Below are 57,671 nucleotides of genomic sequence, written 5' to 3' on the forward strand. Positions count from 1 at the left end.
CGTGAAATGAAGCGTGAAGAGCCAGTTGTACATGAACGTCATTCAGATTCAGATGATATCGATATTCCAGCATTTTTACGTAACCGTCGTAGACGATAAAAAAAGGAGCTTTCATGCTCCTTTTTTGTTTTTTAAATGGAAAAGACCTGCTAAGCAGGTCTTTTTTTATTTCGTATATTTCAATATATTTTGTTGGTGAAAATAAGAGTATATCATTCTATGAATTTGTACTTTTATTCTTTACCGACAGATTATGTCTAGAAATCACAAAATAACAAAAAAACACCTCCGCAAATTGACACACTTTCCTATTGGATATGCATTATACTAGTCTCAACTTGAAAAAAGAGGTGAATTGTTTGGTTGTTTACGCCGACGTTGTTTGGTTGTTAAACGCCTGCATTGATTTTCTTCTGCTTTTATTAACAGCTACCGTGTTAAAAAAGAAAATCAAAAGATGGAGGCTTGTGTTAGGGGCATTTATAGGTTCAACTATTGTTATTTTTGCCTTTACTCCTTTTGCTTCTATGATGACACATCCAATTATGAAACTACTGTACTCGTTACTTATTGTGTATACAGCATTTGGGTTTACAACATTTAGAAATTATGCACAGACTGTTTTTACTTTTTACTTTGTAACCTTTATGGTTGGCGGAGGATTAATTGGAACTCATTTCTTTTTGCAAACGAATGAAATGGTAAATGGATTGGTTCAATCTCAGTCAATTTCTTACGGCGATCCAATTAGTTGGTTATTTGTTATTTTTGGCTTTCCGGTAATTTATTATTTTTCTAAAAAGCGTATTGAAAGCGTAGAGGTCACGAAAATACACTATGACCAAATTGTGAAAGTAAAAATTCAATTGGCCGAAGAAGAACTAGAACTGGCAGGTCTTATTGACAGTGGGAACCAACTTTACGATCCATTAACAAAAACACCCGTTATGATTATGCATGTTTCATCATTAGAACATTGCTTACCATCTTGGTTAACAGAACAAATTTATTCCAAAACAGAAATTCCTCAAATACCAGAAAATGATTCTGGTTGGGCGACAAAATTACGTTTAATTCCTTTCCGTGCAGTAGGAGTAGAAAGTCAATTTTTGTGGGCAATTAAGCCTGACAGTGTGCAAGTTGATCATGAAGGTAGTTCTATTGTTGTAAACAAAGTATTAATTGGATTAAATACACAACAACTGTCTACAAATGGGGAGTATCAATGTATTGTGCATCCAAAAATGTTGATTTCACAAAAAATGGTGATCGCTTAATAATGAGAGGCGGGATAATATGATGAAATTAAAATTTTATTTAGTATACCTTTGGTATAAAGTATTGCTGAAATTAGGAATTAAGACCGATGAAATTTATTATATTGGTGGAAGTGAAGCGTTGCCACCACCGTTAACGAAAGAAGAAGAGGAAGTTCTTTTGAATAAATTGCCAAAGGGAGATCAGGCAGCAAGGTCATTACTTATTGAACGTAACTTAAGGCTCGTTGTATATATAGCAAGAAAGTTTGAAAATACAGGGATAAATATTGAAGATTTGATTAGTATAGGAACAATCGGCCTTATTAAAGCGGTAAATACATTTAATCCAGAAAAGAAAATAAAATTAGCAACATATGCATCGCGTTGTATAGAAAATGAAATTTTAATGCATTTACGTCGAAATAACAAAAATCGTTCAGAAGTTTCTTTTGATGAACCGCTAAATATTGATTGGGATGGGAATGAACTGTTGTTGTCTGACGTGTTAGGTACAGATGATGATATTATTACAAAAGATTTAGAAGCTACTGTAGATCGTCACCTTTTAATGAAAGCATTACACCAATTAAATGATCGTGAAAAACAAATTATGGAACTTCGGTTTGGTCTTGCCGGAGGAGAGGAAAAGACGCAAAAAGATGTGGCGGATATGCTTGGGATTTCACAGTCATACATTTCGCGTTTAGAAAAAAGAATTATAAAAAGATTACGAAAAGAATTTAATAAAATGGTGTGAAGAATAAGACCAGCCGTTATGTAGGCTGGTCTTATTCTATTTAGTTGTATTAGGAAAGATAATTTAAATAAAAAATCGTGAAAAAACCATATGCATAAAATCCCCTTCAAAGGAAATACTTTACACTGTACAGCAACTCCCGATAGGAGGGAACACTTTGACGAGAAACAAAGTAGAAATTTGCGGTGTTGATACAGCTAAACTTCCAGTATTAAAAAATGAAGAGATGCGTAAATTATTTCGTGAAATGCAAAGTGGAGAGATAAGCGCAAGAGAAAAATTAGTGAATGGAAACTTACGTCTTGTACTGAGCGTCATCCAAAGATTTAATAACAGAGGAGAATATGTTGACGATTTATTTCAAGTTGGTTGCATTGGACTTATGAAATCAATTGATAATTTTGATTTAGGCCAAAATGTAAAATTTTCAACGTATGCTGTGCCGATGATTATTGGGGAAATACGCAGATATTTGCGTGATAATAATCCAATTCGCGTATCGCGCTCATTGCGAGATATTGCGTATAAAGCTTTGCAAGTAAGAGAAAAGTTGATTGCAGAAAATTCAAAAGAACCAACAGCAATGGATATTGCAAAAGTGCTAGAAGTAACTCATGAAGAGATAGTATTTGCTTTAGATGCGATTCAAGACCCAGTTTCATTATTTGAACCGATTTATAATGATGGAGGAGATCCTATCTTTGTTATGGATCAGTTAAGTGATGAAAAACAAAAGGACGAGCAGTGGGTTGAAGAATTAGCATTAAAAGAAGGAATGAAGCGTTTAAATGATCGAGAGAAAATGATTATTAGAAAACGTTTCTTCCAAGGAAAGACACAGATGGAAGTTGCAGAAGAAATTGGGATTTCCCAAGCGCAAGTATCACGTTTAGAGAAGTCAGCCATTAAACAAATGAATAAAACGATTCAAGGATAAGGTCTCACCAATTATGGTGAGACCTTTTTATATGTAATATGGTTTGTGCTCATAGTAGGGGATTAGTGTTCATATAATGAAACTAGCATGGTGTTTCGTATAGGTGGCTTCCTGTAAATATGAGAAACAGTTTCCAATTCGTCATATAAGGGAGAGGATAAAAATGGTGATACGAATTTCAGAGTTACAGATGAAGGATGTTATAAATATTTCAGATGGAAAAAGGATTGGGAATATTGGAGATATTGAAATTGATATGAACACAGGGAAAATTTGTTCTGTTATTATTTCCAAACAGACACGTATGCTAGGTATTTTTGGAAAAGATGTTGAGATTGTAATTCCTTGGAAGGAAATTGTGAAAATTGGGGAAGATGTCATACTTGTAAGAGTAAATCCTGTTAATTCTGTAACAGAATCAATACAAACACCGACAATTTCATAAAGAATATTACAAATTCCTCTTTTTTTTCTGTTAGGATTATGAAAAAATAAAAGTATGGTAAAATAGACAGGAAGTACCATGCTTTTTTCTGTTATTTTAATTAAAAGGAGCCGCTTTATTATGAGAGAACCATTTAAATATGTGGACGGTATACTGTATTTACAAGCGTGGAAAGAACTTGGAAACATTACTGCTGGATTTACGACAAAAGATGGTGGGATAAGTACGGGCTCCTTTCATGCGATGAATTTAGGATTACATGTGAATGATATCGTGGAGAACGTTCATGAAAACAGACGCATTTTAGCAAATAAGTTACAAAAACCATTAGAAAACTGGATTTGCTCTGAACAAGTTCATGCTCATCATGTTGAAAAAGTAGGGCAACAGGAAAAAGGAAGTGGCGTCTATTCATATGAGGACGGCATTTCAAAAACAGATGGCATTTATACGAGTAATGAAGATGTTCTGTTAACGTCTTGTTACGCGGATTGTGTTCCGCTCTATTTTTATGCACCATCACATGGTATGATAGGACTTGCGCATGCTGGATGGAAAGGCACTGTACAAGAGATTGCAAAGGAAATGATTCAAAAGTGGAATGCAGAAGGTATTTCAAGTGATGAAATTCATGTTGCAATTGGGCCGTCGATCGGATCTTGTTGTTATGTTGTGGATGATCGTGTATTAACAGCAGCACAGGAAGTAGTTAGCGGTGCTGTTCCTCATCAAAAAATTTCTGACGGGCAGTACGCAATTAATTTAAAAGAAATTAATCGTATATTATGTGTACAAGCAGGCATAAAAGAAGAGCATATTGTAATGTCATCTCTTTGTACAAGCTGTGAAGAGCAACTATTTTTCTCTCATCGTCGTGATCAAGGTAAGACAGGAAGAATGTTGAGTTTCATAGGTTTTAAGGAGGAAGGAAGCAAGTGACAGTACAAGAAAATTTAGTGATTGTAAACGAAGCTATTAAAGAATCTTGCGCTCGAGCTGGACGTTCGTTGCAAGATATTAAACTTGTTGCAGTGACAAAAACTGTAGGGATTGAAAAAACAAACGAAGTAATTGAAGCTGGAATTATCGATTTAGGTGAAAATAGAAATGAAGGTTTCTTACAGAAATACGAGCATTTCGGTTCAAAAGTTAATTGGCACTTTATTGGCTCATTACAAACGAGAAAAGTAAAAGAAATCATTAATGAAATTGATTATTTACATTCGTTAGATCGTCTTTCCCTGGCGAAAGAAATTCAGAAACGTGCTGATAAGAAAGTGAAATGCTTTATTCAAGTGAAAACCTCATCCGAAGAATCGAAGCAAGGATTGGCAATAGAAGAGGTTGTTTCTTTTATTCAAAGTTTGCAAGAATTCGATAAAATTGAAGTGGTCGGACTAATGACGATGGCTCCATTTACAGAAGAAGAGGAAGAAATCAGACGCTGTTTTAAGGAATTACGTATGCTACAAACAGAGGTGCAGGAGCTAGAGTTATTACATGCGCCATGTAAAGAATTATCAATGGGAATGTCCAACGATTACACGATTGCAATTGAAGAAGGGGCTACATATATTCGTTTGGGAACGATTTTAGTAGGAAAAGCGTAAAAGGAAGGAGAATCTTATTATGAGTTGGTCAAAAGTAAAATACTTCTTTTTTGATACACCGGAAGAAAAAGAAGCAGCTCAATATGGTTATGAAAAGGAGCAAACAGACATGAAAAAGCAGCAAGATCCACCAGAACAACAAGATGTTACGTTTCCGAAAGCGCAACCGAAGCAAAATGTTGTGAGTATTGAAACAGCAAAACAATCTTCAAAAGTTGTTTTATTAGAACCACGCACATATTCGGAAGCGCAAGGGATTGCGGACCACCTAAAAGGTAGACGAGCTGTTGTAATTAATTTGCAGAGAATGTCTACTGATCAAGCGGTACGTATCGTTGACTTTTTAAGTGGTACTGTATACGCTATAGGCGGGGACATTCAAAAAATAGGACCGAAAACATTTATGTGTACACCTGAAAATGTTGATATTGTTGGTGCAATTTCAGAGTTATTCGGTGAAGAAGAAGAAACAAATATAAAGAGGTGGTAATACGCCATGACAACAGTTTTAATGGTGTTAAGTTCTGCTATCGAGATTTACTCGTGGGCACTGATTATTTACATTCTCCTATCATGGTTTCCTGGTGCAAAGGAATCATCTTTTGGAGAGTTCTTGGCGCGAATTTGTGAACCGTATTTAGAACCATTCCGCAGATTTATTCCGCCGCTGGGTATGATTGATATTTCTCCACTCGTTGCGATTTTTGCGTTAAAACTTGCTAAAAGTGGTTTGTTCAGCTTGTTCGGCTATTTCTTATAGTAAGAGGTTAAATACATGAGCATTTACGAACATTTTAGGCCTGATGAAGAGGTCTTTGTAGATAAAGTGCTAGAGTGGAAGCGAACGGCGGAGTACCATCAAGTGAAATTAACAGATTTCCTTGATCCAAGACAGCAACAAATTGTTTCTATGGTAATTGGACAAGGAGATGTTGCTGTGCAATTTGGTGGTGCAACGCCTAATGCAGAGCGTAAAAGAGCACTCATTTATCCAGACTATCTAGAATTAAATGAAGAAGAATTTCAAGTAGAAGTATTAGAAATTGACTATCCTTCCAAGTTTTATACGCTAGAACATAGGCAAATATTAGGTACATTTATGTCTCTTGGTTTAACGAGAGAAAAATGTGGTGATATTTTGCTGCAAGAAAATCGTGCCCAAATTGTAGTTGCGAAAGAAATCGTATCGTACATTGAGATGAACTTACAAGCAATAGGAAAAGTAAAAGTCTCCTTATCAGCAGTACAAGGAGAACAAATTCTACAGATACATGAAACGTGGGGGGAGAAATCTGGAACGGTTTCTTCACTTCGTTTAGATGTTATGTTAGCTGAAATGTTACATTTATCTAGACAGAAAGTACAACCTTTCATTAAAAATGGTTTAGTAAAAGTTAATTGGAAAATAGTGGAACAAACTTCTTATGAATGTTATCCAGGAGACGTTTTCTCTGTTAGAGGATATGGCCGAAGTAAATTATTTTCTGTAGAAGGTAGAACAAAACGCGACAAATGGAGAATTTTGTATGGTATACTAAAATGATTGGTTTTTTAGAAGGAAATCCTCCTATTTTGTCGAAGAAAAGATATAATTGAAAGAGGAAATTTAGATAACTACTTGGAGGTGGCGTTGTGCCGTTAACACCATTAGATATTCATAACAAAGAATTTGGTCGCGGATTCCGTGGCTATGATGAAGATCAAGTAAATGAGTTTCTTGATCAAATTATCAAAGATTATGAATTGGTCATTCGTGAGAAAAAAGCTTTAGAAGAAAAAGTTGCGCAGTTAGAAGGGAAGTTAGATCATTTCTCTAATATTGAAGATACGTTAAACAAATCTATCGTTGTTGCGCAAGAAGCAGCGGAAGAAGTAAAACGTAATGCGCAAAAAGAAGCGAAATTAATTGTGCGTGAAGCTGAAAAGAATGCTGATCGTATTATTAACGAAGCATTAGTAAAATCAAGAAAAGTTGCTTTTGATATTGAAGAGTTAAAGAAACAAGCGAAAGTATTCCGAACTCGTTTCCGTATGTTATTAGAAACACAGCTTGAAATGTTAAACAACGATGATTGGGATAAACTAATTGAGTTAGAAGACGAAGTAGATGAACTGTTGAAAAAAGAAGAAACAGTGTAAGCTTGACGTTTTTCTCATTATTACATATAATTTTAAACAACATATTTATTAAGAAAAACGAAGATAGGGATAAGTACCTTTTCAAACCTTATATAGCGAACTGAGGACGGTGTAAGCTCAGGATAAGGAGATAGTGGGAATATCACCCTGGAGTTCCGCGCTGAACAAATAGAGTAAGCGTAGGCGTGTATTCGCGTTAAGAATATAAGAGGATTCTATACATATGTATATGATCTACTAGGGTGGTACCGCGGGAGACTTTCTCGTCCCTTTTTGGGATGAGAAAGTCTCTTTTTTATTCCGTTTTTTAAGTATTTCTTATATACATGTAAGGAGGAATTGAGCATGGAGTACAAAAATACATTACTGATGCCGAAAACAGAGTTCCCAATGCGTGGGAACTTACCAAAACGTGAGCCTGCAATGCAAGAAAAATGGGCTGAAATGAATATTTACGAAAAAGTACAAGAACATACAAAAGGTCGTCCTTTATTTGTATTGCATGATGGACCTCCATATGCGAATGGTGACATTCATATGGGACATGCATTAAATAAAGTATTAAAAGACTTTATTGTTCGTTATAAATCAATGACTGGTTTTAGTGCGCCATATGTTCCAGGATGGGATACGCACGGTTTACCAATTGAACAAGCTTTAACAAATAAAGGTGTAAAGCGTAAAGAAATGACAGTTGCTGAGTTCCGTAAGTTATGTGCAGAGTATGCATATGAACAAGTAGAACGTCAACGTGAACAATTTAAGCGTCTAGGTGTACGTGCAGATTGGGATAATCCATATATTACTTTAGAGCCCGCTTATGAAGCACAACAAATTAAAGTGTTTGGTGACATGGCGAAAAAAGGTTATATCTATAAAGGTCAAAAACCAGTTTACTGGTCTCCAACGAGTGAATCTGCTTTAGCAGAAGCTGAAATTGAATATCAAGATAAAAAATCAGCATCTATTTACGTAGCATTCCCTGTAAAAGATGGAAAGAACGTATTAGAAGGTGATGAAAAGTACATCATTTGGACAACAACACCTTGGACATTACCTGCAAACTTAGGTATTTCTGTTCACCCAGAGCTTGAATATAGCATTGTAAAAGTAAATGATGAGAAATATATCATTGCTTCTGAGCTGTTTGAGACAGTTGCAAAAACGTTAGAGTGGGAAAATGCTGAAGTTGTGAAAACAGTAAAAGGTAGCGAACTGGAGTACACAGTTGCAAAACATCCATTCTACGATCGTGATTCATTAGTAATGCTAGGAGATCACGTAACAACAGATGCAGGTACAGGTTGTGTTCATACAGCACCAGGACACGGGGAAGATGACTTCGTTGTTGGTAAAAAGTATGGATTAGAAGTACTTTGCCCAGTTGATGATAAAGGTGTATTAACAAATGAAGCACCTGGATTTGAAGGCTTATTCTATGATAAAGCTAACAAGCCAATTACAGAAAAATTAGAAGAAGTAGGCGCGTTACTGAAACTAACATTCATTACGCATTCATACCCACATGATTGGAGAACGAAAAAACCAATTATTTTCCGTGCGACAGCACAGTGGTTTGCATCTATTGAAGCATTCCGTAAAGAATTAATAGAAGCTGTAGCGGAAACAAAATGGGTACCAGCATGGGGAGAAACTCGTCTTCATAATATGGTTCGTGACCGTGGTGACTGGTGTATTTCTCGTCAGCGTGCATGGGGTGTGCCAATTCCGGTATTCTATGCTGAGAATGGCGATCCAATTATTACAGATGAAACAATTAACCATGTAGCAGATTTATTCCGTGAACACGGTTCTAACGTATGGTTTGAGCGTGAAGCGAAAGATCTATTACCAGAAGGATTTACACATCCAGGTAGCCCAAATGGCGAATTCCGTAAAGAAACAGACATCATGGATGTATGGTTCGATTCAGGTTCTTCTCACCAAGCTGTATTAGAAGAGCGCGAAGATTTACAGCGTCCAGCTGATTTATATTTAGAAGGATCTGACCAGTATCGTGGTTGGTTTAACTCTTCATTATCAACAGCAGTTGCTGTAACAGGTAAAGCTCCATATAAAGGCGTACTAAGCCACGGTTTCGTACTAGATGGTGAAGGACGTAAAATGAGTAAGTCGATTGGAAACATCGTCGTACCGAAGAAAATCATGGATCAATTAGGCGGAGACATCTTACGCTTATGGGTATCTTCTGTTGACTATCAATCTGACGTACGTATTTCAGATGATATTTTAAAACAAGTAGCAGAAGTGTATCGTAAAATCCGTAACACATTCCGTTTCTTATTAGGAAACTTAGACGACTTTAAGCCAAGTGAAAATGCAGTAGCTGTAGCTGAGCTTCGTGAAGTAGATCGTTACATGTTAGTGAAATTAAATGACTTAATTACAAAAGTTAAAGAAGCATATGAGACATACGATTTCGCTGCTGTGTATCATGCAATTCATAACTTCTGTACAATTGATTTAAGTTCATTCTACTTAGATTTTGCAAAAGATATTTTATACATTGAAGGTGCAAACCACGAAGATCGTCGTGCAATTCAAACTGTATTATATGATGTTCTTGTTGCGTTAACGAAACTTGTAACACCAATCTTACCGCATACAGCTGATGAAGTATGGCCATACATTCCAGGCGTAACAGAAGAAAGTGTACAATTAACTGATATGCCAGAAGCTGTACAATTAGATGACGCGGAAGCATTAAAAACAAAATGGGATGCATTTATGACATTACGTGATGACGTGTTAAAAGCACTAGAAGTAGCTCGTAATGAAAAAGTAATCGGTAAGTCATTAAATGCAAGCATTACGCTATATCCAACTGCAGAAATGAAAGCTATGTTAGAGTCTATTAGCGAAGACTTAAAGCAATTATTCATCGTTTCTGAGTATAAACTTGGTGGTATGATGGAAGAAGCGCCAGCAGATGCACCGAAGTATGAACATACAGCGGTTGTTGTTGCTCAAGCAACTGGTGAAACATGTGAACGTTGTTGGGTAGTTTCAGAAACAATTGGTAAAGATGCTGAACATGAAACATTATGTGAGCGTTGTGCAACAGTTGTGAAAGAAAACTATGTAAAATAATAAAAAACTGACTGCTATTTATGCAGTCAGTTTTTTATTTTGATGATATATCAAAATAACTTTCAGGCTCTTTCCTGTGAAGGAAAAATGTGTGTGAGGTAAGCAAATAAATTTCGGACACACTAACTGTACATTACAGCTAGGAGGAATGTACACGTGAATGAAATCTACATGGAAATAAAAGAAGAATTGCAATTGATGAGAAAAGAGTTGCAAGAGAGACTAGCTAAAGAAGTAATGCACAAATATGATGTCGAGTTCAGCCAAGAGCTTGGATATGAAATTAAGGAAGAGATAAAGAAAAAATTGCTATTACATGATATAAAAGAGGATTTAAAGGATGTAGAACGTGCATTATTTAAAATGGAAATAGACATGTACGGTATTTGTGAAGAGACCGGGAGATTAATTTCGACAAAGCAAATGAAAACAATGCCGACTGCCCGAACAATTCATGAATTTTTCTATGAAAAGGTAAATGTATGAATACGCACAACGATATTATATTACCTTTTTTTAATTTATTTTATTCTTCTATAAAGGTTCATTGTGAAAAGGTAGCAGCTATGCTAAAATTTTGAGGTACACTGTCTTTGTGGGGGAAATGAAAATGATATATTATGTAATAGCGTTATTTGTCATTGCTATCGATCAAATATCGAAGTGGTTAATTGTAAAGAACATGGAATTGGGTACGAGTATTCCAATTATCGACAATGTATTATACATAACATCACATCGAAATAGAGGCGCTGCCTGGGGTATTTTAGAAAATAAAATGTGGTTCTTCTACATTATTACAGTTGTTTTTGTAGTGTTTATCGTATTTTATATGAAAAAGTATGCGAAAACAGATAAGCTTCTAGGTATTTCGTTAGGCCTAATTTTAGGCGGGGCAATTGGTAACTTTATTGATCGTGTATTTAGACAAGAAGTAGTGGATTTCATTCACGTGTATATTTTCTCGTACAACTATCCAGTATTCAATATAGCTGATTCAGCGTTATGTATTGGTGTTGTATTAATTATTATTCAAACATTATTAGAAGGCAAGAAAGCGAAGGAGTAATTGAATGAGTGAAGTAGTACAAGTAACAGTTGTAGAAGAGCAAAAAAATGAGCGAATTGATAAATTCGTTGCAGGAATAAATAACGAATGGTCACGTTCACAAGTACAGCAATGGATTAAAGATGATGTTGTGACAGTAAACGGGAAAGCAGTAAAAGTGAATTATAAAGTAAAAGAAGAAGATGAAATTACAGTAACGATTCCTGATCCAGAAGCGTTAGATATTCAACCAGAAGATATGAATTTAGAAATTTATTATGAAGATGCAGATGTGCTTGTTGTAAATAAACCACGTGGTATGGTTGTACATCCAGCGCCAGGACATACAAGTGGTACGCTTGTAAACGGCCTTATGCACCATTGTACAGATTTATCAGGTATCAACGGTGTAATGCGTCCAGGTATTGTGCATCGTATTGATAAAGATACATCTGGATTATTAATGGTTGCTAAGAATGATATGGCGCATGAATCACTTGTAAATCAACTTGTAGCAAAAACAGTAACAAGACGTTACAAAGCAATTGTGCACGGTGTTATCCCGCATGATAAGGGGACTATCGATGCACCAATTGGTCGTGATAAGAAAGAGCGTCAAAGTATGACAGTTGATGAAAATGGTAAAAACGCTGTTACTCACTTCCAAGTGTTAGAACGCTTTAAAGACTTTACACTTGTAGAATGTCGCTTAGAAACGGGACGTACGCACCAAATTCGTGTTCATATGAAATATATTGGCTATCCACTTGCAGGAGATCCGAAGTATGGTCCCAAGAAAACGTTAGATATGAATGGACAAGCACTTCATGCAGGTATTTTAGGCTTTGATCATCCTCGTACTGGTGAATATATTCAGTTTGAGGCACCGATTCCAGAAGTATTTGAAGAAGCATTAAATATTTTACGGAAATAGTATTGACAAATCACAAGAAAACTGAGATACTGACAACAGTTAAATAATGATCCTTTAACACAGCCCCGTGAGGTTGAGAAGGTAACGGTTTGAAATACTTAGGGTATGTTGTACCCTTTTTTCAAAAGTCCTCTCGCACACGCTGAGAGGACTTTTTTTATACCATTACTCTCACGCAAGAAAAAAAGCTTGGAGGTGTAGAGCATGCAAGAGAAAGCTGTCGTTTTAGATGACCAAATGATTCGCCGTGCTTTAACACGAATTAGTCATGAAATCGTGGAACGAAATAAAGGTGTCGATAATTGTGTTCTTGTCGGAATTAAAACTCGTGGAATTTTTATTGCACAACGTTTGGCAGAACGAATTGGTCAAATTGAAGGAAAAGAAATGGAAGTTGGAGAGTTAGACATTACGTTATATCGTGATGATTTAACACTGCAATCCAAAAATAAAGAACCACTTGTAAAAGGTTCTGATATCCCTGTAGATATTACGAAGAAAAAAGTTATCCTTGTGGATGACGTGTTATATACAGGAAGAACAGTTCGAGCAGCAATGGATGCTCTTATGGATTTAGGTAGACCATCTCAAATCCAACTGGCGGTTCTTGTTGATAGAGGTCATCGTGAACTACCAATTCGCGCTGATTATGTAGGAAAGAACATCCCAACATCAAGTGAAGAGCGTATCGAAGTTGATTTGCAAGAGACAGATCAACAAGATCGAGTAAGCATATACGATAAGTAAAGCCCTTTTAAATGTAGTCCTGTGAGGCTGCCAAAGGGTCTTGGCTTTCATATGTCAAATTTGGCATACGAAAGTGTAGGACTCTTTGTGCACAGGCACAAAGAGTTTTTTTATTGCAAAGATTTAAACTGAAGGAGGATGTAACAATGGAACAAAAGCCAGTGTTAGACGTTAATGAAGTACCGAAACCGGGAAAATGGTTATTTTTGAGTATACAACATTTGTTCGCGATGTTTGGATCAACAGTGCTTGTTCCGTTTTTAACAGGATTGAATCCATCAGTAGCATTAATATCAAGTGGATTAGGAACGTTAGCGTTTCTTCTTATAACGAAAGGTCAAGTACCTGCCTATCTAGGATCATCATTCGCCTTTATCGCACCGATTATAACAGCGAAAACGGCAGGTGGACCGGGAGCAGCAATGCTTGGTGGTTTGCTAGCAGGGCTTGTGTACATCTTAATCTCACTCGGAATTAAGAAATCAGGATCAGAGTGGATTATGAAATTACTTCCGCCAATCGTAGTTGGACCGGTAGTAATGGTAATCGGTTTAGCGTTAGCACATACAGCAGTTAATATGGCGATGAACGGTGCGGATGGCAAATATAGCTTTATACACTTTTCAGTAGCATTAGTAACATTAGCAATTACAATTATATGCTCGATATTCGGAAGAGGATTTTTCAGTATCATACCAGTGTTACTTGGCATTATCGGCGGATATATCTTCGCTTACTTCCAAGGGCTAGTAGACTTAAAGCCGGTAGCTGAGGCAAAATGGTTTGTTGTACCAGATTTCACAGTACCATTTGTCACATACACACCAGAGTTTTCATGGAAGATTGTACTCTTGATGGTACCAGTTGCACTAGTAACAATATCAGAACATATCGGACATCAAATTGTACTTGGAAATGTTATTAAAAGAGATTTAATTGAAAAACCAGGTTTACACCGTTCGATCTTCGGTGACGGAGTAGCAACATTAATCGCATCACTAATCGGCGGGCCACCGAATACAACGTATGGTGAAAACATCGGTGTGCTAGCAATTACGAGAGCATACAGTGTATACTTATTCATCGGTTCAGCAGTATTCGCAATCATGTTCGGATTTATCGGTAAGATTTCTGCGCTGATTCATTCGATCCCAACACCAGTTATGGGTGGGGTATCAATCTTACTATTCGGTGTAATTGCATCAAGCGGATTACGCATGATGGTAGATGATAAAACAGATTTAAGTGACAAACGAAACTTAATGATTGCATCAGTAATACTAGTAATCGGTATTGGTGGAGCGGTACTTCACGTAGGAGAATCGTTCCAAGTAGAAGGAATGGCACTAGCAGCAATTGTAGGTGTACTGTTAAATCTACTACTACCGGAAACGAAACAAATAAAACAACCTAAGCAGATTGCTTCATAATAATAACCTTTTAATTCAGTCCTGTGAGACAGAAAAGGGTGGCTTCTTCCTTGCACCCTAGTCTTACATGACTAGGGTATTTTTATACAAATGTTGTTATAAAAATACAAAAGTGGTAACATAAAAATCAGAAAGATGAGGGATGACGATGAGCCATTTGTTAACGATGAGTGAATTATCGGAAGTAGAAATTTCAGAAATCCTAAAAGACGCAGAAGATTTCGCGAATGGAAAAGAGAGCAAAACGACAGAGCAAACTTTTGTTGCGAACTTGTTCTTTGAGAATAGTACGAGAACGAGATTTAGCTTTGAAGTTGCTGAGAAGAGATTAGGACTAGATGTTTTAAACTTTTCAGCGGATGCATCTAGCGTACAAAAAGGAGAAACTCTATACGATACGATAAGAACACTAGAATCAATCGGAACAAAAGCGGTGATCGTCCGCCATGAGCAAGATCGCTACTTCGATGAACTAAAAGATCAGGTAAATATCCCAATCTTAAACGCTGGAGATGGATGTGGAAACCACCCAACGCAGTGCCTACTCGATCTTCTTACAATTAAACAAGAGTTTGGAAGATTTGAAGGATTAAAGATTGCGATAGTAGGAGATGTTCGTCATAGCCGAGTAGCACGTTCTAATGCAGAAGCATTAACGAAACTGGGTGCAACAATTTACTTTGCAAGTCCAGAAGAGTGGAAAGATGAAGACAGCACATTTGGAACATACAAACCATTGGATGAACTTGTTCCAGAAGTGGATGTAATGATGTTACTTCGTGTACAACATGAGCGTCATGATCATTATGAAACAGACATTATGAAAGAGTATCATGAGAGACACGGATTAACAGTGGAAAGAGAAAAGCGTATGAAAGAAGGAAGCATTATTATGCATCCAGCTCCTGTAAACCGTGATGTTGAAGTTGCAAGTGAACTTGTTGAGTGTGAGCGTTCACGCATATTTAAACAAATGGAAAATGGAGTTTACGTAAGAATGGCTGTACTAAAACGCGCCTTACCAAATGTATTAGGAGGAATGAAACATGAATTACTTGTTTAAAAATGGTCGTTATATGAATGAAGAAGGAAAAATCGTAGCAACAGATCTTCTCGTACAAGACGGTAAAATCGCTAAGGTAGCAGAAAATATTACGGCAGATAATGCTGAAGTAATCGAAGTGAACGGAAATTTAATCGCACCTGGATTAGTAGATGTACACGTACATCTTCGTGAACCAGGTGGTGAACATAAAGAAACAATTGAAACAGGTACACTAGCAGCGGCAAAAGGTGGATTCACTACAATTTGCTCAATGCCAAATACACGCCCAGTACCAGATTGCAGAGAACATATGGAAGACCTGCAAAAACGTATTAAAGAAAAAGCGCATGTCAACGTACTACCATACGGAGCAATTACAGTACGTCAAGCTGGTTCTGAAATGACAGATTTCGAAACATTAAAAGAACTTGGAGCATTTGCTTTCACAGATGACGGCGTAGGCGTACAAGATGCTAGCATGATGTTAGCGGCTATGAAACGTGCAGCGAAATTAAATATGGCAGTAGTTGCGCACTGTGAAGAGAATACGCTTATTAATAAAGGTTGTGTACATGAAGGGAAGTTTTCTGAGAAACACGGATTAAACGGTATCCCATCAGTATGTGAATCTGTACATATTGCAAGGGATATACTGCTTGCTGAAGCAGCAGATTGTCACTATCACGTATGTCACGTAAGTACAAAAGGTTCTGTACGTGTAATCCGTGATGCGAAACGAGCTGGAATTAAAGTAACAGCAGAAGTAACACCACATCACCTAGTGTTATGTGAAGATGATATCCCATCAGTTGATCCTAACTTTAAAATGAACCCACCGCTTCGTGGAAAAGAAGACCATGCAGCATTAATTGAAGGATTACTAGATGGAACGATCGATATGATCGCAACTGACCATGCACCGCATACAGCGGAAGAGAAAGCACAAGGAATTGAAAGAGCGCCATTCGGAATTACTGGTTTTGAAACAGCATTCCCACTTCTATACACAAACCTTGTGAAAAAAGGAATTATTACATTAGAGCAGTTAATTCAATTCTTAACAGAAAAGCCAGCTGATACATTCGGCTTAGAAGCAGGTCGCCTGAAAGAAGGTAGAACAGCTGATATTACAATCATTGATTTAGAACAAGAAGAAGAGATTGACCCAACAACATTCTTATCAAAAGGAAAAAATACACCATTCGCAGGTTGGAAATGCCAAGGATGGCCGGTAATGACAATCGTTGGTGGTAAGATCGCATGGCAAAAGGAGAGTGCATTAGTATGAAAAGACAACTTATCTTAGAAGATGGAACAGTATTAATTGGAAAAGGTTTCGGAGGCGAAATTGAAAAGTCAGGTGAGGTTGTATTTACAACAGGAATGACTGGATATCAAGAAACATTATCTGATCCATCATATTGCGGTCAAATCGTAACATTCACGTACCCATTAATCGGAAACTACGGCATTAACCGTGACGATTTTGAATCGATTCACCCATCTGTAAATGGCTTAATCGTAAACGAAATTTGTGATCACCCATCAAACTTCCGTAATGAAATTTCGTTAAATGATTACTTAAAAGAAAGAAATATCCCAGGGTTAGCAGGAATTGATACAAGAAAATTAACGAGAAAAATTCGTCAATACGGTACATTACGTGGACGTCTATGTAACATGGATGCAGATGTAGAATACATCGTGAGCCAATTAAAAGCGACAGTATTTACAGATCACGTGAAACGCGTATCAACGAAAGATCCATACCCAAGCCCAGGCCGTGGACACCGAGTTGTACTTGTAGACTTCGGAATGAAACATGGTATTTTACGAGAATTAAACAAACGTGACTGTGATGTAATTGTAGTACCTTACAATACAACAGCAGAAGAAATTTTACGCCTTAGCCCAGATGGAATTATGTTAAGTAACGGACCTGGAGATCCGAAAGATGTACCAGAAGCAATTGAAATGTTAAAAGACATTATCGGTAAAGTTCCTTTATTCGGAATTTGCTTAGGACATCAACTATTCGCTCTAGCATCTGGTGCGAATACAAGTAAGTTAAAATTCGGTCACCGTGGTTTAAACCATCCAGTAAAACATCTTGCAACTGGAAAAGTAGCAATTACATCTCAAAATCATGGTTACGCAGTAGAAGAAGAATCAGTTAAAAATACAGAACTTGAAATTACACATGTCGCTTTAAATGATGGAACAGTAGAAGGTCTTCGTCATACGAAGTTCCCAGCATTTACAGTGCAATACCATCCAGAAGCTTCAGCAGGACCAGAAGATGCAAATGATTTATTCGAAGATTTCTTAGAAATGATTGAAAACTTCAAGAAAGAAGGGGAAGAGTTATGCCAAAACGCCTAGACATTAACACAATTTTAGTAATCGGATCAGGACCAATTGTAATTGGGCAAGCAGCAGAGTTTGACTACTCTGGTACACAAGCTTGTCAATCTCTTAGAGAAGAAGGTTACAAAGTAATCCTTGTTAACTCTAACCCAGCAACAATTATGACAGATACTGCAACAGCAGATAAAGTATATATAGAACCATTAACACTAGAATTCGTAAGCCGTATCATTCGTAAAGAACGTCCAGATGCAATCTTACCAACATTAGGTGGTCAAACAGGTTTAAACATGGCTGTTGAACTTGCGAAATCAGGCATACTTGAAGAGTGTGGAGTTGAAATTTTAGGAACGAAATTATCAGCAATTGAGCAAGCGGAGGATCGTGATTTATTCCGTACATTAATGCAGGAATTAAATGAACCAATTCCATCTAGTACCATCATTCATACGCTAGAAGAAGCACATGAATTTGTAAAAGAAATTGGATATCCAGTTATTGTTCGCCCAGCATTTACAATGGGGGGAACAGGTGGCGGAATCTGTAGTAATGAAGAAGAACTAATTGAAATCGTATCAGGTGGATTAAAACATAGTCCAGTAACACAATGTTTATTAGAAAAGAGCATTGCTGGTTGTAAGGAAATTGAATATGAAGTAATGCGTGATTCAAATGATAACGCGATTGTAGTATGTAATATGGAAAATATCGATCCAGTTGGAGTTCACACAGGTGATTCTATCGTAGTAGCACCGAGCCAAACATTAAGTGACCGTGAATATCAAATGTTACGAAACACTTCATTACGAATTATTCGTGCATTAGGAATTGAAGGTGGATGTAACGTTCAGCTTGCACTTGATCCACATAGCTTCCAATACTATGTAATCGAAGTAAACCCGCGTGTAAGTCGTTCATCTGCACTAGCATCTAAAGCAACTGGATATCCAATTGCGAAGCTAGCGGCAAAAATTGCAGTCGGTCTAACATTAGATGAAATTATAAACCCAGTAACGCAAAAAACATACGCTTGCTTCGAGCCAGCATTAGACTATGTCGTTTCAAAAATTCCGCGCTGGCCATTTGATAAGTTTGAATCAGCAAACAGAACACTGGGTACACAAATGAAGGCAACTGGTGAAGTTATGTCAATCGGACGTAACTTAGAGCAATCATTATTAAAAGCGGTTCGTTCTTTAGAACTTGGCGTTTATCACTTAGAGTTAGAGCATTTAAAAGAACTTGATAAAGAAACAATGAAAAAACGCATTATAAAAGCTGATGATGAGCGACTGTTTATTGTAGCAGAAGCAATTCGTCAAGGTGTAACGAAAGAAGAAATCAACGAATGGTGTGAAATGGACTTCTTCTTCTTACAAAAAGTTGAAAACATCGTAAATATGGAACGTGAAGTAAAAGCGAATGTAGGAAATATGGAAGTACTACAAACTGCGAAAGAAATGGGCTTCAGCGATCACTACGTTGCAGCAGCTTGGAATAAAACAGAGCGTGAAATTTACGATATGCGTAAAGAAAGCAATATAACTCCTGTTTATAAAATGGTAGATACTTGTGCGGCAGAGTTTGAATCTGCAACACCATACTACTACAGCACATATGGTGACGAGAATGAATCGGTTAGAACAGATCGTAAGAGTGTAGTAGTTCTAGGATCTGGTCCAATCCGTATCGGTCAAGGTGTTGAGTTTGACTACGCAACTGTTCACTCTGTATGGGCAATTAAAGAAGCTGGATATGAGGCAATCATTGTTAATAACAATCCAGAAACAGTTTCAACAGACTTCAGTATTTCTGACAAATTATATTTTGAACCATTAACAATCGAAGATGTAATGCACATTATCGATTTAGAAAAGCCAGAAGGTGTTATCGTTCAGTTCGGTGGACAAACGGCAATTAATTTAGCGGCGAAATTAGAAGAACACGGTGTGAAAATTTTAGGAACATCACTTGAAGATTTAGACCGCGCAGAAGATCGTGATAAGTTTGAAGCAGCTCTAACACAGCTTGGTATCCCGCAACCAGTTGGTAAAACAGCAACAACTGTAGAACAAGCAGTAGCAATCGCTGAAGAAATTGGATATCCAGTATTAGTAAGACCGTCTTACGTACTAGGTGGACGTGCGATGGAAATCGTATATCGTCAAGAAGAATTACTGCACTACATGAAAAATGCAGTTAAAGTTCATGCAGAGCATCCGGTATTAATTGACCGTTACATGGTTGGTAAAGAAATTGAAGTAGATGCAATTTCAGACGGTGAGAATGTATTCATTCCAGGTATTATGGAACATATTGAACGCGCTGGAGTTCACTCTGGTGACTCAATTGGAGTATACCCACCACAAAGCTTATCTGAAAAACTAAAAGAACAAATCATTGAACATACAATTGCACTTGGAAAAGGTTTAAACATTGTTGGATTACTAAATATCCAGTTCGTAGTATTCAAAGATCAAGTGTACGTAATTGAAGTAAACCCACGTGCGAGTCGTACAGTACCGTTCTTAAGTAAAATTACGGGCGTACCGATGGCGAATGTTGCAACGAAAGTTATTTTAGGTCAAGACTTAGTAGAGCAAGGATACGGAACTGGTTATCACCCAGAAGAGAAAGAAGTATATGTAAAAGCGCCGGTATTCTCGTTTGCGAAACTACGCTCAGTTGATACAACATTAGGACCTGAAATGAAGTCAACAGGGGAAGTAATGGGTAAAGACTTAACGCTTGAAAAAGCATTATATAAAGGATTAGTTGCTTCTGGAATTAACATCCCAACGCACGGATCAGTAATCATCACAGTAGCGGATAAAGATAAAGAAGAGGCAATGGAAATTGCAAAACGTTTCCACGAAATCGGTTATAACTTATTAGCAACAGCTGGAACAGCACAATCGTTAGCAGAGCAAAATATTCCAGTGCAAGTGGTAAACAAAATTGATTCTGAAGACTATAACTTACTTGATATTATCCGTCAAGGAAAAGCACAGTTTGTAATCAATACATTAACAAAAGGCAAACAACCAGCGCGTGATGGTTTCCGCATTCGCCGTGAATCAGTAGAAAATGGTGTGGCTTGCTTAACATCACTTGATACAACGAGAGCAATCTTACGAGTATTGGAATCTATGACATTCTCAGCTCATTCAATGAAAGAAATTACGCAAACAAAGCGTCACGAGGTGGTACATGCATGATGCAAAAGCAAAATATGATTGTCGTTAACCAAAAAGAAATCGCAAAAAACATTTACGAATTAGTGCTTCAAGGAACGTTAGTACAGCAAATGAACGAACCAGGGCAGTTTGTACACATTAAGGTAGCAGAGGGCATTGCGCCCCTTCTGCGCCGCCCAATTAGTATTTGTAATGTAGATCAAGAGAAGAACGAATTTACAATGCTATATCGTGCCGAAGGACAAGGGACAAAAACATTAGCAACTAGAAAACAAGGTGAAATGATAGATGTACTAGGACCATTAGGACACGGTTTTCCTGTAGAAGAAGCAGAAGCTGGTCAAACAGCTTTACTAGTAGGCGGGGGAATTGGTGTACCACCACTTTATGAATTATCACAGCGCCTCGTTGCAAAGGGTGTACGCGTGATTCACATCTTAGGTTTTCAAACGAAAGATGTTGTTTTCTATGAAGAAAAATTTGCAGAACTTGGTGATACGTACGTTGCGACAGTAGACGGTACACACGGTACAAAAGGATTTGTCACAGATGTAATTGATAATTACGGAATCGACTTTGACATTCTTTATTCATGTGGCCCGTTAGCGATGCTTCGTGCATTAGAAGGACGTTACAAAGAGAAAAAAGCATATATTTCATTAGAAGAGCGTATGGGCTGTGGTATTGGAGCTTGTTTCGCATGTGTATGCCACTTACAAGAAGATCCAAGTGGACATTCTTACAAGAAGGTGTGTAGCGACGGACCAGTATTTCCAATCGGGGAGGTTGTACTATGAACAGATTGCAAGTTGAATTACCAGGATTATCATTAAAAAATCCAATTATACCGGCATCTGGATGCTTTGGATTTGGTCGTGAATATGCACAGTTTTACGATTTAAGTGTACTAGGATCAATCATGATTAAAGCGACGACAGAACAACCACGTTATGGAAATCCAACGCCTCGTGTTGCTGAAACACCAGGCGGCATGTTAAATGCAATCGGACTTCAAAACCCGGGATTAGACAAAGTAATGAATTCGGAATTACCATGGTTAGAACAATTTGACCTTCCAATTATTGCGAACGTTGCAGGCTCACAGGCTGAGGATTACGTAGCGGTTGCGAAGGAAATTTCTAAAGCGCCTAATGTCCATGCACTAGAATTAAATATTTCTTGTCCAAACGTAAAAACAGGTGGTATCGCCTTTGGTACAAATCCTGAAATTGCTGCTGATTTAACGAAGCGAGTAAAAGAGGTTTCTGAAGTACCTGTATACGTGAAATTGTCACCGAACGTGGCAAACATAGTGGAAATTGCAAAAGCGATTGAAAATGCAGGTGCAGATGGTTTAACGATGATTAATACATTGCTTGGTATGCGTCTAGATTTAAAAACAGCTAAACCAATTTTAGCAAACCGTACAGGCGGATTATCAGGTCCTGCGATTAAGCCAGTAGCAATTCGCATGGTACATGAAGTAAGCCAAGCGGTTAACATTCCAATTATCGGAATGGGCGGTATTGAAACAGCGGAAGATGTAATTGAATTCTTCTACGCTGGCGCAAGCGCAGTTGCAGTAGGTACAGCGAACTTTATCGATCCGTTCGTATGTCCGACAATTATTGAAGAGTTACCAGCATTACTAGATGAATTAGGATTTGATCATATTTCGGAATGTCAAGGAAGGAGCTGGAAGCAAACATGTCACAGTCGTTAATCGTTGCACTAGATTTTCCAGGGAAACAAGAAGTAGAACAATTCTTACACCACTTTGAAGGGGAAGAGTTATTTGTCAAAGTAGGTATGGAGTTATTTTACAAAGAAGGCCCTGCAATTATTACGTACTTAAAAGAAAAAGGACATAAGATTTTCCTAGATTTAAAACTTCATGATATTCCGAATACAGTAAAAAGCGCTATGCGTAGCCTAGCTAGTCTAGATGTTGATATGGTAAATGTTCATGCTGCTGGGGGAAGTAGCATGATGAAAGCTGCGATTGAGGGATTAGAGGAAGGTAAGCAAGAAGGAAAAGAGAGACCGATTTGTATTGCAGTTACACAACTAACAAGCACTTCGGAAGCTATGATGAAAAAAGAGATTGGCATTGAGAAAACGTTAGAAGAAGCGGTTGCTCATTATGCAAAATTAATGAAAGACAGTGGACTTGATGGCGTTGTTTGTTCAACACTTGAAGTTCCAAAATTACGTGAAGTATGCGGAAATGAATTTGTAACAGTAACACCGGGGATTCGTCTTGCAAGTGATGATGTTAATGACCAAGTGCGCGTAGCAACACCGAAACGTGCGAGGGAACTTGGCTCAAGCTACATTGTAGTTGGACGCAGTATTACGAAAGCAGAAAATCCGCTTGAAGCGTATAAAACAGTAAAACAACAGTGGGAAGGTGTAACAGTATGAAAAAAGAAATCGCATCGCATTTATTAGAAATTGGAGCAGTATTTTTACAACCGAATGATCCATTCACTTGGTCTTCAGGTATGAAATCACCAATTTATTGTGATAACCGTTTAACTTTATCTTATCCAAAAGTACGTCAAGCGATTGCAGCTGGATTAGAAGAGTTAATTAAAGAGCACTTCCCAACTGTAGAAGTTATTGCAGGAACAGCAACTGCTGGTATTGCGCACGCTGCATGGGTAAGCGATCGTATGGATTTACCAATGTGCTACGTACGTAGTAAAGCAAAAGGTCACGGTAAAGGGAACCAAATTGAAGGAAAAGCTGAAAAAGGTCAAAAAGTAGTAGTAGTAGAAGACTTAATTTCAACTGGTGGTAGTGCAATTACGTGTGTAGAAGCACTTCGCGAAGCTGGCTGTGAAGTATTAGGAATCGTATCAATCTTCACATATGAGCTAGAGTCAGGAAAAGAAAAATTAGAAGCAGCTAACGTAGCATCATATTCTTTAAGTGATTACAGTGCATTAACTGAAGTTGCAGCAGAAAAAGGTATGATCGGACAAGCTGAAACGAAAAAATTACAAGAGTGGCGTAAAAATCCAGCTGACGAAGCTTGGATCACAGCGTAACATAAAAAAGACGACTGCGGGGGAACGCAGTCGTCTTTTTTATCATTGTTAAAAATTCAAGTAAAGTCCTATCGATATTAAAGAAAATTCATATTATAATCTTTCTACTAAAAACTACTTAGCGCTTTCTGCAAGCTCATATCCTCTTACAAACAATAGAGTCATATAAGAAACAATAAATGAGAAGATGCTGTACATGCCAACCCAAAAGAAGAATTTTGGAGTGAAGGCGATAACACCTATTATTAAAAAACTAGCAAACGTTACAATCGGCATTACGTAATACGTTTTCGTCTTGCGTGTTCCAATAACAGAAACGATAAAGATAAGTAATGGACAAATTAATAAGACGAAAATCAATTCATTCATAGTTATGTCCCCTTTTCTAATGGAAGTAATCTGTACCTCGTAAACGTTTTTTAAATAAATATTCTCTTAATATAACTTCGCTAACATGTAGTTAATCCCTTTAGAAAGTCACTGGATTTCATAATAAAAAGCGTAAGCAAGAGAAAACTTGCTTACACTATAGAATAAACATCGCAACGATCGTGGTGACAATTAAGCCAATCACAACTGGTAAAAAGTTTCGGCGTGCGAGTTCAAATGGATCCACTTTACAAATGGCAGCGGCAGGAATAAGCGCCCAAGGAATTAAAGTCCCGCCTCCGGTCCATATGGCAGCAATTTGCCCGAGTGCTGTTAATGTAGCTGTTCCATGCCCAAGTGCTGTTCCGAAAAGATTGGCAATTGAACCAGCAAGTGATATACCAGAAAAGCCAGATCCATCTAATCCTGTTATGACACCAACGATAGTTAATGTTCCCGCCGATACGTATTGATTTAAAGGAACAGTTTGAGATAAGGCAATCCCTAAGTCGTTAATGATTCCATGTGAACCTTTCGGTAAATAGTCTCCGATAATTTTCACAAAACCGCTATCTCCTAAATAAAAGAGTGCAGCAATTGGAATAACTGGACCAAAGATTTTAAATCCAAATTGGAGCCCTTCTATAAAATAATCGGTTGTTTTATTTAGTCCATTACCTTTGTAGGCGATGAGGGAAATGATGATAATCATAATAACAGTCGTTCCGCCGATAAGTGCTGTTGCATCGCTTCCCTGTAGTTTAAATTGAATCATGCAAAGGATATCGATGATATATACGATAGGGATACATATAGCGAGCCATTTCTTTATGCGAGGAGATAATAAAATAGTAGTTTTAGATGGTTCCGTTGATGCAGGGGAGTTTTGCAAGGATAATCCTGTATCAAATTCTTTTCGTAAGAAGAAAAAAGCGACAGAAGTTGTAACAACGCCCATCACGATAACGAGGGGAACACTGGCAGAAACGACGCTGGAAACAGGAAGACCAGCCGCGTCTGCAGTTAATTTCGGTGCTCCTTGAATAACGAAGTCGCCAGATAAGGCGATGCCGTGTCCGAATAAGTTCATAGCAATGGCAACCCCAATTGGAGGAAGACCGACGCGTACAGCGACGGGGAATAAAATAGCTCCCATTAAGGCGACAGCTGGAGAAGGCCAAAAAAAGAAAGAAATTGTCATCATTAAAAGGCCGATAATCCAGTAGGCGAGGGTAGGGGTACGAATCATCTTTGTAAATGGTGAAATCATCGTATCATTTATGCCAGTATGAACGAGTAGATTGCTCATTGATACGATAATAGAGATGATTAATATAGTTGGTAAAAGTTCAGTAATAGCGTAAATGAAACTTTGAAAAATACCGCTAACGGCAAGAGGGATAGAACTTGTAGCGGTTAATGCTAATAAAAAGATAAAAACGATACAAATAATCGTCGTATCTTTCCGGAGAATAAAAAAAGTAATAATAGTGAGTAAACAAAGAATATAGAGAGCATGCAACAGCGTTAATTCAACTCCCATAACATTCACATCCTTTAGGCATTCGTGTAGTTTATTGTATGAAAGCAGTAAAAGTATGTGAGTATAGGAAAAAAAGTGAAATTTCATGTACTGTAATGGTAAGAAGTGGAAATGGATGTTACAATACAATTAATCCTAAAAATGGAATTTAAGGAGGGCTTATGCGCAAAAAAAATCGGGTTTTGGGGATTCATTATATCTTGTAGTCTATTAATCATTTTAAATCTATTTACAAACAATGAATGGATAAGTATCACCCCTCTTTTTGGGTTTGTTTTTATACTGTTATACCGATGGGATGACATGAAACAACATAGTAAGAAAAGCATTGGAATTATGATAGGTATCATTGTTGTTTGCTCATTTTTCATAGGGTTTATTTTAATAGAAGGACAGAAACAGATGGAGAAAATGTCTATTTTTCAAGAATGGATGTCTTCTGCAAAAGGTCTTTATATTGTAATTGTAGTTGTTATTTTTCTTAGGTTCACGATAAGAATATGGAGTTACATATTAAAGAGAGGATAGAATGGAGGTAGTAAGAATGAGAGAAAAAATAGGATATTATGGTGTGCTCGTTTGTTTACTATTATCAGTTATTTCAGGGCAATTTTTAAAAAGTGAATGGGTACCAGTTATATTATGTATAGGAGTATTGATTTTTGCACCTATGTATCGCTGGAATGAATGGAAAGCATATAGTCGAAAAAAGAAAATGGTTTTCAGCATCGAATTTGTCATTATAATCAGCACAATTCCGTTTTTGTTATGGAAAGGAAATGAGATAATAGATGGAATTGTAATGTTTCAAGGGTGGTTGTTTATTGCGAAAATGCTATATTTAATATGCATTTTAATGTTGGTAGTGGTAGTCACTAAAATAATAAACGAAAAGCTATTCGTTAATGAATAAAAGAAAATACCACCTTATTCGGTGGCATTTCCTCATTTTACTGCATGAGCTTTTTGCATCTTTTTAATTAAACGAATTTGTCCACGATGATTGATTTCATCTTCAAAAACGTGAAACCACTTAAAATAGTTATTTGCTGGTTTGTCATACCAAAAGTCTGTCGTTTTAAATAACCATTCATCAGGTAACGATTGAAAAGTCTCGATTGTTTTGGAACGTACTTCTTGTAATGTATTTATGTAAAATTCTATAGCGTTTCCTTTTATTTTCTCACGTCCAAGATCGCCTAATTCAATGCCAGGTAACCAGCGTTCTAATTCAGCCTCCGTTGGTTCACGGTCTTCAAAAGTATGAATCTGGTAGTAAAATTCAATAGCAGCCATATGATACAATAACATGCCAATTGAATTTGCTTCCTTATCATATAAATAATCAAGTTCTTCAATTGTTAAACTTTCCACTGCTTGCATTGTTGTATAGCGAGCGTAATTCATCATGGAAACAAGCTTTGAAAATTCTACATGTAAACCCTCCAATTTATCAATTACAAAATTCAATTAAAATTCCCCCTCTTTAAACGATGACTCCAGAGAAAGAATTCTATGTGCAGAGAAAAACTCCTTTTAAAAAGTTCATGATTTTAACAAGGAATCACAATTAGTTCCCGATTTGATTTTGTAATAACTTCATATCCGTCTTTTGTGATGACAATATCATCTTCAATTCTACAACCGCCCCAGTTTGGTATGTAAATACCAGGTTCAACTGTAACAACCATACCTTCTTCTAAAGTAGCCTGACTTTCTTGGGATAGGCGAAGAGGTTCATGTATTTCTAACCCAAGACCATGACCAGTAGAGTGTCCAAAGTATTGACCGTATCCATGTTCTGTAATGTAATCCCTCGTTATATCATCGATACTTTTCGCAGTTTCTCCAGGCTTAATTGCTTTAGTTCCACGTTTTAACGCTTCTCGTACAACATTGTATATCTTTTTGAATTCTTCTGATGATTCTCCGATTGCTACAGTACGAGTTATATCGGAACAATATCCATCGTAAAGTGCACCGAAATCTAATGTAACGATGTCGCCTCGCTCGATTATTTTATTTGATGCAACTCCATGAGGAAGTGAAGAACGAACGCCAGAAGCTACAATGATTTGGAATGAAGAGGATGTAGCCCCTTTTTTTCGCATGAAAAATTCCAACTCATCTCGTACATCATTTTCACTTATTCCTGGTTTTAGAAACGTAATGATGTGGTGAAATGCTTCGTCAGCAATATTAGCTGCGATTTTCATTGTTTCTATTTCCGGCATGTCTTTAATAATACGAATATTTTCGATGATTTCGCACACTTGAACCATTTCCACATGTACGCATTTTTGTAAGTTTTTATATTGTTGCAATGTCATGTTGTTCTCTTCAATTCCGAGTTTTTGAATGTTTAATTTTGATACTTGATTTGCAATTTCTTTTTCTAAATTTCCTGTATGCATAATAATTTCAGCATCTTTTATTTGTGATTTCGCTTGATCTACATAGCGAAAATCAGTTATAAAAACAGCTTTATCCGCAGAGATTAAGACGACGCCAGCACTACCTGTAAAGCCTGTTGCATATTGGCGATTTTCTTTTTTGGTAATGAGTAACCCGTCAATTTCATAGTTTTGTAGTTGATTTTGGATTTTATTAATTTTTAAAGTCATGTTAATTCCCCCTATTCACAGTATTTAATAAAGCAAATAGTGTGCCAAAATGTATATTTGAAGAAAGGATAGTAGGGAAAACATATATTTTAAGGGAGATAAGAAAATAGCCCGCCATTTGTGGGAGACGGTTTGTTTATAAAATTCAGATTGCTTCAATAAATAGCAGGGGGATGAAAAAATATTGATTGGAGTTACACTTGTACTTTATTTACATGCTTTAAAAAATTTATACAAATGTAAAATGACACTGTCAATTTTTTTGACAATATTGAATGGATATAGCAACTAAATTGAAAATAAATAAAAAATGCGTTGCTTATAAGCAACGCATTTTTTATTTACGCTTTTAATTTCATTACAATATCAGCATCTGGTGTTACATATACGGTTTGCTGATTGTCGTACGTAACAAAACCAAGTTTTGCACCACTCGGTTTTTTGACATGGCGTATTTTGGTGAAATCAACAGGTACAGAGCTAGACTCTTTCGCTTTACTGTAATACGCAGCAATTTTGGCAGCTTCTAGTAAAGTTTCTTCAGCAGGCTCTAAAGAACGAATGACAACGTGAGAGCCAGGTATGTCTTTCGTATGTAACCAAATTTCATCACGGCGGGCAAACTTCGTTGTTAAATAATCATTTTGTTTATTGTTTTTACCAACGAAAATCTCTGTACCATCACTTGCTAAATATTTATCTAATACTGGTTTAGTAGGTTTTTTCTTTGTGTTTTTCTTTTTGCGATTGCGCACATAACCTTCTTCAGCTAATTCTTCACGAATTTCTTCAATATCTTTTGAAGAAGCAGCTTCCATTTGTTGAAGTAAGCTATCAAAATAAAGAATTTCTTCATTTGTTTTTTCGATTTGTTCTTCTACAATAACAACTGAATTTTTCGCTTTTTGGTACTTTTGGAAATAGCGTTGCGCATTGTCAGATGGTGTTTTTAAAGGATCTAATGTAATTTTTACAGTTCCGCTATTTTCGTCGTAATAGTTAACGACTTCAATATCTTTATCCCCTTTTTTCAAAGCGTACATATTGGCTGTAAGTAGTTCTCCAAATAGTTGATATTTATCTGCCTTTCCGGCATCTTGCAGTGTTTTTTCGAGTTTAATGAGTTTTTTCTCGTTTTTATTTTTTTCGTTTTGCATAAAGCGTTCTAAATCATGAGCTTGTTGTTTTACACGATCACGTTCTGCTTTGCCAAAGAAGAAACGATCTAACAATTCGCTCACTGATGAGAATGTTTTTTCTTCTCCTTGCAAGTGTGTAAGAGGGAAAAGATAAAAGAATTCTTTTCCATTTGCAGTAATCATTGCTGGTGTATATGCATGAGATAGTAATGGTGTTTGTATAGAGAAAAATGCTTCTGATAATGCTTTCTCATTTACCATACCGGCTTTCTTTACTACTTCTTTTGCAAATAATGGGGATATTCCCATGAAAGCCCCGACGAGTTGTTTATCCATATTTCCAGATAGAAAGTCTAGCGGTCTAATAAAATCATCTGCGGTTTCAATTTGCAGAGGATTGATTTTATGTTGGGCTGGTGGCGCGACGTACTCAGCACCAGCATATACAGTTCGGTGACGGTTTACGGCTAATGAAACGTGTTTTAAGCTATCTAAAATCACGTTTGTTTTCGTATCTAATAAGATAATGTTGCTATGTCTTCCCATTATTTCAATTACTAATGTTTTTAATGATTCGTCTCCGATTTCATTACGACTGCGAACTGTAATTTGGATAATCCGTTCTAAGTCGATTTGTTCAATTTTTTCAATAAATCCACCTTCTAAATGTTTACGAAGAAGCATACAAAACATTGGCGGTATTGCTGGCGAATCGTAGTTTTGATTCGTTAAGTGCATACGCGCATATGTAGGATGAGATGAAAGAATTAGTTTTTGGTTCTTTCCATTCGCTCGAATATGTAATAAAATCTCGTATTTTGAAGGTTGGTATATTTTGGAAATTCTTCCCGTGTAAAGAGAATTTTCAATTTCATGTGTAATCGCTCTTGTAAATAATCCATCGAATGCCATTAATGAACACTCCTTTCTAACTAAAAGTTAATTATAGCATTTTTTTGGACGAGGCTGAATAAGCTTTCAATAGAGTATGTCTGGAATCAGGAGGTCGATGGCAGGATGAACTGGTATGGAATGCGAGCACATGAAGTGGAAGAAAGAACGAATACGAATGTAAAGGTTGGACTTACGGAGAAAGAAGCAGAAGGGCGAATTAAGAAATTTGGTACAAATGAATTAGAAGAAGCAAAAAGGCCTTCTGCACTAATGGTATTTTTAGCGCAATTTAAAGATTTCATGGTACTCGTTTTGTTTGGAGCAACAATTGTTTCTGCGTTTTTAGGTGAATACATTGATTCTATTGCTATTGTTGCCATTGTTATTATCAATGGTATTCTCGGCTTTTTTCAAGAAAGAAAAGCTGAAAAATCATTGGAAGCTTTAAAGGAACTAGCTGCTCCACAAGTTACTGTAATGCGGAATGGAAAGTGGGTAAAAGCACCATCTAAAGCACTTGTTTTAGGTGATATTATTAAGTTTTCCAGTGGTGATCGTATTGGGGCTGATGTGCGTCTTGTTGAGGCATCAAGTTTATATATTGAAGAGTCTGCTTTGACAGGGGAGTCCGTACCTGTGCAAAAGAAGGTAGAAGCATTGCAAGGGCAAGAGGTTGCAATTGGTGATCAAAAAAATATGGCTTTTATGGGGACAATGATTACGCGAGGATCTGGAACAGGTGTCGTTGTAGCAACTGGTATGAATACAGCGATGGGTCAAATTGCAAATATGTTACAAAATGCAGAGCAAATGGAAACACCACTGCAAAGAAGGTTAGAACAGCTCGGAAAAATATTAATTATTGTAGCTCTTATTTTGACAGCGCTCGTTGTATTGGCTGGTGTGTATCAAGGGAATGAAGTATATCATATGTTTTTAGCTGGCGTATCGCTAGCTGTTGCGGCTATTCCAGAAGGGTTGCCAGCAATTGTTACAGTAGCTTTATCACTTGGTGTACAGCGTATGATAAAAAAGAGAGCAATTGTACGAAAGTTACCAGCCGTAGAAACGTTAGGTTGTGCTTCCGTTATATGTTCTGATAAAACGGGGACAATGACGCAAAACAAAATGATGGTAACACATATGTGGTCAGGCGGAGAATTGTGGAAAGTGACAGGGCAAGGATATGAACCTAATGGCTCTTTTATGAAAGGTGAAATAGAAGTGAATCCAGCTAAGACAAAAGCACTTTATCAGCTACTTACATTTGGTTCACTATGTAACAATGCAAATATTATTCAAAAGAAAAAGGCGTACGTATTAGATGGAGATCCAACAGAGGGAGCGCTTGTAGCTGCAGCAATGAAAGCTGGGATTACACGTGAGGCATTGAAAGGGAAATTTGAAATTATTCGTGAATTTCCATTTGATTCAACTCGAAAAATGATGAGTGTTATTGTACGAGATCGAGAGGGGAAGAAGTTTATTGTTACGAAGGGAGCACCGGACGTTCTTTTGCAAATGAGTCAAACGATTTTATGGGGGGATAAGCAGCAGCCGTTAAGTGAGTTATATAGAAGAGAAGTACAGGCGGCTATTCATAGCTTAGGTAGTCAAGCGCTTCGAACAATTGCAGTTGCGTTTAAACCTTTAAAAGTCACGGATTCTATTGAACATGAAAGAGACGTTGAAAAAGATTTTATGTTGGTTGGGATACAAGGTATGATTGACCCGCCAAGGCCAGAAGTGGCGCAGGCGGTAAAAGAGTGTAAAGAAGCTGGTATTCGAACGGTAATGATTACAGGTGATCATAAAGTGACAGCAATGGCGATTGCTGAACAATTAGGAGTTTTGCCACCAGATGGACGCGTTGTTGAAGGCGTAGAACTCGCGAATATGGATGTGGAGGAATTAGAAAATGTTGTAGAAGATACGTATGTATTCGCTCGTGTATCACCTGAGCATAAATTAAAAATTGTTAAGGCACTGCAAAATCAAGGACATATAGTAGCCATGACAGGCGATGGAGTGAACGATGCTCCAGCTATAAAAACAGCGGATATTGGGATAGCGATGGGAATTACAGGGACAGATGTTGCGAAAGAGGCCTCTTCACTTGTTTTACTAGACGATAATTTTGCTACAATTAAATCAGCAATTAAAGAAGGAAGAAATATATACGAGAACATACGTAAGTTTATTCGCTACTTATTGGCGTCAAACGTTGGAGAAATTTTAGTCATGTTATTTGCGATGTTACTTGCATTACCACTGCCGATGGTTCCTATTCAAATTTTATGGGTGAACTTAGTTACTGATGGTTTACCAGCGATGGCATTAGGTTTGGATAAGGCTGAAGGAGATGTGATGAAGAGAACGCCGCGCCACCCGAAAGAAGGGGTATTCGCTAGAGGGCTTGCGTGGAAAATAATAAGTCGAGGGTTTTTAATTGGGGCAGTGACGTTAGTAGCGTTTATTATTGCGTATAACCAACATCCAAATGAACTGAAATATGCACAAACTGTAGCGTTCGCGACGTTGGTACTTGCTCAGCTTATTCATGTATTTGATTGTCGTAGTGAGCATTCTGTCTTTCACCGCAATCCATTTGGGAACGTGTATTTAGTAGGGGCGGTTATCATTTCGTTACTACTCATGCTAGTGGTTATATATTATCCACCGTTACAACCGATCTTTAGCACAATGCCGATACAAGCAAGAGATTGGTTATTAATTGGAGGTTTGTCATCAATTCCGACTTTCTTACTAGTAGGTTCTTTATTAACAGGGAAAAAGGCGAAAAAGAAAAAGCCAATGTTATATAAGAAGGGATTAAACTTGAAATAGTCAATGTTATGAAAATGTGATATAATTTACAGAAGGTAGTAGAGCCTTGTCTCTATTACCTTTTTCATTGAGTTATTTTATGGCTTGGATGTGATAAAAATGATTTCTAGTATGACAGGGTTTGGAAGATCGAAAGTAGAAAGTGATACTTTTCAAATTACAGTAGAAATGAAATCGGTGAACCACCGTTTTTTAGAGATGAGTATTCGACTTCCTAAGCAAATGATGGTATTTGAGGACAAAATTCGTAAAATAATTGCACAGCAAGTTCGACGTGGACGCATTGAGGTGTCTATTAGTATAGCAGGTGAAGGACTTGTTGAAAGAAAATTAAGTGTGAATTGGTCACTTCTTGAGCAGTACCAATCGATGATGGAAGATATAAAAGGAAAGTTTCAATTACAAGATTCTATTACACTCGAGCAATTAATGGCAATGCCAGAAGTAACAGCAATTGAAGAAATAGAAAATGTAAATGAACATTTTGAGAACAGTTTATATGAGGCTGTTCGTCAAGCTGCTCATATGTTGAAAACGATGAGAGATGGCGAAGGAGAACGATTACATAAAGATATAGCGTATCGTTTACAAGAGATTAGCAATTGTGTAAATGCAATTATTCCACATGCACCAATTGTTACACAAAAATATCGTGAACGATTAGAAAATCGCTTAAAAGAATTACATAATCAAGAGTTAGATGAACAAAGATTGCTAACAGAAGTCGCAATCTTTGCAGAGCGTTGTGATATTCATGAAGAGTTAGTTCGTTTGCAAAGTCATTTAGAGCAATTTCATGAAACATTGCAGATTGAAGAGCCTGTTGGAAGAAAAATGGATTTCATCGTGCAAGAGATGCATAGAGAAATTAATACGATTGGTTCTAAGGCAAATGACTTAACAATTTCAAAATATGTTGTAGAAATGAAAAATAACCTTGAAAAAATTCGTGAACAAGTACAAAATATTGAGTAGCTTTCAAAAAATATATAAAGTTATACGTGGTGGAGAAATCGGATAGACTTACTAGGAGGCGCAAACTATGGCCATGCGGTTTTTAAATATTGGATACGGAAATATTGTATCTGCTCATCGAATTATTGCTATTGTAAGTCCGGAGTCAGCTCCTATTAAACGAACAGTACAGGAAGCACGCGAACATAATGCTTTGCTTGATGCTACGTATGGGAGAAAAACAAGGGCGGTTATTGTTATGGATGATGGGCATGTTGTATTAAGTCCAATTCAACCAGAGACGATTGCACATCGTTTGAATAATAAAGAAGATTTAAGTGAGGAAGGGTAGGTTTTACATATTTATGAGAAGTAGAAGAGGATTGCTCATCGTTCTTTCAGGGCCTTCTGGGGTTGGAAAAGGAACGGTTCGTAAAGAGCTGTTTAGCCATGAGGATACACGTTTTCAGTACTCTATTTCAGTAACGACACGTAAGCCGCGTGAAGGTGAAGTAGATGGTGTGGATTATTTCTTTAAAGAAAGAGAAGAATTCGAGGAAATGATTCGTAATGAAAGATTACTTGAGTGGGCTGAGTTCGTAGGTAATTATTACGGAACACCGATTGACTATGTTGAAAAAACATTACAAGAAGGAAAAGATGTATTCTTAGAAATTGAAGTGCAAGGAGCAATTCAAGTTAAGAAAGCTTTCCCAGAAGGTGTATTTATTTTCTTAGCACCTCCAAGTTTATCTGAACTAAAGAGCCGTATTGTCGGCCGTGGTACAGAGACTGAAGATGTTATTGAAAATCGTTTAACTGTAGCGAAAGAAGAAATCGAGATGATGGACGCTTACGACTATGTAGTAGAAAACGATCAAGTTGAATTAGCTTGTGATAGAATTAAAGCAATTGTGGTTGGCGAACATTGCCGCCGCGAAAGGGTAGCAAAATATTATAAAGAAATGACGGAGGGTCTATAATTATGTTAAATCCATCAATTGACTCATTACTACAAAAAATCGATTCTAAATACACACTAGTAACAGTGGCTGCAAAGCGTGCACGTGAAATGCAACTTGCTAATAACTGTGTTGTAGAGCAACCGGTTTCTCATAAGTGTGTAGGTAAAGCATTAGAAGAAATCGATGCGGAAGTATTAAGCTACGTACCAAGTGAAGATAAAGTTGCTGAATAAGCCTTTGCCTTCGACAAAATAAAACATAGACTTTATAATTTTCTATGTAACGGTAACAACCTATTTACAAGTAGGTTGTTATTTTTTTACGAAAGGAATGAAATATTGGTACTGACGAGCTGGGAATTCTATTTCAGTATTATAAGTTTGAAAAAGAAAGAGGACGAGTCATATGCTAAAAGGGAAAAAGATACTTCTATGTGTAACAGGAGGCATTGCGGTTTTTAAAGCAGCTGCGTTAACGAGTAAATTGACACAATCTGGCGCGATTGTAAAAGTAATGATGAGTGAGTCGGCAATGAAGTTTGTTACGCCTCTTACATTCCAAGCACTTTCTCGCCATGATGTATATACGGATACATTTGATGAGAAAGACTCGGCTGTTATTGCTCATATTGATTTAGCAGATTGGGCGGATGTTGTACTTGTCGCACCTGCTACTGCCAATTGTATTGGAAAGTTAGCTGGTGGTATTGCAGATGATATGATTACAACTACTTTGTTAGCTACTGCAGCTCCGGTATGGATTGCGCCTGCTATGAATGTGCATATGTATGAAAATAAAATTGTTCAAAAAAATATGATGACATTGAAAACGCTAGGATATACGTTTATTGAGCCTGGGGAAGGCTTTTTAGCATGTGGATATGTAGCAAAGGGACGACTAGAAGAACCTGAAGCGATTATCGCACGGTTAGAGGAAGCTTTCTCAGAACACAAACCATTGCAGGGAAAAAGAATATTAATAACTGCTGGCCCAACACGTGAAAAGGTTGATCCAGTTCGTTTTATGACGAATTTTTCTTCTGGAAAAATGGGGTATGCGATTGCAGAAGTGGCGGCGAATTTAGGCGCTGATGTTATACTCGTTTCAGGACCGACAGCATTAAATCCACCGTTACATGTAACGACAGTGCAAGTGGAATCTGCACAAGATATGTTAGAAGCAGTTCTTCAACATTATCAAAACGTAGACGTTGTCATTAAAACAGCAGCAGTTGCAGATTATCGTCCGAAATATGTTCATGATAATAAAATGAAAAAGCAAAATGGTGATGCTGTCATTGAACTCGAAAGAACGGTGGATATTTTAAAAACGTTAGGTCAGAAAAAGGATAAACAGTTACTTATCGGTTTTGCTGCTGAAACGACAAATGTAGAGGAATATGCAACGAAAAAACTACGTGAGAAAAATGCAGATATGATTGTCGCGAATGATGTAAAAGCGCAAGGAGCTGGATTTGGCACGGATACGAATATTGTAACGATGTATAGAAAAGATGGAAAAGTTATTGAGTTGCCACTTTTAATGAAAAAAGAGGTAGCTCGTGAAATATTAAAGCAAATTGAAATGATGTTAGAAGATGATCGTTTATGAAATTTGCAAGTGTAATTGTTGATGTACCTGCCCGTCAGACAGATCGACCATTTGATTACATTATACCTAAAAAATGGGAAGATATTGTACAGACAGGAATGCGGGTAGTAGTTCCGTTTGGGCCAAGAAAATTGCAAGGTTTTATTATTGGGATTAAAGATTCGGTGGATGTAGAAAGTAAGAAGTTAAAGACGATCCATGAAATATTAGATGTAACACCGGTTTTAAATGATGAATTATTAAAACTTGGATATTGGCTTACAAGTGAAACGTTATGCTACATGATTTCAGCTTTTCAAGTGATGCTTCCAACTGCGATAAAAGCAACGTATAAAAAACGTCTACAACTTTGTAAACAGGAAGAAATAGCACCTAAAATACTATATTTATTTCAGGATAAAGAAGCAATTGATTTTGAAGTAATCGAGCAACAGCCACATTTATACCGGACTATTCAACAAGAAATTAAAAATGGTACGGTTGAAGTCGTTTATCAAGTGAAAGATAAAGTACAAAAGAAGAAGCAAAGAGTTGTTCAGCCGGAGTTGCCAGAAGATAAATTAGAATTAGCGGCATTTGAACTGAAAAGTAAAAAACAACAAGATGTACTCTATTATTTTGTGGAAAATTATAAAAGTGTACCGTTGAAAGTAATTACAGAAGAGTTACAAATAACAGATGCTCCAATAAAAGCACTTGTTAAAAAGGGATTCATTTCAGAAAAGTATGTGGAAGTATACCGAAATCCGTATGACGATGATGGTTTTGAACAAACGAAACCATTGCCACTTACGGAGGAACAAAAACAAGTTATTACACCGATTTTATCATCAATTACAAATGAAACTTATAATCCATTTTTACTATATGGTGTTACAGGAAGTGGAAAGACAGAAGTATATTTACAATCTATAGCAGCAGTGCTCGAGAAAGGAAAAGAAGCTATCGTTCTTGTTCCTGAAATTGCACTAACACCCCAAATGGTGGATCGTTTTAAAGGTAGGTTTGGCTCGCAAGTTGCAGTTCTTCATAGTGCGTTGTCTGTTGGAGAAAAGTATGACGAGTGGCGTAAGATTTTAAGAAAAGAAGTGAAAGTTGTAGTTGGTGCGCGTTCAGCCGTTTTTGCGCCTTTTGAGAATTTAGGGATTATTATTATTGATGAAGAGCATGAATCAAGTTACAAACAAGAAGATAATCCAAGGTATCATGCAAGAGATGTGGCTGTCTGGAGAGGGCAATACCATAAATGTCCTATCGTTCTTGGTAGTGCGACACCAACACTTGAATCGTTTGCAAGGGCGAAAAAAGGTGTTTATGAACTACTAACAATGGAAAAACGTATGAATGAACAAGCTTTACCAACGGTAGAGATTGTTGACATGCGAGAAGAACTTCGTGACGGGAATCGATCAATGTTTTCTAAGGCGCTGCATGAAAAAATAGCAGATCGATTAGAAAAGAAAGAACAGATGGTACTCTTCTTAAATAGAAGAGGTCATTCTACATTTGTTATGTGCCGTGATTGTGGGTATGTTGTACAATGTCCGCATTGTGATATTTCATTGACATATCATAAAATGAATCATCGTTTAAAATGTCATTATTGTAGTTACGAAGAAAATATGCCAACTGAGTGTCCAGTTTGTCAAAGTACATACATTCGTTTCTTTGGTACAGGTACACAAAAGGTAGAAGAAGAAATTACAAAACTATTTCCAGAGGCGCGAGTCATTCGAATGGATGTAGATACGACAAGTCGAAAAGGAATGCATGAAAAATTATTAAAGGCGTTTGGGGAAGAAAAAGCAGATATATTACTTGGAACACAAATGATTGCTAAAGGATTAGATTTTCCGAAAGTAACGCTTGTTGGGGTTTTAACTGCAGATACGATGCTTCACTTACCTGATTTTCGTGCAAGTGAAAAGACATATCAGTTATTGACGCAAGTAAGTGGACGAGCGGGTAGACATGAATTGCCAGGGGAAGTTGTGATTCAAACGTATACGCCAGAACATTACAGTGTAGAGTTAGCGAAGAACCAACAATATGATGTGTTTTTTGACCAAGAAATGCAAATGAGACGAACAAGACAATATCCTCCATATTACTATGTTGTACTCGTAACCGTATCTCATCCTGAATTATTAAAAGCGGTACAAGTGACGGAAAAAATTGCCTCGTATTTACGAACGCATTGCTCGCAGCAAACAATGGTGTTAGGACCAGTTGCTTCAGCAATTCCAAGGATAAAAGATAGATATCGTTATCAATGCATGATAAAATACAAACGGGAACCAAACTTAAAGAACGTGCTCAAAATGGTAAATGAACATTATCAAGCAGAAATGCAAAAAGAGCTACAAATCTCAATTGATTTTAATCCAACAATGTTAATGTAGCGGAGGGAAATATGGCAGTTTTAGAAATAGTAAAGCATCCAAATGAAGTGTTAGAAACACCATGCGAAAGAGTAATTAACTTTGATAAAAAGTTAGTGAAATTGTTGAAAGATATGCATGAAACAATGTTAATTGCGGACGGAGTCGGTTTAGCTGCGCCTCAAGTAGGTGTAAGCTTGCAAGTAGCGGTTGTTGATGTCGATGATGATACTGGGAAAATCGAGTTAATCAATCCATCAATATTAGAAAAACGTGGTGAACAAGTAGGTCCCGAAGGATGTTTAAGCTTCCCGGGACTTTATGGTGAAGTAGAACGTGCGGATTATATTAAAGTAAGAGCACAAAATCGCCGTGGGAAAGTATTTTTATTAGAAGCGGAAGGATTTTTAGCGCGTGCAATTCAACATGAAATCGATCATTTACACGGTGTTTTATTTACATCGAAAGTGACAAGATATTATGAAGAAAACGAACTAGAATAGGTGTTAAAAGGAGCGGTTTTTAAATGATAAAAGTAGTGTTTATGGGAACACCGGACTTTTCAGTGCCGGTGCTTCGTCGTCTTATTGAAGATGGCTATGAGGTAGTAGGGGTTGTGACGCAACCTGATCGTCCAGTAGGTAGAAAAAAAGTATTAACACCTACACCTGTTAAAGTTGAAGCGGAAAAACATGGTATCCCTGTGTTACAGCCGTTAAAAATTCGTGAAAAAGATGAATATGAAAAAGTATTGGCATTAGAGCCAGATTTAATTGTAACAGCTGCATTTGGTCAGATTGTACCAAATGAAATTTTAGAAGCACCGAAGTATGGATGTATTAATGTCCACGCTTCTTTACTTCCTGAACTTCGTGGTGGTGCACCAATTCATTATGCAATTATGGAAGGTAAAGAAAAAACAGGTATTACAATTATGTATATGGTAGAAAAATTGGATGCTGGTGATATCTTAACGCAAGTGGAAGTGGAAATTGAAGAGCGTGAAACGACAGGCTCATTATTTGATAAATTAAGTGAAGCAGGAGCACATCTTCTATCTAAAACAGTACCTTTATTAATTCAAGGTAAGTTAGAACCGATTAAACAAAACGAAGAAGAAGTAACGTTTGCGTACAATATAAAACGTGAGCAAGAGAAAATTGATTGGACAAAAACAGGTGAAGAAGTATACAATCACATTCGCGGATTGAATCCATGGCCAGTTGCTTATACAACTTTAGCAGGACAAGTTGTTAAAGTATGGTGGGGAGAAAAAGTGCCTGTAACTGAACCGGCTGAAGCAGGTACGATTGTTGCGATCGAAGAAGATGGTTTTGTAGTAGCAACTAGTAATGAAACAGGTGTTAAAATTACTGAATTGCAACCTTCTGGTAAAAAGCGTATGAGTTGTTCACAATTTTTACGTGGAACAAAACCTGAAATTGGAACGAAGTTAGGAGAAAATGCATGAGACAAAATGTTCGTGAATTAGCTCTTGATGGTTTAATTCAAGTGGAAAAAAGTGGTGCATATAGCAACTTACTTTTAAATAATTTAATTGAAAAAAGTGCAATTGATAGAAAAGATATTGGTTTATTAACTGAAATTGTATATGGAACGATTCAACGTCGTGACACATTAGATTATTATTTACAGCCTTTTTTAAAAAAGAAGGTTGAGGCGTGGGTAAGAGTATTGCTTCGCTTATCTTTATATCAAATGATTTATTTAGACCGAGTGCCAGAAAGAGCGGCTATTCATGAAGCGGTTGAGATTGCAAAGCGTCGCGGGCATAAAGGAATTGCTGGTATGGTGAACGGTGTATTACGTTCGATTCAGAGAGAAGGTGTACCTTCTGTAGATGAAATCAAGGATCCAGTAGAACGGCTTGCAATTGCGATGAGTCATCCAGTTTGGCTTGTACAAGAGTGGACTTCTGCATATGGCTTAGAAACTGCAGAGAAAATGTGCGAAGTAAATATGTTACCTCCTGTACCTACAGCGCGTGTGAATGTTGATAAGGTAACGGTAGAAGAAGCGATTGAGTTGTTGGCAAGTGAAGGTATAGAAGCAAAACGTGGTGACTTGTCAGATGATGCAATTCAGATTGAAAGAGGAAATGTAGCGCATACAGAAGCGTTTAAAAAAGGATTTCTTTCTATTCAAGATGAAAGTTCTATGCTTGTAGCACGCGCTTTAGAACCAAATGAGGGAGAGACAGTTCTTGATAGTTGTGCAGCTCCTGGTGGTAAAACTACGCATATAGCTGAGCGTTTAAAGGGAACTGGTAAAGTAATGTCTCTTGATTTACATGCACACAAAGTACGTTTAATTAAACAGCAAGCAGAGCGACTTGGGTTAGAAAATGTCGAAACAAAAGCGCTAGATGCTAGAAAAGTGCAAGAGCACTTTTCAAATGAAACGTTTGATAAAATATTGGTAGATGCACCGTGTTCTGGATTTGGTGTAATTAGACGTAAGCCTGATATTAAGTTAGGAAAAGATAAAGGCGATAGTGAAAGATTATCGACGATTCAACTTGCGATACTAGAAAAAATAGCACCGTTATTAAAACAAGGCGGTCGTCTTGTTTATAGTACGTGCACAATTGAGAAAATAGAAAATGAACAAGTAATAGATAAATTTTTAAAAGAACATCCTGAATTTGAATGGGATACTACGATAAAAGAACGTATGCCAGAAAAATTAAGTCCGTATATTAATGAAGGTCAAGTACAAATTTTACCGCATTATTTTGCAACGGATGGCTTTTATATTGCTTGTTTAAGGAAGAAGGTGTAGCATCATGGAAACGACTGTAAGAAAACAAAAGAAAAATGTAGAAACGAAGAAACCATCAATTTACTCTTTACAAATTCATGAAATGCAAGATTGGTTAAAGGAACAAGGAGAACCGAAGTTCCGCGCTGGACAAATTTTTGACTGGCTATATAAAAAACGTGTAAAAAATTATGAGGATATGTCAAACCTTTCTAAAGGATTGCGTGATAAATTGTCGAATTCCTTTGATATTACTACTTTAAACACGTTAGTAAAACAAACGTCTTCGGATGGAACGATTAAATTCTTATTCCAATTATATGACGGGTATTCTATTGAAACGGTATTAATGCGACATGAATATGGAAATTCCATTTGTGTAACAACGCAAGTTGGTTGTCGTATTGGATGTACGTTCTGTGCTTCGACGCTTGGTGGACTAAAACGAAACCTAGAAGCTGGAGAAATCGTAGCGCAAGTAGTAGAAGTTCAGCGTGCGCTTGATGAAACAGAAGAACGTGTAAGTTCTCTTGTTGTTATGGGAATTGGAGAACCATTTGATAATTACGATAATTTAATGGGATTCTTACGCATCACTAACCATGAAAAAGGACTTCATATTGGTGCTAGACATATGACTGTTTCGACGAGTGGAATTATCCCGAAAATTTATAAGTTTGCTGAAGAAGAACTACAAATTAATTTTGCGATTTCATTGCATGCTCCAAACTCAGAATTACGTTCAAAATTAATGCCGATTAACCGTGCTTATAAATTACCGGATTTAATGGAAGCTATTAAATACTATGTAAATAGAACAGGGCGCCGTATTACTTTTGAATATGGATTATTTGGAGGAGAAAATGACCAAGTTGAGCACGCTGAAGAGCTTGCTGCGCTCTTAAAAGGTGTAAAATGTCATGTAAACTTAATCCCGGTAAACTACGTACCTGAACGTGATTATGTACGTACACCACGTGAGCAAATTTTCTTGTTCGAGAAAACGTTAAAAGATCGTGGAGTGAATGTAACGATTCGCCGTGAACAAGGTCATGATATTGACGCAGCCTGCGGTCAGTTGCGTGCGAAGGAGCGCAAAGAAGAGACGAGGTGACGAGATGAAAGCCGTATTTCTATCGGATAAAGGAAAAGTTCGTCAACATAATGAAGATAGTGCAGGAGTTTTTCACAATTTAGATGGAAATGTTTTAGCGGTAGTAGCAGATGGAATGGGAGGTCATCGAGCTGGTGATGTAGCTAGCTCGATGGCCATTCAATTATTCCATGATTATTGGAAGCAAACGCATAATATGAATGAACCGAAAAAAGTAGAACAATGGTTACATACTAGTGTTGGGATTATTAATGAGCGTATATATGAATACGCTCAGCAAAATGTAGAATGTAATGGTATGGGAACAACGCTTATAATAGCTGTTTGTACAACAAGTTTTGTGACGATAGGGCATATAGGAGATAGTCGTTGCTATATGGTATCAGAAGGAGAAATGACGCTTGTAACGGAAGATCATTCGCTTGTAAATGAGCTTGTGAGACATGGTGAAATTTCAAAGGAAGATGCAGAGTATCATCCGAAAAAGAATGTGTTATTAAGAGCGCTAGGAACAGAAGAAAAAGTTGGATTAGATGTTAAAACGTTGGTGCTTGAGGAAGATGATCAATTACTTCTTTGCTCTGATGGGTTATCAAACAAAGTTTCTATTGATGATATGCAACAAATTTTACAGTTAAATGAACAGCTTGAAGGTAAAGGGCAGCGTCTCATTCAATTGGCGAATGATCGCGGTGGAGAAGATAATATCACACTTGTTCTTATTGATTATGCGGGTTCGACAAACGAAAGTAGGTGAAGTGCAACGTGCTGATTGGAAAACGCTTAAATGACCGTTATAAGCTACTGAAAATGATTGGTGGTGGCGGAATGGCCAATGTATATTTAGCTCATGATGATATACTTGGCCGAGATGTAGCGGTAAAAATATTAAGACTCGACTACTCAAATAACGAAGAGTTTATTAAACGTTTCCATCGAGAAGCGCAGTCTGTTACAACGTTGTCGCATCCAAATATTGTGAATATGTATGATGTCGGAGAAGAAGATGGTATATATTATCTTGTCATGGAATATGTACCCGGGCAAACATTGAAGCAATACATAATTGAGCGAGGTATGTTACCTATAGGAGAAGCTCTTGATATTATGGAGCAGTTAACATCCGCCATGGCACACGCCCATCATTTTGAAATTGTGCATCGTGATATAAAGCCGCACAATATTTTAATTCGAGCTGATGGAATAATAAAAGTAACAGATTTTGGAATTGCGACAGCTACAAGTGCAACAACAATTACACATACAAATTCAGTACTGGGTTCAGTCCATTATTTATCACCAGAACAGGCACGTGGCGGGATAGCAAATAAACAATCGGATATTTATTCTCTTGGAATAGTTATGTTTGAATTGTTAACAGGAAGACAACCGTTTTCTGGCGAATCTGCTGTTGCTATAGCTTTAAAACATTTACAAAGTGAAATCCCATCACCAAAAAGATGGAATGAAAATATTCCGCAAAGTGTTGAAAATATTATATTAAAGGCAACTGCAAAAGATCCTTTCCATCGATATCAATCTGCCAATGCGATGAAGCGAGATATTGAAACTGCGCTATATCCAGAGAGGATAAATGAGCAACCATTTTACATACCAGAAGATATGGAAGCGACGAAAGCGATTCCGATTATTCAACAAGAACAATTATTTGAAAATGTAAGTGATGAAACGATTGTTTTAAAAGGGAGTAAGGTGGAAGAACCGATAAGAGCAGAAGCAGCTGAGTTAGATAAGAAGAAAAAACGGAGTAACAAGTGGCTTAAAGTTTTAATTTCAACATTTTTATTTTTAGCAATAGGAATAACATTAGCGCTTACGGTTATTCCAGGATTATTTATTCCGAAAGATGTGAAAGTGCCTGATGTGGCTGGTATGAAATACACGACAGCTGTAAATACGTTAGTAGAAAAGGGCTTTGAGGTGACGGAGCCTAATATTGTATATACAGATGATGTTGAAGTTGGGGATGTAATAAAAACGGAACCTGTAGCAGGAAGAGTCGTAAAAGAAAACGCTAAAATTACTATCTATCAATCAGGTGGAAAAAAGAAAAGTAAGATGGCGAATTTCACAGGGCAAAACTTTGAGAGTGTAAAAGCTGAGTTAGAAGAAAAATATAAACAAGTTACAGTAAATTATATTGAAAATGATAAGCCGAAAGGTGAAATTGTAGAGCAAATTCCGACGCCTGATCAAATGGTTATAGAAGCGGAGCAAGAACTGAAAATCTGGGTAAGTAAAGGTCCTTATCAAATTAGACCAGGTGACTTTTCGGGGTGGACTGAAAATAGTGTAACTGGTTATTTGAATGAGAGAAAACTAACGTCAGATATAAAACGAGAGTACTCAGATTCAGTCGAAAAAGGACTTGTAATTTCGCAATTTCCAAAACCAGGTACACCATTAAAAGAGGGAGATAAAGTAACTATTATTATCTCTGATGGTCAAAAGCCTAAAGTGACTAAAACGGTAAAAGTGGACAATATCTCTATCCCATATGAGCCTGCTGTAACAGGTGAAAAAAAGCCGCAAACAATAGAAATTTATAAAGAAGACATGCAGCAAAAAATGGATAGACCGGTTGAAACGAGAACAATTACTGAATCAGCGACTATTTCTTTAGAATTTGTAATTCAAGAAGGTTCAAAGGGACACTATAAAATTGTACGAGATGGAGTAACGATTATTGATAAAGAAGTACCATATCCAACTCAATAATAGTGAAAGTCTACTTATTATTATTGCCTGTTATGCTGTCTACAAAGTGGACGGTATAGCAGGCAAAAATATATGATTCAAAAAGCTAGTAAAGTGATGCAGCTGTAAATATTTTTTTGCATTTAATGGAAGATTTAATGTATATTAGCGAAAGTATATATGGTAGGTTTTGAAATCGTTATTTGGAAAATTTAAATCCATTCATTTTTAAATTCAGCATCACCTTATACAAAAAAAGGAGAATTCTATGCCAGAAGGAAAAATTATAAAAGCTTTAAGTGGGTTTTATTACGTGCAGCATGAAGAAGGGGTTACGCAATGTCGTGGGCGAGGTGTATTTAGAAAAAATAAAATTACACCACTTGTAGGAGACCAAGTTGTTTTTCAGGCAGATAATCCAACTGAAGGTTATGTGCTTGAAGTGTTTGATCGAAAAAATGAACTTGTTAGACCTCCTATTGCTAATGTCGATCAAGCGATCCTTGTGTTCTCTGCAGTAGAACCAGATTTTAATCCTGGACTGTTAGATCGATTTTTAGTGCTGATTGAATATCATAACATTAAGCCAATTATTTGTATTAGCAAGATGGATTTAGTAGATGAAAAGATGAAAGCAACTGTTGAAGCTTATGCGAATGATTATCGTGAGATGGGTTATGATGTTTTATTTACTTCTATTAATACGTCAGAAAGTATTGATATATTAAAACCATACTTAGAAAATTGTGTTTCTGTTGTTGCGGGTCAATCTGGTGTTGGGAAATCTTCAATGCTTAATGTGCTACGTCCAGAATTAGAGCTGAAAACAAATGATATTTCCTCCCATTTAGGACGCGGGAAGCATACGACAAGACACGTAGAATTAATTGCAATTGGGAGTGGACTAGTAGCAGATACACCGGGTTTTAGTTCACTAGATTTCATTGATATAGAAGTAGAAGATCTTACATATTGTTTTCCAGAGTTGAAAGAAGCGAGCCAATACTGTAAATTTAGAGGGTGTACACATCTTTCTGAACCGAAATGTGCTGTGAAAGCTGCGGTTGAAGAAGGGAAGATTACAGAATATCGCTATAAGAACTATAAACAATTCGTAGAAGAAATTAGAGAGAGAAAGCCGAGGTATTAGTTATGATTAAAATTGCACCATCGATTTTATCAGCAGATTTTTCAAAATTAGGGGAAGAGATTAAAGATGTAGAAAAGGGCGGAGCGGATTACATTCACGTTGACGTAATGGATGGACATTTCGTACCAAATATTACGATTGGACCATTAATTGTAGAAGCTATCCGTCCAATTACATCATTACCATTAGATGTACATTTAATGATTGAAAATCCTGATAACTATATCCCGACTTTCGCACAAGCGGGAGCGGATATTATTACTGTTCACGCAGAGGCGTGTCCACATCTGCATCGTACAATTCAGTTAATTAAATCTCACGGTATTAAAGCGGGCGTTGTATTAAATCCACATACGCCAGTTTCAGTGATTGAGCATGTATTAGAAGATATAGATATGGTATTACTTATGACAGTAAACCCTGGATTTGGTGGACAGAAGTTTATCCATTCTGTATTACCGAAAATTAAACAAGTTGCAGACATGGTGAAAGAGCGCAATCTAGAAGTAGAAATTGAAGTTGATGGTGGTGTAAATGCTGAAACAGCAAGACTTTGTGTGGAAGCAGGAGCAAATGTACTTGTAGCTGGATCAGCAGTATACAATCAAAAAGACCGCGGTGAAGCAATTCGCGTAATTCGTGGGTAGTGATGAACTTTTATCCTAGTAAGGTATTCATAGGATAGGGTAAAAATATGTAAAAAGGCAATCTACCGAATGGCAGATTGCCTTTTTACAATGGAAGGGGAAGAAAAAATGATTATTCATATTTTGGCAGGAGGACCTTCGGAATATTGCGCAGATTTTGCTCGATATGAGAATGAGGAAGTAGTGTGGGCTGCGGTTGATAGGGGAGTATACCGTCTATTAAAGAAAGGGATTACCCCGGCTGTTGCGTTTGGAGATTACGATTCAGTTACTGAAGAAGAATTAGTATGGATGGGACAGCAAACGAACGAATTACATATTGTTCCGCGGGAAAAAGATCAAACGGATTTAGAAATTGCAATCAACTGGGCATTAGGACAGAAGCCGGCACTAATTCGTATTTTTGGTGCTACCGGTGGAAGACTTGATCACGGTTTGGCAAATATACAAATGCTTTTAAAAGGGTTAGAAGTAGAGATAGAAATGTGTATTGTGGACAATAAAAATGAAATAACAGTTAAAAAAGTGGGTACACATATAATTGAAGAAAATAAAAATTTTCCTTATGTATCTTTTGTACCAGTTACTGAAATAGTGGAAGGGATTACATTGTTTGGTTTTAAGTACCCTCTTACTAATAAAACAATAGAGTGGGGATCAACACTTTGTATTAGTAACGAACTCGTTGAGGAAAAAGGTACTTTTTCATTTACTTCTGGCATATTAATGTTGATAAGAAGCACTGATTGAAGAAACAATTTTGCTCCTTACATCATATAGTGACCAAGTGGAGTAATGGGGATTAGGAGGGAAACCATGAGATTTTATACAATTAAGTTACCTAAATTTCTTGGTGGAATTGTTCGTGCAATGTTAAATACCTTCAAAAAAGATTAAAAAAGCACCTATCACCGGTGCTTTTTCCATTGTTATAGTAAAAAAAGAGCCTATTGGCTCTTTTTTTTATTATTAAACACGTTCGATTTTGCCAGATTTTAATGCTCTAGCAGAAACGTAAACACGTTGAACTTTTCCGTCGATGCGTACGCGAACTTTTTGAAGGTTAGCGCCCCACTTACGTTTTGTAGCGTTCATTGCGTGAGAACGAGAGTTACCAGAACGAGCTTTTCTTCCAGTAATAGCACAAACACGAGCCATTTATATTTCCCTCCCTTGATACCTTACCATACGTAATTTTTCAATGTTAGTCTTTTATGCGATGCTAAAAACACTACTATAATTTAACACAACTAAAAAGAGAATGCAACACCGTAGAAAAAAGAAATCAAGAAAATTTACTTGACACTATATGTCAATGAAGAAAAGTTAAAATCCATAAAAATTGCTTGACATATTATAGTGGTACATGTTGTATAATAACAATGGACTATTTTGCTCATCATAAAAAAGTGTAATTTAAAACATAAAATATGAGAGTGAAAAGAAAGAACGATGGAATTTTCTTTAAAAAGATTATATGATAGTAACTAAAGTAGTCTAGCTCACTTTCACCATTTATGAAGGGGGAAACGAGATGTCAATTGAAATTAAAACGAAGTACGGTCAAATTGATATTAGTACAGATGTAATTGCAACAATTGCTGGAGGTGCCGCGGTAGATTGCTACGGTATCGTAGGTATGGCATCAAAAAATCAGTTAAAAGATGGATTAACAGACATTTTACGAAAAGAAAACTTCACTAGAGGTGTTATTGTTCGTAAAGATGAAGATGAAGTACATATTGATATGTATATTATTGTGAGCTATGGTACGAAAATTTCAGAAGTGGCACATAATGTGCAGACGAAAGTGAAATATACACTAGATCAAACTGTAGGACTAGCAGTAGATTCTGTAAACATCTACGTACAAGGAGTTAAAGTAATAAACTTGTAATGTGCATTAAGGAGGAAAATCTGTGTCAATTCAAAAAATTGATGGAAAACGTTTATCACAAATGATCATGCAAGGAGCGAATAATTTAACAAATAATGTTCAGCTTGTTGATGCATTAAACGTATTTCCAGTTCCAGATGGCGATACCGGTACAAACATGAACTTATCTATGACTTCAGGTGCGCGTGAAGTGAAAGCAAATCCTTCACAGCATGCTGGTAAAGTCGGCGTAAGTTTAGCCAAAGGATTATTAATGGGAGCTCGTGGTAACTCTGGAGTTATTCTATCTCAGTTGTTCCGTGGTTTCTCTAAATCCATTGAACAAAAAGAAGAATTAACAACAGTTGATTTTGCTGCAGCACTAGAAGCTGGAGTAGAGGCGGCTTATAAAGCGGTTATGAAACCGATTGAAGGAACGATTTTAACGGTTGCAAGAGAAACGGGTAAATATGCAGTAACAGTTGCGAAAAAACAGCGCGACTTTGTTTTGTTTATGGAAGACGTTGTGAAAGAAGCAAACGCATCGTTAAATCGTACGCCAGATTTATTACCTGTATTAAAACAAGTTGGCGTTGTAGATAGCGGTGGTAAAGGTCTTGTAGTGGTATACGAAGGATTTTTAGCTGACTTAAAAGGAGAAACGATTTCTTCTGATGCACCGACGCAAACATCTATGAATGAGATGGTACGCGCAGAACATCACCGTAGTGTACAAAGCCAATTGAGTACAGAAGATATTAAGTATGGATATTGTACGGAGTTCATGGTGAAATTAGAGGCTGAAAAGGTGAAAGAGCATAATTTCTCTGAACAAAAATTCCGTGAAGATATTAGTGTATATGGTGATTCTCTACTAGTTGTGTCTGATGATGAAATTGTAAAAGTTCATATCCACGCAGAACATCCTGGAGACGCTATGAACTACGGGCAAAAATACGGTAGTTTAATTAAGATTAAAGTAGAAAATATGCGTGAACAGCATACTGCTTTATTAGATGAACCTGCTATGGTTCCTGAACAACCAGCTCAATCGAAAGAAAAACAACCATATGGTATCGTAACTGTGGCAATGGGGTCTGGTATTAAAACTTTATTTGAGAGCATCGGCGCAACGAAAGTTATCGAAGGTGGTCAAACGATGAATCCAAGTACGGAGGATATCGTGAAGGCAATTGAAGAAGCAAATGCTGAAAAAATCATTATTTTACCGAATAACGGAAATATTGTAATGGCAGCAGAACAAGCGGCATCAGTTGTAGATCAAGAAGTTATTGTTGTTCGTTCGAAAACAGTTCCTCAAGGTATGGCAGCAATGTTAGCATTTAACCCAGTTGGAACGTTAGAAGAGAATGAAGAAAACATGCAAGAAGCTTTATCTCATGTGAAAACAGGTCAAATTACGTATGCTGTACGTGATACGGAAATTGATGGTGTAGCAATTCAAAAAGATGACTTCATGTGTATTGCAGATGGAAAAATTGTATCTACAAATGCTGAAAAAGTAGGAGCTGCGAAGCAATTACTAGAAGCGCTTATTGATGAAGATTCTGAAATCGTAACGATTCTACAAGGTGAAGATGCAACTGACGAAGAAGTAGCGGAGTTAGTTGAATTTGTAGAAGAGAAATTTGAAGATGCAGAAGTAGAAGTGCATGCTGGAAACCAACCAGTGTATTCTTTCATCTTCTCTGTAGAATAAGATAAGATTCGTTTTGAAAATAAATGGATTACTTACTTGCTAATGGATAAGGAGTAGTAATATGAAGTTTATTACTAGTTTTTATTCAAAAGGCTAGCATATTGAAGAGAGAAAAGAGCCTTGCTGCTAATAGTGAGGCTCTTTTTTACTTGTTTTATATAAGGGATTTGAGTAGTTTCTCTTAGAATGCCTATGATAGAATATATAAGGTGAAAGAGAGCGATTACAGATGCTAATTGGTACTCAAATAAAATGCAATAAAGAAAATAATGTGACGGGGTGTGAGAATCTTGAATGATGTTGTACAAGTTCCTGTTACGGATGTAAAGGGGATCGGAGGAGAAACATCTGAGTTACTACATGAGATGGGGATTTATACAGTTTCTCATCTATTAGAACATTTTCCGTACCGTTATGAAGATTATGCGATGAAAGATCTTGCTGAAGTAAAGCATGATGAACGTGTAACGGTTGAAGGGAAGGTTCATAGTGCTCCTTTGCTGCAATATTATGGTAAGAAGAAATCGCGTCTAACAGTTCGTGTTCTCGTCGGTCGTTATTTAATTACGGCGGTATGTTTTAATAGGCCTTACTATAAGCAAAAATTAACGTTAGATGAAACGGTAACGATTACTGGTAAATGGGATCAACATCGTCAAACAATTGCTGTATCAGAACTTCATTTTGGGCCAGTTGTACGTCAACAAGAAGTGGAGCCAGTTTACTCAGTAAAGGGGAAACTTACAGTAAAACAGATGCGTCGTTTTATTGCTCAAGCGTTAAAGGAATATGGAGATTCTATAGTCGAAGTGTTACCGGATGGTTTGTTAGGCCGGTATAAATTATTACCAAGATATGAAGCACTTAAGGCTTTGCATTTTCCGGTAGGACAGGAGGATTTAAAGCAAGCGCGTCGCCGTTTTGTATATGAGGAATTTTTCTTATTTCAGCTGAAAATGCAAACGCTGAGGAAAATGGAGAGGGAAAATTCAAAAGGGACGAAGAAAGAGATTCCGTCAGTAGAATTACAAGAATTTATCGATGCACTGCCGTTTCCGTTAACGGGTGCGCAGCGCCGAGTTGTAGATGAAATTTTAAAAGATATGACATCTCCTTATCGGATGAACCGACTATTACAAGGTGACGTTGGTTCTGGGAAAACAGTTGTTGCTGCGATTGGCCTTTATGCATCGAAATTAGCTCATTATCAAGGTGCTTTAATGGTTCCTACAGAAATTTTAGCTGAGCAACATTATCAGTCGCTTGCTGAAACGTTTTCGCATTTTGGTATGAAGGTGGAACTGCTAACAAGTTCTGTTAAAGGTGCGAGACGACGAGACATTTTAGCGAAGTTAGAACAAGGAGAAATAGATATTCTTGTTGGAACGCACGCTTTAATTCAAGATGAAGTTATATTTCATAGGTTGGGTCTCGTTATTACGGATGAACAGCATCGATTTGGTGTAGCGCAGCGCCGAGTTTTACGGGAGAAAGGTGAAAGTCCAGATGTATTATTTATGACAGCGACACCAATTCCGCGTACGCTTGCAATTACTGCATTTGGAGAGATGGATGTTTCAATAATCGATGAGATGCCAGCAGGGAGAAAGGTGATTGAAACATACTGGGCAAAACATGATATGTTAGATCGCGTCCTCGGTTTTGTTGAGAAGGAGATAAAAAAAGGAAGACAGGCATACGTTATTTGTCCTCTAATTGAAGAATCTGAGAAACTTGATGTGCAAAATGCTATCGACTTACATAGTATGCTGACGCATCATTACCAAGGGAAATGCCAAGTTGGATTGATGCATGGGAGATTATCGTCTCAGGAAAAAGAAGAGATAATGGGACAGTTTAGTGAAAATAAAGTGCAAATTCTTGTATCGACAACAGTTGTTGAGGTTGGTGTGAACGTACCGAATGCGACTGTGATGGTTATTTATGATGCAGAACGTTTCGGTTTATCGCAGCTTCATCAGCTTAGAGGGCGTGTCGGGCGTGGTAGTGAACAATCATATTGTTTATTAATAGCAGACCCTAAATCAGAAACAGGAAAAGAAAGAATGCGCATAATGACTGAAACAAATGATGGATTTGTATTGTCAGAAAAAGATTTAGAATTACGAGGTCCTGGAGATTTCTTTGGGAGTAAGCAAAGTGGCTTACCGGAATTTAAGGTTGCTGACATGGTACACGATTATCGAGCGTTAGAAACAGCAAGGCAAGATGCGGCGATACTAGTAGAGTCAGAAGCATTTTGGCACAATGATCAATACGCTGCCTTGCGTACGTATCTTGATGGGACAGGTGTGTTCCAAGGAGAGAAGCTCGATTAAAGGGAGTCAACAAAAAAATTGTTGCATTCTACTTTCAATGATTATATACTACTGTTAGTACCTAGTCATAAAAATGGATGGTGCGGTATGAAGAAAAGAAGAAGTAAAAAAGAAAGACAAGAATTATTACAACAAACAATCGAATCAAATCCTTTTATTACGGATGAAGATTTAGCGGAAAAATTTCAAGTGAGTATACAAACAGTACGACTGGATCGTATGGAATTGTCTATTCCTGAATTAAGAGAGAGAATTAAACATGTAGCTACAAAGCAACATGAAGAAGATGTGAAATCTTTACCGTTAGAAGAGGTTGTCGGAGAAATTATTGATATTGAATTAGATAGACATGCAATCTCTATCTTTGAAGTAAAGGTAGAACATGTATTTAAAAGAAATCAAATTGCCCGTGGGCATCATCTGTTTGCGCAAGCAAACTCACTAGCTGTTGCGGTTATTGATGAAGAATTAGCTTTAACTGCAAAGTCTACCATTCGATATATTCGTCCTGTAAAATTAGGAGAGCGTGTTGTTGCAAAAGCGCGTGTTGAAGACGTAGAGAATGATAAGGGACGGACGGTTGTCAAAGTGCGTAGCTTCGTTGGAGAAGAACTTGTTTTTACAGGCACTTTTGAAATGTATCGATCTAGTAATTATAGTGAGGAAGGTAACAACTTATGAAAATCGCAATAGATGCAATGGGCGGAGATCACGCTCCAAAGGCTGTAGTATTAGGGGCAATGAAAGCTATTAAGGAATATTCTGATTTACATATTACGTTAGTAGGGAAAGAAGAGGAAATTCGTCAATACTTAACGAGTGATGAACGAATTACTATTCTTCATACAGACGAAAAAATAGAATCGACGGAAGAACCAGTAAGAGCGGTTCGTCGAAAAAAACAAGCTTCAATGGTACTTGCGGCACAGCAAGTAAAGGATGGAGAAGCAGACGCTTGTATATCCGCAGGTAGCACAGGAGCTTTAATGGCAGCTGGATTATTTGTTGTCGGTCGTATGGAAGGAATTGAGCGACCAGCTTTATCGCCTACAATGCCAACTGTAGATGGAAAAGGTTTTGTTATGTTAGATGTTGGAGCAAATGTTGATGCAAAACCAATTCATTTATATCAATATGCAGTAATGGGATCTGTTTATGCTGAGAAGGTAAGAGGAATTGAAAATCCTCGTGTTGGACTATTAAACGTTGGAACAGAGGATGGAAAAGGAAACGAGCTTTCAAAGCAAGTATTTGCAATGCTTAAGGATGCGCCAATTAATTTCGTTGGGAACGTTGAATCGAGAGATTTATTGCAAGGTGTAGCAGATGTTGTTGTATGTGATGGTTTCACAGGGAATGTAGCGTTGAAATCATTAGAAGGAACAGCACTTGCGCTATTCTCTATGTTGAAAGAACAACTAATGAGTTCGTTTACGAGCAAATTAGCAGCGGCGGTATTAAAGCCAAAACTTATGGTATTAAAAGATAAAATGGATTATTCGGAGTATGGGGGAGCTGCATTATTTGGATTGAAAGCACCTGTCATTAAGGCTCACGGTTCTTCTAATGACCAGTCGATATTTAGTGCGATTCGTCAAACGAGAGAAATGGTAGCGAAAGAAGTAATTCCTACAATTTCAAGCGTAATGGAGAAAGAGTCACTCCAATAAGAGGAGGATTTGAAATGGGAAAAATAGCATTTCTTTTTCCAGGCCAAGGTTCACAGGCAGTTGGAATGGGTAAACAATTAGCAGAGAATAATAAAGAGGTTGCAAAAGTGTTTGCAAAAGCAGATGAGGTGTTACAAGATTCACTTTCAGAAGTGATTTTTGAAGGACCGCAGGAAAAGCTTACATTAACAACAAATGCTCAGCCTGCATTATTAACAACGAGTTTTGCTATTTTGACAGCTTTGAAAGAGTATGACATTACACCTAACTTTGTCGCTGGTCATAGTTTAGGTGAATATAGCGCTCTTGTAGCAGCTGGTGCATTAACTTTTGAAGATGCTGTATATGCTGTAAGGAAACGTGGCGAATATATGGAAGAAGCTGTTCCAGACGGGGAAGGTGCGATGGCAGCTATATTAGGTGCTGACCTAGATATGCTGAAACAAGTTACAGAAGAAGTAACAAGTGAAGGATATGCAGTGCAAATCGCTAATATGAATAGTACGAAGCAAATTGTGATTTCTGGAACGAAGCAAGGTGTAGAGGTTGCTTCTCAAAGAGCGAAAGAAAATGGTGCAAAGAGAGCAATTCCACTAAAAGTAAGTGGGCCTTTCCATTCTTCACTTATGAAGCCGGCAGCTGAGAAGTTCCAAAGTGTTTTAAATGAAATTACAATTCATGACACGAATATTCCTGTTATTGCAAATGTTACAGCGGATGTTATTACACGTGGTGCAGACATTCAAGAAAAGTTAATCGAACAGCTTTATTCGCCTGTATTATGGTACCCGTCTATTGAATGTATGGTGCAGCAGGGAGTAGATACATTTATTGAAATTGGACCTGGAAAAGTACTTGCTGGACTTATGAAGTCGATTGATTCATCAGTGAAAGCATATGCGATATATGATGAAGAGACATTAAAAGATACCATTTCAAATTTGAGAGGAGAAAACTCATGTTAAAAGGGAAGGTAGCATTAGTAACTGGCGCTTCACGTGGAATTGGTCGCGCGATTGCGATCGATTTAGCGAAACAAGGGGCAAATGTAGTAGTGAATTATGCAGGTAATGAACAAAAAGCAAATGAAGTAGTAGATGAAATTAAGAAATTAGGTTCTGATGCAATTGCGGTAAGAGCAGATGTTGCAAATGCTGATGATGTTACAAATATGGTGAAACAAACAGTAGATACATTTGGACAAGTTGATATTCTTGTAAATAATGCTGGTGTAACAAAAGATAATTTATTAATGCGTATGAAAGAAGAAGAATGGGATACAGTTATTAATACAAACTTAAAAGGTGTATTCTTATGTACAAAAGCAGTATCTCGCTATATGATGCGTCAACGTCACGGTAGAATTATAAATATCGCTTCGGTTGTTGGTGTTATAGGAAACCCAGGGCAAGCTAATTATGTTGCTGCTAAAGCGGGTGTTATTGGATTAACAAAAACATCTGCAAAAGAGTTAGCAAGTCGAAATATTACAGTGAATGCAATTGCGCCGGGCTTTATTGCGACTGATATGACAGATGTACTAGATGAGAATATTAAAGCAGAAATGTTAAAAGTTATTCCAGCTGCTCAATTTGGTGAAGCGCAAGATATCGCGAATGCTGTAACGTTTTTTGCTTCTGATCAAAGCAAATATGTTACAGGTCAAACGTTAAATGTTGATGGCGGTATGGTAATGTAATAAAAGAATCGATTTCACCTAGTTTTTTTGGTCAATATTTAATATAATATTTGAGGGGAGGTGAATGGAATGGCAGATGTTTTAGAGCGCGTAACAAAAATCATCGTTGATCGTTTAGGAGTAGAAGAGACTGAGGTAGTACCAGCTGCAAGCTTCAAGGAAGATTTAGGAGCAGACTCCCTAGATGTAGTAGAACTTGTAATGCAATTAGAAGATGAATTCGAAATGGAAATTTCTGATGAAGATGCTGAAAAGATTGCTACTGTTGGCGATGCTGTGACTTACATAGAGAGTCATCTATAATGCTTAAGTGAAGTCCCGTTTTTTAGCGGGGCTTTCTGGCTTATATCTGGAGGGACCTATGCCGTACCGAAAATATAGAGAAAAAAAATACGAAACAAAATATCGTGAAGCATTTAAAGTGTTTCAAGAAAAGATAGGTATTACGTTTACAGATGAAAAATTATTGATTCAAGCATTTACGCATTCATCGTATGTGAATGAGCATCGAAAAAAACCGCATGAAGATAACGAGCGTCTTGAATTTCTTG

Annotated in this window: 59 protein-coding genes and 1 other annotated feature (2 of these 60 cut by a window edge); of the genes, 53 read left to right on the forward strand and 6 right to left on the reverse strand. The window is 37.1% G+C overall.

From position 1 onward, the window contains the following. The 25 genes from ftsZ to pyrE all read left to right on the forward strand — a co-directional run. On the forward strand, positions 1 to 99 hold the 3' portion of the coding sequence (gene ftsZ / locus MR160_RS00295) for a cell division protein FtsZ (RefSeq protein WP_000888984.1). Its footprint begins 1,056 nt before the window's first position; 99 of the gene's 1,155 nt are visible here — the last part of the coding sequence; the start codon falls outside the window, past its left edge; the stop codon is at positions 97 to 99. A gap of 260 nt (positions 100 to 359) precedes the next feature. Next, positions 360 to 1,277: a sigma-E processing peptidase SpoIIGA gene (gene spoIIGA / locus MR160_RS00300; RefSeq protein ID WP_000261975.1), complete on the forward strand. Its 918-nt coding sequence runs from the start codon at positions 360 to 362 to the stop codon at positions 1,275 to 1,277. Between the two features lie 19 nt (positions 1,278 to 1,296). Continuing rightward, a complete protein-coding gene (gene sigE / locus MR160_RS00305) occupies positions 1,297 to 2,016 on the forward strand; it encodes an RNA polymerase sporulation sigma factor SigE (protein ID WP_000976948.1) in 720 nt (239 codons plus the stop codon). A gap of 157 nt (positions 2,017 to 2,173) precedes the next feature. Next, positions 2,174 to 2,953 (forward strand): RNA polymerase sporulation sigma factor SigG, encoded by a 780-nt coding sequence (gene sigG / locus MR160_RS00310; protein ID WP_000197755.1) that lies wholly within the window; start codon positions 2,174 to 2,176, stop codon positions 2,951 to 2,953. 163 nt (positions 2,954 to 3,116) lie between these two features. Beyond that, on the forward strand, positions 3,117 to 3,398 hold the full coding sequence (locus MR160_RS00315) for a YlmC/YmxH family sporulation protein (protein ID WP_000236745.1): 282 nt from the start codon (positions 3,117 to 3,119) through the stop codon (positions 3,396 to 3,398). 120 nt (positions 3,399 to 3,518) lie between these two features. Further along, complete coding sequence (pgeF, locus tag MR160_RS00320; protein ID WP_001209008.1) at positions 3,519 to 4,337, forward strand: peptidoglycan editing factor PgeF; 819 nt, start codon at positions 3,519 to 3,521, stop codon at positions 4,335 to 4,337. Beyond that, on the forward strand, positions 4,334 to 5,008 hold the full coding sequence (locus MR160_RS00325) for a YggS family pyridoxal phosphate-dependent enzyme (RefSeq protein ID WP_000218005.1): 675 nt from the start codon (positions 4,334 to 4,336) through the stop codon (positions 5,006 to 5,008). Before pgeF ends, MR160_RS00325 begins: the two co-directional genes overlap by 4 nt. 19 nt (positions 5,009 to 5,027) lie before the next feature. Continuing rightward, the gene (locus tag MR160_RS00330) at positions 5,028 to 5,498 is read left to right on the forward strand and encodes a cell division protein SepF (protein ID WP_000119129.1); all 471 of its coding nucleotides are present in this window, start codon (positions 5,028 to 5,030) and stop codon (positions 5,496 to 5,498) included. A gap of 6 nt (positions 5,499 to 5,504) precedes the next feature. Continuing rightward, the gene (locus tag MR160_RS00335) at positions 5,505 to 5,768 is read left to right on the forward strand and encodes a YggT family protein (protein WP_000214323.1); all 264 of its coding nucleotides are present in this window, start codon (positions 5,505 to 5,507) and stop codon (positions 5,766 to 5,768) included. Between the two features lie 15 nt (positions 5,769 to 5,783). Continuing rightward, on the forward strand, positions 5,784 to 6,551 hold the full coding sequence (locus MR160_RS00340; RefSeq protein ID WP_000029712.1) for a YlmH family RNA-binding protein: 768 nt from the start codon (positions 5,784 to 5,786) through the stop codon (positions 6,549 to 6,551). Positions 6,552 to 6,640: 89 nt separating this feature from the next. Next, the gene (gene divIVA / locus MR160_RS00345; RefSeq protein WP_001131611.1) at positions 6,641 to 7,147 is read left to right on the forward strand and encodes a septum site-determining protein DivIVA; all 507 of its coding nucleotides are present in this window, start codon (positions 6,641 to 6,643) and stop codon (positions 7,145 to 7,147) included. A gap of 51 nt (positions 7,148 to 7,198) precedes the next feature. Then, positions 7,199 to 7,421 (forward strand) — a binding site (T-box leader). A 71-nt stretch (positions 7,422 to 7,492) separates the two neighbouring features. Then, positions 7,493 to 10,258 carry an isoleucine--tRNA ligase gene (gene ileS2, locus MR160_RS00350; RefSeq protein ID WP_000455953.1) on the forward strand — a complete coding sequence of 922 codons (2,766 nt, stop codon included), beginning with the start codon at positions 7,493 to 7,495 and terminating at the stop codon, positions 10,256 to 10,258. 156 nt (positions 10,259 to 10,414) lie between these two features. Further along, a complete protein-coding gene (locus MR160_RS00355; protein WP_001002956.1) occupies positions 10,415 to 10,744 on the forward strand; it encodes a TraR/DksA C4-type zinc finger protein in 330 nt (109 codons plus the stop codon). Between the two features lie 124 nt (positions 10,745 to 10,868). After that, positions 10,869 to 11,327 carry a lipoprotein signal peptidase LspA gene (gene lspA / locus MR160_RS00360; RefSeq protein WP_000642180.1) on the forward strand — a complete coding sequence of 153 codons (459 nt, stop codon included), beginning with the start codon at positions 10,869 to 10,871 and terminating at the stop codon, positions 11,325 to 11,327. A gap of 4 nt (positions 11,328 to 11,331) precedes the next feature. Beyond that, the gene (locus MR160_RS00365) at positions 11,332 to 12,240 is read left to right on the forward strand and encodes an RluA family pseudouridine synthase (protein WP_000005854.1); all 909 of its coding nucleotides are present in this window, start codon (positions 11,332 to 11,334) and stop codon (positions 12,238 to 12,240) included. A gap of 204 nt (positions 12,241 to 12,444) precedes the next feature. Then, positions 12,445 to 12,987, forward strand: a complete 543-nt coding sequence (gene pyrR, locus MR160_RS00370; protein WP_001156491.1) for a bifunctional pyrimidine operon transcriptional regulator/uracil phosphoribosyltransferase — start codon at positions 12,445 to 12,447, stop codon at positions 12,985 to 12,987. Between the two features lie 146 nt (positions 12,988 to 13,133). Further along, on the forward strand, positions 13,134 to 14,417 hold the full coding sequence (gene uraA, locus MR160_RS00375) for a uracil permease (RefSeq protein WP_000435925.1): 1,284 nt from the start codon (positions 13,134 to 13,136) through the stop codon (positions 14,415 to 14,417). Positions 14,418 to 14,565: 148 nt separating this feature from the next. Further along, positions 14,566 to 15,480 (forward strand): aspartate carbamoyltransferase, encoded by a 915-nt coding sequence (gene pyrB, locus MR160_RS00380; protein ID WP_000018846.1) that lies wholly within the window; start codon positions 14,566 to 14,568, stop codon positions 15,478 to 15,480. Then, positions 15,464 to 16,750 (forward strand): dihydroorotase, encoded by a 1,287-nt coding sequence (pyrC, locus tag MR160_RS00385; protein WP_001108387.1) that lies wholly within the window; start codon positions 15,464 to 15,466, stop codon positions 16,748 to 16,750. The genes pyrB and pyrC overlap by 17 nt, the downstream gene beginning before the upstream one ends. Next, complete coding sequence (locus MR160_RS00390; protein ID WP_000828669.1) at positions 16,747 to 17,844, forward strand: carbamoyl phosphate synthase small subunit; 1,098 nt, start codon at positions 16,747 to 16,749, stop codon at positions 17,842 to 17,844. Before pyrC ends, MR160_RS00390 begins: the two co-directional genes overlap by 4 nt. Further along, positions 17,829 to 21,047 carry a carbamoyl-phosphate synthase large subunit gene (carB, locus tag MR160_RS00395; RefSeq protein WP_001126139.1) on the forward strand — a complete coding sequence of 1,073 codons (3,219 nt, stop codon included), beginning with the start codon at positions 17,829 to 17,831 and terminating at the stop codon, positions 21,045 to 21,047. Before MR160_RS00390 ends, carB begins: the two co-directional genes overlap by 16 nt. Next, positions 21,044 to 21,823, forward strand: coding sequence for a dihydroorotate oxidase B electron transfer subunit (gene pyrK / locus MR160_RS00400; protein ID WP_000983354.1), 780 nt, complete (start codon positions 21,044 to 21,046; stop codon positions 21,821 to 21,823). The genes carB and pyrK overlap by 4 nt, the downstream gene beginning before the upstream one ends. Then, on the forward strand, positions 21,820 to 22,749 hold the full coding sequence (gene pyrD / locus MR160_RS00405) for a dihydroorotate oxidase B catalytic subunit (protein WP_001081049.1): 930 nt from the start codon (positions 21,820 to 21,822) through the stop codon (positions 22,747 to 22,749). The genes pyrK and pyrD overlap by 4 nt, the downstream gene beginning before the upstream one ends. Further along, complete coding sequence (gene pyrF, locus MR160_RS00410; protein ID WP_242297024.1) at positions 22,734 to 23,450, forward strand: orotidine-5'-phosphate decarboxylase; 717 nt, start codon at positions 22,734 to 22,736, stop codon at positions 23,448 to 23,450. Before pyrD ends, pyrF begins: the two co-directional genes overlap by 16 nt. After that, complete coding sequence (gene pyrE / locus MR160_RS00415; protein ID WP_000711454.1) at positions 23,447 to 24,079, forward strand: orotate phosphoribosyltransferase; 633 nt, start codon at positions 23,447 to 23,449, stop codon at positions 24,077 to 24,079. Before pyrF ends, pyrE begins: the two co-directional genes overlap by 4 nt. Before the next feature lie 114 nt (positions 24,080 to 24,193). On the opposite strand, the gene MR160_RS00420 is transcribed toward pyrE, so the two are convergent. Together MR160_RS00420 and MR160_RS00425 are read right to left on the reverse strand one after the other, a co-directional pair. Further along, a complete protein-coding gene (locus MR160_RS00420) occupies positions 24,194 to 24,448 on the reverse strand; it encodes a YbeF family protein (protein WP_001003933.1) in 255 nt (84 codons plus the stop codon). Between the two features lie 157 nt (positions 24,449 to 24,605). Further along, positions 24,606 to 25,991 carry a membrane protein gene (locus tag MR160_RS00425; protein ID WP_000537891.1) on the reverse strand — a complete coding sequence of 462 codons (1,386 nt, stop codon included), beginning with the start codon at positions 25,989 to 25,991 and terminating at the stop codon, positions 24,606 to 24,608. A gap of 141 nt (positions 25,992 to 26,132) precedes the next feature. Here MR160_RS00425 and MR160_RS00430 point away from each other — a divergent pair, with 141 nt between their 5' ends. Beyond that, a complete protein-coding gene (locus MR160_RS00430) occupies positions 26,133 to 26,519 on the forward strand; it encodes a YoqO family protein (RefSeq protein ID WP_044782956.1) in 387 nt (128 codons plus the stop codon). Between the two features lie 16 nt (positions 26,520 to 26,535). Next, positions 26,536 to 26,904 carry a YoqO family protein gene (locus tag MR160_RS00435; protein ID WP_001208267.1) on the forward strand — a complete coding sequence of 123 codons (369 nt, stop codon included), beginning with the start codon at positions 26,536 to 26,538 and terminating at the stop codon, positions 26,902 to 26,904. Between the two features lie 32 nt (positions 26,905 to 26,936). Here the strand turns inward: MR160_RS00435 and MR160_RS00440 are convergent, their stop codons facing one another. From MR160_RS00440 to MR160_RS00450, 3 genes are all read right to left on the reverse strand, one after another. After that, positions 26,937 to 27,461 carry a DinB family protein gene (locus tag MR160_RS00440; RefSeq protein WP_001012056.1) on the reverse strand — a complete coding sequence of 175 codons (525 nt, stop codon included), beginning with the start codon at positions 27,459 to 27,461 and terminating at the stop codon, positions 26,937 to 26,939. Between the two features lie 83 nt (positions 27,462 to 27,544). Continuing rightward, positions 27,545 to 28,615 carry a M24 family metallopeptidase gene (locus MR160_RS00445; protein ID WP_000172798.1) on the reverse strand — a complete coding sequence of 357 codons (1,071 nt, stop codon included), beginning with the start codon at positions 28,613 to 28,615 and terminating at the stop codon, positions 27,545 to 27,547. A 341-nt stretch (positions 28,616 to 28,956) separates the two neighbouring features. Continuing rightward, positions 28,957 to 30,666 carry an Rqc2 family fibronectin-binding protein gene (locus MR160_RS00450; RefSeq protein ID WP_000863281.1) on the reverse strand — a complete coding sequence of 570 codons (1,710 nt, stop codon included), beginning with the start codon at positions 30,664 to 30,666 and terminating at the stop codon, positions 28,957 to 28,959. 105 nt (positions 30,667 to 30,771) lie between these two features. Here MR160_RS00450 and MR160_RS00455 point away from each other — a divergent pair, with 105 nt between their 5' ends. The 17 genes from MR160_RS00455 (at position 30,772) to spoVM (ending at position 48,713) form a co-directional block, all read left to right on the forward strand. Beyond that, positions 30,772 to 33,495 (forward strand): calcium-translocating P-type ATPase, SERCA-type, encoded by a 2,724-nt coding sequence (locus MR160_RS00455; RefSeq protein ID WP_001104763.1) that lies wholly within the window; start codon positions 30,772 to 30,774, stop codon positions 33,493 to 33,495. Between the two features lie 99 nt (positions 33,496 to 33,594). After that, complete coding sequence (locus tag MR160_RS00460) at positions 33,595 to 34,470, forward strand: YicC/YloC family endoribonuclease (RefSeq protein WP_000625867.1); 876 nt, start codon at positions 33,595 to 33,597, stop codon at positions 34,468 to 34,470. A gap of 67 nt (positions 34,471 to 34,537) precedes the next feature. Continuing rightward, entirely contained in the window at positions 34,538 to 34,801 is a 264-nt protein-coding gene (gene remA, locus MR160_RS00465) for an extracellular matrix/biofilm regulator RemA (protein WP_001251456.1), read from the forward strand. Between the two features lie 13 nt (positions 34,802 to 34,814). Next, the gene (gene gmk / locus MR160_RS00470) at positions 34,815 to 35,432 is read left to right on the forward strand and encodes a guanylate kinase (RefSeq protein WP_001257742.1); all 618 of its coding nucleotides are present in this window, start codon (positions 34,815 to 34,817) and stop codon (positions 35,430 to 35,432) included. 2 nt (positions 35,433 to 35,434) lie between these two features. After that, positions 35,435 to 35,647, forward strand: coding sequence for a DNA-directed RNA polymerase subunit omega (gene rpoZ, locus MR160_RS00475; protein WP_000933962.1), 213 nt, complete (start codon positions 35,435 to 35,437; stop codon positions 35,645 to 35,647). 172 nt (positions 35,648 to 35,819) lie between these two features. Next, entirely contained in the window at positions 35,820 to 37,025 is a 1,206-nt protein-coding gene (gene coaBC, locus MR160_RS00480; protein WP_000911744.1) for a bifunctional phosphopantothenoylcysteine decarboxylase/phosphopantothenate--cysteine ligase CoaBC, read from the forward strand. Further along, the gene (gene priA, locus MR160_RS00485) at positions 37,022 to 39,427 is read left to right on the forward strand and encodes a primosomal protein N' (protein WP_242297025.1); all 2,406 of its coding nucleotides are present in this window, start codon (positions 37,022 to 37,024) and stop codon (positions 39,425 to 39,427) included. The genes coaBC and priA overlap by 4 nt, the downstream gene beginning before the upstream one ends. Positions 39,428 to 39,438: 11 nt before the next feature. Continuing rightward, positions 39,439 to 39,909 carry a peptide deformylase gene (gene def / locus MR160_RS00490; protein WP_000279470.1) on the forward strand — a complete coding sequence of 157 codons (471 nt, stop codon included), beginning with the start codon at positions 39,439 to 39,441 and terminating at the stop codon, positions 39,907 to 39,909. A 23-nt stretch (positions 39,910 to 39,932) separates the two neighbouring features. Then, a complete protein-coding gene (gene fmt, locus MR160_RS00495) occupies positions 39,933 to 40,877 on the forward strand; it encodes a methionyl-tRNA formyltransferase (RefSeq protein WP_000598805.1) in 945 nt (314 codons plus the stop codon). Next, complete coding sequence (gene rsmB / locus MR160_RS00500) at positions 40,874 to 42,208, forward strand: 16S rRNA (cytosine(967)-C(5))-methyltransferase RsmB (protein WP_001249661.1); 1,335 nt, start codon at positions 40,874 to 40,876, stop codon at positions 42,206 to 42,208. Before fmt ends, rsmB begins: the two co-directional genes overlap by 4 nt. 4 nt (positions 42,209 to 42,212) lie before the next feature. Continuing rightward, positions 42,213 to 43,301: a dual-specificity RNA methyltransferase RlmN gene (gene rlmN / locus MR160_RS00505; RefSeq protein WP_000450548.1), complete on the forward strand. Its 1,089-nt coding sequence runs from the start codon at positions 42,213 to 42,215 to the stop codon at positions 43,299 to 43,301. Positions 43,302 to 43,305: 4 nt separating this feature from the next. Then, entirely contained in the window at positions 43,306 to 44,058 is a 753-nt protein-coding gene (locus tag MR160_RS00510; RefSeq protein WP_000648709.1) for a Stp1/IreP family PP2C-type Ser/Thr phosphatase, read from the forward strand. 8 nt (positions 44,059 to 44,066) lie between these two features. Further along, a complete protein-coding gene (gene pknB / locus MR160_RS00515) occupies positions 44,067 to 46,040 on the forward strand; it encodes a Stk1 family PASTA domain-containing Ser/Thr kinase (protein WP_000904750.1) in 1,974 nt (657 codons plus the stop codon). Positions 46,041 to 46,287: 247 nt separating this feature from the next. Further along, positions 46,288 to 47,169 carry a ribosome small subunit-dependent GTPase A gene (gene rsgA, locus MR160_RS00520; RefSeq protein ID WP_001113932.1) on the forward strand — a complete coding sequence of 294 codons (882 nt, stop codon included), beginning with the start codon at positions 46,288 to 46,290 and terminating at the stop codon, positions 47,167 to 47,169. A 2-nt stretch (positions 47,170 to 47,171) separates the two neighbouring features. Continuing rightward, complete coding sequence (rpe, locus tag MR160_RS00525; protein WP_000589970.1) at positions 47,172 to 47,816, forward strand: ribulose-phosphate 3-epimerase; 645 nt, start codon at positions 47,172 to 47,174, stop codon at positions 47,814 to 47,816. Between the two features lie 69 nt (positions 47,817 to 47,885). After that, positions 47,886 to 48,566 carry a thiamine diphosphokinase gene (locus tag MR160_RS00530; protein WP_000752665.1) on the forward strand — a complete coding sequence of 227 codons (681 nt, stop codon included), beginning with the start codon at positions 47,886 to 47,888 and terminating at the stop codon, positions 48,564 to 48,566. Between the two features lie 66 nt (positions 48,567 to 48,632). Further along, positions 48,633 to 48,713, forward strand: coding sequence for a stage V sporulation protein SpoVM (spoVM, locus tag MR160_RS00535; protein WP_001213599.1), 81 nt, complete (start codon positions 48,633 to 48,635; stop codon positions 48,711 to 48,713). A gap of 72 nt (positions 48,714 to 48,785) precedes the next feature. Here the strand turns inward: spoVM and rpmB are convergent, their stop codons facing one another. Beyond that, on the reverse strand, positions 48,786 to 48,974 hold the full coding sequence (gene rpmB, locus MR160_RS00540) for a 50S ribosomal protein L28 (RefSeq protein ID WP_000124776.1): 189 nt from the start codon (positions 48,972 to 48,974) through the stop codon (positions 48,786 to 48,788). A 376-nt stretch (positions 48,975 to 49,350) separates the two neighbouring features. Here rpmB and MR160_RS00545 point away from each other — a divergent pair, with 376 nt between their 5' ends. The 9 genes from MR160_RS00545 to rncS form a co-directional block, all read left to right on the forward strand. Beyond that, positions 49,351 to 49,713: an Asp23/Gls24 family envelope stress response protein gene (locus MR160_RS00545; protein WP_000021109.1), complete on the forward strand. Its 363-nt coding sequence runs from the start codon at positions 49,351 to 49,353 to the stop codon at positions 49,711 to 49,713. Between the two features lie 22 nt (positions 49,714 to 49,735). Continuing rightward, positions 49,736 to 51,412 (forward strand): DAK2 domain-containing protein, encoded by a 1,677-nt coding sequence (locus MR160_RS00550; RefSeq protein WP_000027131.1) that lies wholly within the window; start codon positions 49,736 to 49,738, stop codon positions 51,410 to 51,412. A gap of 290 nt (positions 51,413 to 51,702) precedes the next feature. Beyond that, a complete protein-coding gene (gene recG / locus MR160_RS00555; RefSeq protein ID WP_001000822.1) occupies positions 51,703 to 53,751 on the forward strand; it encodes an ATP-dependent DNA helicase RecG in 2,049 nt (682 codons plus the stop codon). Between the two features lie 87 nt (positions 53,752 to 53,838). Continuing rightward, positions 53,839 to 54,432, forward strand: coding sequence for a transcription factor FapR (gene fapR / locus MR160_RS00560; RefSeq protein WP_000747349.1), 594 nt, complete (start codon positions 53,839 to 53,841; stop codon positions 54,430 to 54,432). Then, positions 54,429 to 55,421: a phosphate acyltransferase PlsX gene (gene plsX, locus MR160_RS00565; RefSeq protein ID WP_000684100.1), complete on the forward strand. Its 993-nt coding sequence runs from the start codon at positions 54,429 to 54,431 to the stop codon at positions 55,419 to 55,421. Before fapR ends, plsX begins: the two co-directional genes overlap by 4 nt. Positions 55,422 to 55,435: 14 nt before the next feature. Beyond that, entirely contained in the window at positions 55,436 to 56,386 is a 951-nt protein-coding gene (gene fabD, locus MR160_RS00570; protein ID WP_242297026.1) for an ACP S-malonyltransferase, read from the forward strand. Further along, positions 56,380 to 57,120, forward strand: coding sequence for a 3-oxoacyl-[acyl-carrier-protein] reductase (fabG, locus tag MR160_RS00575; RefSeq protein ID WP_000911774.1), 741 nt, complete (start codon positions 56,380 to 56,382; stop codon positions 57,118 to 57,120). Before fabD ends, fabG begins: the two co-directional genes overlap by 7 nt. A gap of 69 nt (positions 57,121 to 57,189) precedes the next feature. Continuing rightward, positions 57,190 to 57,423: an acyl carrier protein gene (acpP, locus tag MR160_RS00580; protein WP_000786062.1), complete on the forward strand. Its 234-nt coding sequence runs from the start codon at positions 57,190 to 57,192 to the stop codon at positions 57,421 to 57,423. Between the two features lie 58 nt (positions 57,424 to 57,481). After that, on the forward strand, positions 57,482 to 57,671 hold the 5' end (the start) of the coding sequence (gene rncS / locus MR160_RS00585) for a ribonuclease III (protein ID WP_001146875.1). 548 nt of this gene lie beyond the right edge of the window; 190 of the gene's 738 nt are visible here — the first part of the coding sequence; the start codon lies at positions 57,482 to 57,484; its stop codon lies beyond the right edge, outside the window.

Source organism: Bacillus cereus group sp. BfR-BA-01382 (assembly GCF_022663475.1).
Taxonomy (GTDB): domain Bacteria; phylum Bacillota; class Bacilli; order Bacillales; family Bacillaceae_G; genus Bacillus_A; species Bacillus_A thuringiensis_S.

Excerpts from the sequence above, each read along its gene's own strand:
- sigE (WP_000976948.1), top strand. The coding sequence starts at position 1,297 with ATGATGAAATTAAAATTTTATTTAGTATACCTTTGGTATAAAGTATTG.
- MR160_RS00315 (WP_000236745.1), top strand. The coding sequence starts at position 3,117 with ATGGTGATACGAATTTCAGAGTTACAGATGAAGGATGTTATAAATATT.
- pgeF (WP_001209008.1), top strand. The coding sequence starts at position 3,519 with ATGAGAGAACCATTTAAATATGTGGACGGTATACTGTATTTACAAGCG.
- MR160_RS00330 (WP_000119129.1), top strand. The coding sequence starts at position 5,028 with ATGAGTTGGTCAAAAGTAAAATACTTCTTTTTTGATACACCGGAAGAA.
- MR160_RS00335 (WP_000214323.1), top strand. The coding sequence starts at position 5,505 with ATGACAACAGTTTTAATGGTGTTAAGTTCTGCTATCGAGATTTACTCG.
- MR160_RS00340 (WP_000029712.1), top strand. The coding sequence starts at position 5,784 with ATGAGCATTTACGAACATTTTAGGCCTGATGAAGAGGTCTTTGTAGAT.
- ileS2 (WP_000455953.1), top strand. The coding sequence starts at position 7,493 with ATGGAGTACAAAAATACATTACTGATGCCGAAAACAGAGTTCCCAATG.
- lspA (WP_000642180.1), top strand. The coding sequence starts at position 10,869 with ATGATATATTATGTAATAGCGTTATTTGTCATTGCTATCGATCAAATA.
- MR160_RS00365 (WP_000005854.1), top strand. The coding sequence starts at position 11,332 with ATGAGTGAAGTAGTACAAGTAACAGTTGTAGAAGAGCAAAAAAATGAG.
- pyrR (WP_001156491.1), top strand. The coding sequence starts at position 12,445 with ATGCAAGAGAAAGCTGTCGTTTTAGATGACCAAATGATTCGCCGTGCT.
- uraA (WP_000435925.1), top strand. The coding sequence starts at position 13,134 with ATGGAACAAAAGCCAGTGTTAGACGTTAATGAAGTACCGAAACCGGGA.
- pyrB (WP_000018846.1), top strand. The coding sequence starts at position 14,566 with ATGAGCCATTTGTTAACGATGAGTGAATTATCGGAAGTAGAAATTTCA.
- pyrC (WP_001108387.1), top strand. The coding sequence starts at position 15,464 with ATGAATTACTTGTTTAAAAATGGTCGTTATATGAATGAAGAAGGAAAA.
- MR160_RS00390 (WP_000828669.1), top strand. The coding sequence starts at position 16,747 with ATGAAAAGACAACTTATCTTAGAAGATGGAACAGTATTAATTGGAAAA.
- carB (WP_001126139.1), top strand. The coding sequence starts at position 17,829 with ATGCCAAAACGCCTAGACATTAACACAATTTTAGTAATCGGATCAGGA.
- pyrK (WP_000983354.1), top strand. The coding sequence starts at position 21,044 with ATGATGCAAAAGCAAAATATGATTGTCGTTAACCAAAAAGAAATCGCA.
- pyrD (WP_001081049.1), top strand. The coding sequence starts at position 21,820 with ATGAACAGATTGCAAGTTGAATTACCAGGATTATCATTAAAAAATCCA.
- pyrF (WP_242297024.1), top strand. The coding sequence starts at position 22,734 with ATGTCACAGTCGTTAATCGTTGCACTAGATTTTCCAGGGAAACAAGAA.
- pyrE (WP_000711454.1), top strand. The coding sequence starts at position 23,447 with ATGAAAAAAGAAATCGCATCGCATTTATTAGAAATTGGAGCAGTATTT.
- MR160_RS00420 (WP_001003933.1), bottom strand. The coding sequence starts at position 24,448 with ATGAATGAATTGATTTTCGTCTTATTAATTTGTCCATTACTTATCTTT.
- MR160_RS00425 (WP_000537891.1), bottom strand. The coding sequence starts at position 25,991 with ATGGGAGTTGAATTAACGCTGTTGCATGCTCTCTATATTCTTTGTTTA.
- MR160_RS00430 (WP_044782956.1), top strand. The coding sequence starts at position 26,133 with ATGGAATTTAAGGAGGGCTTATGCGCAAAAAAAATCGGGTTTTGGGGA.
- MR160_RS00435 (WP_001208267.1), top strand. The coding sequence starts at position 26,536 with ATGAGAGAAAAAATAGGATATTATGGTGTGCTCGTTTGTTTACTATTA.
- MR160_RS00445 (WP_000172798.1), bottom strand. The coding sequence starts at position 28,615 with ATGACTTTAAAAATTAATAAAATCCAAAATCAACTACAAAACTATGAA.
- MR160_RS00450 (WP_000863281.1), bottom strand. The coding sequence starts at position 30,666 with ATGGCATTCGATGGATTATTTACAAGAGCGATTACACATGAAATTGAA.
- MR160_RS00455 (WP_001104763.1), top strand. The coding sequence starts at position 30,772 with ATGAACTGGTATGGAATGCGAGCACATGAAGTGGAAGAAAGAACGAAT.
- MR160_RS00460 (WP_000625867.1), top strand. The coding sequence starts at position 33,595 with ATGATTTCTAGTATGACAGGGTTTGGAAGATCGAAAGTAGAAAGTGAT.
- remA (WP_001251456.1), top strand. The coding sequence starts at position 34,538 with ATGGCCATGCGGTTTTTAAATATTGGATACGGAAATATTGTATCTGCT.
- gmk (WP_001257742.1), top strand. The coding sequence starts at position 34,815 with ATGAGAAGTAGAAGAGGATTGCTCATCGTTCTTTCAGGGCCTTCTGGG.
- rpoZ (WP_000933962.1), top strand. The coding sequence starts at position 35,435 with ATGTTAAATCCATCAATTGACTCATTACTACAAAAAATCGATTCTAAA.
- coaBC (WP_000911744.1), top strand. The coding sequence starts at position 35,820 with ATGCTAAAAGGGAAAAAGATACTTCTATGTGTAACAGGAGGCATTGCG.
- priA (WP_242297025.1), top strand. The coding sequence starts at position 37,022 with ATGAAATTTGCAAGTGTAATTGTTGATGTACCTGCCCGTCAGACAGAT.
- def (WP_000279470.1), top strand. The coding sequence starts at position 39,439 with ATGGCAGTTTTAGAAATAGTAAAGCATCCAAATGAAGTGTTAGAAACA.
- fmt (WP_000598805.1), top strand. The coding sequence starts at position 39,933 with ATGATAAAAGTAGTGTTTATGGGAACACCGGACTTTTCAGTGCCGGTG.
- rsmB (WP_001249661.1), top strand. The coding sequence starts at position 40,874 with ATGAGACAAAATGTTCGTGAATTAGCTCTTGATGGTTTAATTCAAGTG.
- rlmN (WP_000450548.1), top strand. The coding sequence starts at position 42,213 with ATGGAAACGACTGTAAGAAAACAAAAGAAAAATGTAGAAACGAAGAAA.
- MR160_RS00510 (WP_000648709.1), top strand. The coding sequence starts at position 43,306 with ATGAAAGCCGTATTTCTATCGGATAAAGGAAAAGTTCGTCAACATAAT.
- rsgA (WP_001113932.1), top strand. The coding sequence starts at position 46,288 with ATGCCAGAAGGAAAAATTATAAAAGCTTTAAGTGGGTTTTATTACGTG.
- rpe (WP_000589970.1), top strand. The coding sequence starts at position 47,172 with ATGATTAAAATTGCACCATCGATTTTATCAGCAGATTTTTCAAAATTA.
- MR160_RS00530 (WP_000752665.1), top strand. The coding sequence starts at position 47,886 with ATGGCAGATTGCCTTTTTACAATGGAAGGGGAAGAAAAAATGATTATT.
- spoVM (WP_001213599.1), top strand. The coding sequence starts at position 48,633 with ATGAGATTTTATACAATTAAGTTACCTAAATTTCTTGGTGGAATTGTT.
- rpmB (WP_000124776.1), bottom strand. The coding sequence starts at position 48,974 with ATGGCTCGTGTTTGTGCTATTACTGGAAGAAAAGCTCGTTCTGGTAAC.
- MR160_RS00545 (WP_000021109.1), top strand. The coding sequence starts at position 49,351 with ATGTCAATTGAAATTAAAACGAAGTACGGTCAAATTGATATTAGTACA.
- fapR (WP_000747349.1), top strand. The coding sequence starts at position 53,839 with ATGAAGAAAAGAAGAAGTAAAAAAGAAAGACAAGAATTATTACAACAA.
- plsX (WP_000684100.1), top strand. The coding sequence starts at position 54,429 with ATGAAAATCGCAATAGATGCAATGGGCGGAGATCACGCTCCAAAGGCT.
- fabD (WP_242297026.1), top strand. The coding sequence starts at position 55,436 with ATGGGAAAAATAGCATTTCTTTTTCCAGGCCAAGGTTCACAGGCAGTT.
- fabG (WP_000911774.1), top strand. The coding sequence starts at position 56,380 with ATGTTAAAAGGGAAGGTAGCATTAGTAACTGGCGCTTCACGTGGAATT.
- acpP (WP_000786062.1), top strand. The coding sequence starts at position 57,190 with ATGGCAGATGTTTTAGAGCGCGTAACAAAAATCATCGTTGATCGTTTA.